The organism is Halapricum desulfuricans, from assembly GCF_017094525.1.
Classification (GTDB): domain Archaea; phylum Halobacteriota; class Halobacteria; order Halobacteriales; family Haloarculaceae; genus Halapricum; species Halapricum desulfuricans.
Genome location: NZ_CP064788.1, coordinates 1 through 55,849 on the forward strand (window position 1 = coordinate 1; position 55,849 = coordinate 55,849).

General features: G+C 63.9%; 55 protein-coding genes and 1 pseudogene (1 of these 56 cut by a window edge). 21 read left to right on the top strand and 35 right to left on the bottom strand.

Features of this window, described 5'->3' with window-relative positions; translation table 11 throughout:
* Positions 1 to 276 precede the first annotated feature (276 nt).
* Positions 277 to 1,878: a Cdc6/Cdc18 family protein gene (locus HSR122_RS00005; protein WP_229110601.1), complete on the top strand. Its 1,602-nt coding sequence runs from the start codon at positions 277 to 279 to the stop codon at positions 1,876 to 1,878.
* A 13-nt stretch (positions 1,879 to 1,891) separates the two neighbouring features.
* On the opposite strand, the gene HSR122_RS00010 is transcribed toward HSR122_RS00005, so the two are convergent.
* A complete protein-coding gene (locus tag HSR122_RS00010; RefSeq protein ID WP_229110603.1) occupies positions 1,892 to 2,743 on the bottom strand; it encodes a S24/S26 family peptidase in 852 nt (283 codons plus the stop codon).
* Between the two features lie 96 nt (positions 2,744 to 2,839).
* Here HSR122_RS00010 and HSR122_RS00015 point away from each other — a divergent pair, with 96 nt between their 5' ends.
* Complete coding sequence (locus tag HSR122_RS00015; protein WP_229110605.1) at positions 2,840 to 4,507, top strand: DNA-directed DNA polymerase II small subunit; 1,668 nt, start codon at positions 2,840 to 2,842, stop codon at positions 4,505 to 4,507.
* A gap of 342 nt (positions 4,508 to 4,849) precedes the next feature.
* Positions 4,850 to 6,142, top strand: a complete 1,293-nt coding sequence (locus tag HSR122_RS00020) for an RNA-guided endonuclease InsQ/TnpB family protein (protein ID WP_229110607.1) — start codon at positions 4,850 to 4,852, stop codon at positions 6,140 to 6,142.
* A gap of 13 nt (positions 6,143 to 6,155) precedes the next feature.
* Here HSR122_RS00020 and HSR122_RS00025 read toward each other — a convergent pair whose 3' ends face one another.
* Positions 6,156 to 6,422, bottom strand: a complete 267-nt coding sequence (locus HSR122_RS00025; RefSeq protein WP_229110608.1) for a type II toxin-antitoxin system RelE family toxin — start codon at positions 6,420 to 6,422, stop codon at positions 6,156 to 6,158.
* Positions 6,415 to 6,696: a ribbon-helix-helix domain-containing protein gene (locus HSR122_RS00030; RefSeq protein ID WP_229110610.1), complete on the bottom strand. Its 282-nt coding sequence runs from the start codon at positions 6,694 to 6,696 to the stop codon at positions 6,415 to 6,417. Before HSR122_RS00030 ends, HSR122_RS00025 begins: the two co-directional genes overlap by 8 nt.
* A 148-nt stretch (positions 6,697 to 6,844) precedes the next feature.
* Here HSR122_RS00030 and HSR122_RS00035 point away from each other — a divergent pair, with 148 nt between their 5' ends.
* Positions 6,845 to 8,140 carry an O-acetylhomoserine aminocarboxypropyltransferase/cysteine synthase family protein gene (locus HSR122_RS00035; RefSeq protein ID WP_229110611.1) on the top strand — a complete coding sequence of 432 codons (1,296 nt, stop codon included), beginning with the start codon at positions 6,845 to 6,847 and terminating at the stop codon, positions 8,138 to 8,140.
* Between the two features lie 44 nt (positions 8,141 to 8,184).
* On the opposite strand, the gene HSR122_RS00040 is transcribed toward HSR122_RS00035, so the two are convergent.
* Positions 8,185 to 8,658, bottom strand: a complete 474-nt coding sequence (locus HSR122_RS00040; RefSeq protein WP_229110612.1) for a PUA domain-containing protein — start codon at positions 8,656 to 8,658, stop codon at positions 8,185 to 8,187.
* A gap of 107 nt (positions 8,659 to 8,765) precedes the next feature.
* On the opposite strand from HSR122_RS00040, the gene HSR122_RS00045 reads away from it, so the two are divergent.
* Positions 8,766 to 8,942 (top strand): hypothetical protein, encoded by a 177-nt coding sequence (locus tag HSR122_RS00045; protein WP_229110614.1) that lies wholly within the window; start codon positions 8,766 to 8,768, stop codon positions 8,940 to 8,942.
* A 12-nt stretch (positions 8,943 to 8,954) separates the two neighbouring features.
* On the opposite strand, the gene HSR122_RS00050 is transcribed toward HSR122_RS00045, so the two are convergent.
* Positions 8,955 to 9,458, bottom strand: a complete 504-nt coding sequence (locus tag HSR122_RS00050) for a LabA-like NYN domain-containing protein (protein WP_229110616.1) — start codon at positions 9,456 to 9,458, stop codon at positions 8,955 to 8,957.
* 438 nt (positions 9,459 to 9,896) lie between these two features.
* Between HSR122_RS00050 and HSR122_RS00055 the strand changes: the two genes are divergently transcribed.
* Entirely contained in the window at positions 9,897 to 10,967 is a 1,071-nt protein-coding gene (locus HSR122_RS00055; RefSeq protein ID WP_229110617.1) for a TrmB family transcriptional regulator, read from the top strand.
* On the opposite strand, the gene HSR122_RS00060 is transcribed toward HSR122_RS00055, so the two are convergent.
* Together HSR122_RS00060 and HSR122_RS00065 are read right to left on the bottom strand one after the other, a co-directional pair.
* Positions 10,964 to 11,914, bottom strand: coding sequence for an aminopeptidase (locus HSR122_RS00060; protein ID WP_229110619.1), 951 nt, complete (start codon positions 11,912 to 11,914; stop codon positions 10,964 to 10,966). The genes HSR122_RS00055 and HSR122_RS00060 overlap by 4 nt on opposite strands.
* A gap of 104 nt (positions 11,915 to 12,018) precedes the next feature.
* A complete protein-coding gene (locus HSR122_RS00065) occupies positions 12,019 to 12,510 on the bottom strand; it encodes a metallophosphoesterase (RefSeq protein WP_229110621.1) in 492 nt (163 codons plus the stop codon).
* A gap of 154 nt (positions 12,511 to 12,664) precedes the next feature.
* Here HSR122_RS00065 and HSR122_RS00070 point away from each other — a divergent pair, with 154 nt between their 5' ends.
* From HSR122_RS00070 to glgP, 3 genes are all read left to right on the top strand, one after another.
* Positions 12,665 to 12,802 (top strand): DUF2080 family transposase-associated protein, encoded by a 138-nt coding sequence (locus tag HSR122_RS00070; RefSeq protein ID WP_006065802.1) that lies wholly within the window; start codon positions 12,665 to 12,667, stop codon positions 12,800 to 12,802.
* 10 nt (positions 12,803 to 12,812) lie between these two features.
* Positions 12,813 to 14,540: a transposase gene (locus HSR122_RS00075; RefSeq protein ID WP_229110622.1), complete on the top strand. Its 1,728-nt coding sequence runs from the start codon at positions 12,813 to 12,815 to the stop codon at positions 14,538 to 14,540.
* A 135-nt stretch (positions 14,541 to 14,675) separates the two neighbouring features.
* Positions 14,676 to 16,376 carry an alpha-glucan family phosphorylase gene (glgP, locus tag HSR122_RS00080; RefSeq protein ID WP_229110624.1) on the top strand — a complete coding sequence of 567 codons (1,701 nt, stop codon included), beginning with the start codon at positions 14,676 to 14,678 and terminating at the stop codon, positions 16,374 to 16,376.
* A gap of 7 nt (positions 16,377 to 16,383) precedes the next feature.
* On the opposite strand, the gene HSR122_RS00085 is transcribed toward glgP, so the two are convergent.
* The 10 genes from HSR122_RS00085 to HSR122_RS00130 all read right to left on the bottom strand — a co-directional run bounded on the left by HSR122_RS00085 (position 16,384) and on the right by HSR122_RS00130 (position 26,831).
* Positions 16,384 to 16,713, bottom strand: coding sequence for a nuclear transport factor 2 family protein (locus HSR122_RS00085; RefSeq protein ID WP_229110625.1), 330 nt, complete (start codon positions 16,711 to 16,713; stop codon positions 16,384 to 16,386).
* Between the two features lie 234 nt (positions 16,714 to 16,947).
* A complete protein-coding gene (locus HSR122_RS00090) occupies positions 16,948 to 18,216 on the bottom strand; it encodes a redoxin domain-containing protein (RefSeq protein WP_229110627.1) in 1,269 nt (422 codons plus the stop codon).
* A gap of 291 nt (positions 18,217 to 18,507) precedes the next feature.
* A complete protein-coding gene (locus HSR122_RS00095; RefSeq protein ID WP_229110629.1) occupies positions 18,508 to 19,548 on the bottom strand; it encodes a methionine synthase in 1,041 nt (346 codons plus the stop codon).
* Positions 19,545 to 20,540, bottom strand: coding sequence for a 5-methyltetrahydropteroyltriglutamate--homocysteine methyltransferase (locus HSR122_RS00100; protein WP_229110631.1), 996 nt, complete (start codon positions 20,538 to 20,540; stop codon positions 19,545 to 19,547). The genes HSR122_RS00095 and HSR122_RS00100 overlap by 4 nt, the downstream gene beginning before the upstream one ends.
* Before the next feature lie 55 nt (positions 20,541 to 20,595).
* A complete protein-coding gene (locus tag HSR122_RS00105; RefSeq protein ID WP_229110632.1) occupies positions 20,596 to 22,518 on the bottom strand; it encodes a restriction endonuclease in 1,923 nt (640 codons plus the stop codon).
* An 88-nt stretch (positions 22,519 to 22,606) separates the two neighbouring features.
* Complete coding sequence (locus HSR122_RS00110; RefSeq protein ID WP_229110633.1) at positions 22,607 to 23,197, bottom strand: HemK2/MTQ2 family protein methyltransferase; 591 nt, start codon at positions 23,195 to 23,197, stop codon at positions 22,607 to 22,609.
* Positions 23,194 to 24,369, bottom strand: coding sequence for a mechanosensitive ion channel family protein (locus HSR122_RS00115; RefSeq protein WP_229110634.1), 1,176 nt, complete (start codon positions 24,367 to 24,369; stop codon positions 23,194 to 23,196). Before HSR122_RS00115 ends, HSR122_RS00110 begins: the two co-directional genes overlap by 4 nt.
* Positions 24,366 to 25,211 carry a 16S ribosomal RNA methyltransferase A gene (locus HSR122_RS00120; RefSeq protein WP_229110635.1) on the bottom strand — a complete coding sequence of 282 codons (846 nt, stop codon included), beginning with the start codon at positions 25,209 to 25,211 and terminating at the stop codon, positions 24,366 to 24,368. Before HSR122_RS00120 ends, HSR122_RS00115 begins: the two co-directional genes overlap by 4 nt.
* Position 25,212: 1 nt before the next feature.
* On the bottom strand, positions 25,213 to 25,785 hold the full coding sequence (locus tag HSR122_RS00125) for a DUF655 domain-containing protein (RefSeq protein ID WP_229110636.1): 573 nt from the start codon (positions 25,783 to 25,785) through the stop codon (positions 25,213 to 25,215).
* A 41-nt stretch (positions 25,786 to 25,826) separates the two neighbouring features.
* Positions 25,827 to 26,831, bottom strand: a complete 1,005-nt coding sequence (locus tag HSR122_RS00130; protein WP_229110637.1) for a succinylglutamate desuccinylase/aspartoacylase family protein — start codon at positions 26,829 to 26,831, stop codon at positions 25,827 to 25,829.
* Between the two features lie 94 nt (positions 26,832 to 26,925).
* Here HSR122_RS00130 and HSR122_RS00135 point away from each other — a divergent pair, with 94 nt between their 5' ends.
* Complete coding sequence (locus tag HSR122_RS00135) at positions 26,926 to 28,287, top strand: putative ATP-dependent zinc protease (protein WP_229110638.1); 1,362 nt, start codon at positions 26,926 to 26,928, stop codon at positions 28,285 to 28,287.
* A 139-nt stretch (positions 28,288 to 28,426) separates the two neighbouring features.
* On the opposite strand, the gene HSR122_RS00140 is transcribed toward HSR122_RS00135, so the two are convergent.
* From HSR122_RS00140 to HSR122_RS00155, 4 genes are all read right to left on the bottom strand, one after another.
* The gene (locus HSR122_RS00140; protein ID WP_229110639.1) at positions 28,427 to 28,783 is read right to left on the bottom strand and encodes an RNA polymerase Rpb4 family protein; all 357 of its coding nucleotides are present in this window, start codon (positions 28,781 to 28,783) and stop codon (positions 28,427 to 28,429) included.
* A gap of 3 nt (positions 28,784 to 28,786) precedes the next feature.
* Positions 28,787 to 29,077 carry a 50S ribosomal protein L21e gene (locus HSR122_RS00145; protein WP_229110640.1) on the bottom strand — a complete coding sequence of 97 codons (291 nt, stop codon included), beginning with the start codon at positions 29,075 to 29,077 and terminating at the stop codon, positions 28,787 to 28,789.
* 81 nt (positions 29,078 to 29,158) lie between these two features.
* The gene (locus HSR122_RS00150) at positions 29,159 to 29,425 is read right to left on the bottom strand and encodes an elongation factor 1-beta (RefSeq protein ID WP_229110641.1); all 267 of its coding nucleotides are present in this window, start codon (positions 29,423 to 29,425) and stop codon (positions 29,159 to 29,161) included.
* A 2-nt stretch (positions 29,426 to 29,427) separates the two neighbouring features.
* Entirely contained in the window at positions 29,428 to 29,607 is a 180-nt protein-coding gene (locus tag HSR122_RS00155) for an HVO_2753 family zinc finger protein (protein ID WP_229110642.1), read from the bottom strand.
* A gap of 130 nt (positions 29,608 to 29,737) precedes the next feature.
* On the opposite strand from HSR122_RS00155, the gene HSR122_RS00160 reads away from it, so the two are divergent.
* Positions 29,738 to 30,178: a metal-dependent transcriptional regulator gene (locus HSR122_RS00160; protein WP_229110643.1), complete on the top strand. Its 441-nt coding sequence runs from the start codon at positions 29,738 to 29,740 to the stop codon at positions 30,176 to 30,178.
* 10 nt (positions 30,179 to 30,188) lie between these two features.
* On the opposite strand, the gene HSR122_RS00165 is transcribed toward HSR122_RS00160, so the two are convergent.
* Together HSR122_RS00165 and carA are read right to left on the bottom strand one after the other, a co-directional pair.
* Positions 30,189 to 30,824, bottom strand: a complete 636-nt coding sequence (locus tag HSR122_RS00165) for a hypothetical protein (RefSeq protein ID WP_229110644.1) — start codon at positions 30,822 to 30,824, stop codon at positions 30,189 to 30,191.
* A gap of 266 nt (positions 30,825 to 31,090) precedes the next feature.
* Entirely contained in the window at positions 31,091 to 32,137 is a 1,047-nt protein-coding gene (gene carA / locus HSR122_RS00170) for a glutamine-hydrolyzing carbamoyl-phosphate synthase small subunit (protein WP_229110645.1), read from the bottom strand.
* Between the two features lie 102 nt (positions 32,138 to 32,239).
* Between carA and HSR122_RS00175 the strand changes: the two genes are divergently transcribed.
* Positions 32,240 to 32,653 (top strand): Lrp/AsnC family transcriptional regulator, encoded by a 414-nt coding sequence (locus tag HSR122_RS00175; protein WP_229110646.1) that lies wholly within the window; start codon positions 32,240 to 32,242, stop codon positions 32,651 to 32,653.
* A 335-nt stretch (positions 32,654 to 32,988) separates the two neighbouring features.
* Here the strand turns inward: HSR122_RS00175 and HSR122_RS00180 are convergent, their stop codons facing one another.
* A complete protein-coding gene (locus tag HSR122_RS00180) occupies positions 32,989 to 34,410 on the bottom strand; it encodes an RNA-guided endonuclease InsQ/TnpB family protein (protein ID WP_229110647.1) in 1,422 nt (473 codons plus the stop codon).
* 84 nt (positions 34,411 to 34,494) lie between these two features.
* On the opposite strand from HSR122_RS00180, the gene HSR122_RS14965 reads away from it, so the two are divergent.
* Together HSR122_RS14965 and HSR122_RS00185 are read left to right on the top strand one after the other, a co-directional pair.
* Positions 34,495 to 34,725 carry a winged helix-turn-helix transcriptional regulator gene (locus HSR122_RS14965; RefSeq protein WP_394355533.1) on the top strand — a complete coding sequence of 77 codons (231 nt, stop codon included), beginning with the start codon at positions 34,495 to 34,497 and terminating at the stop codon, positions 34,723 to 34,725.
* A gap of 94 nt (positions 34,726 to 34,819) precedes the next feature.
* Positions 34,820 to 35,407 carry a hypothetical protein gene (locus HSR122_RS00185; protein ID WP_229110648.1) on the top strand — a complete coding sequence of 196 codons (588 nt, stop codon included), beginning with the start codon at positions 34,820 to 34,822 and terminating at the stop codon, positions 35,405 to 35,407.
* Here the strand turns inward: HSR122_RS00185 and HSR122_RS00190 are convergent.
* Positions 35,396 to 35,776: a hypothetical protein gene (locus HSR122_RS00190; protein WP_229110649.1), complete on the bottom strand. Its 381-nt coding sequence runs from the start codon at positions 35,774 to 35,776 to the stop codon at positions 35,396 to 35,398. The genes HSR122_RS00185 and HSR122_RS00190 overlap by 12 nt on opposite strands.
* A gap of 81 nt (positions 35,777 to 35,857) precedes the next feature.
* Between HSR122_RS00190 and HSR122_RS00195 the strand changes: the two genes are divergently transcribed.
* Positions 35,858 to 36,964 (top strand): bactofilin family protein, encoded by a 1,107-nt coding sequence (locus HSR122_RS00195; protein ID WP_229110650.1) that lies wholly within the window; start codon positions 35,858 to 35,860, stop codon positions 36,962 to 36,964.
* A gap of 40 nt (positions 36,965 to 37,004) precedes the next feature.
* Positions 37,005 to 37,229: pseudogene (locus HSR122_RS14970) on the top strand (flavodoxin domain-containing protein); the annotation flags it as partial.
* A gap of 94 nt (positions 37,230 to 37,323) precedes the next feature.
* Here the strand turns inward: HSR122_RS14970 and rtcA are convergent.
* The gene (gene rtcA / locus HSR122_RS00205; protein WP_229110652.1) at positions 37,324 to 38,349 is read right to left on the bottom strand and encodes an RNA 3'-terminal phosphate cyclase; all 1,026 of its coding nucleotides are present in this window, start codon (positions 38,347 to 38,349) and stop codon (positions 37,324 to 37,326) included.
* A 125-nt stretch (positions 38,350 to 38,474) separates the two neighbouring features.
* Here rtcA and HSR122_RS00210 point away from each other — a divergent pair, with 125 nt between their 5' ends.
* On the top strand, positions 38,475 to 39,731 hold the full coding sequence (locus HSR122_RS00210; protein WP_229110653.1) for a glycosyltransferase: 1,257 nt from the start codon (positions 38,475 to 38,477) through the stop codon (positions 39,729 to 39,731).
* 36 nt (positions 39,732 to 39,767) lie between these two features.
* Here HSR122_RS00210 and gfcR read toward each other — a convergent pair whose 3' ends face one another.
* The gene (gene gfcR, locus HSR122_RS00215; RefSeq protein ID WP_229110654.1) at positions 39,768 to 40,391 is read right to left on the bottom strand and encodes a transcriptional regulator GfcR; all 624 of its coding nucleotides are present in this window, start codon (positions 40,389 to 40,391) and stop codon (positions 39,768 to 39,770) included.
* A gap of 254 nt (positions 40,392 to 40,645) precedes the next feature.
* On the opposite strand from gfcR, the gene HSR122_RS00220 reads away from it, so the two are divergent.
* Positions 40,646 to 41,494: a class 1 fructose-bisphosphatase gene (locus HSR122_RS00220; RefSeq protein WP_229110655.1), complete on the top strand. Its 849-nt coding sequence runs from the start codon at positions 40,646 to 40,648 to the stop codon at positions 41,492 to 41,494.
* A gap of 210 nt (positions 41,495 to 41,704) precedes the next feature.
* Positions 41,705 to 42,964: an HAD family hydrolase gene (locus HSR122_RS00225; protein WP_229110656.1), complete on the top strand. Its 1,260-nt coding sequence runs from the start codon at positions 41,705 to 41,707 to the stop codon at positions 42,962 to 42,964.
* 12 nt (positions 42,965 to 42,976) lie between these two features.
* On the opposite strand, the gene HSR122_RS00230 is transcribed toward HSR122_RS00225, so the two are convergent.
* From HSR122_RS00230 to HSR122_RS00260, 7 genes are all read right to left on the bottom strand, one after another.
* A complete protein-coding gene (locus tag HSR122_RS00230; protein ID WP_229110657.1) occupies positions 42,977 to 43,939 on the bottom strand; it encodes a PfkB family carbohydrate kinase in 963 nt (320 codons plus the stop codon).
* 24 nt (positions 43,940 to 43,963) lie between these two features.
* Entirely contained in the window at positions 43,964 to 44,797 is an 834-nt protein-coding gene (locus HSR122_RS00235; protein WP_229110658.1) for an ABC transporter permease subunit, read from the bottom strand.
* Positions 44,794 to 45,780 (bottom strand): ABC transporter ATP-binding protein, encoded by a 987-nt coding sequence (locus HSR122_RS00240; protein ID WP_229110659.1) that lies wholly within the window; start codon positions 45,778 to 45,780, stop codon positions 44,794 to 44,796. Before HSR122_RS00240 ends, HSR122_RS00235 begins: the two co-directional genes overlap by 4 nt.
* 139 nt (positions 45,781 to 45,919) lie before the next feature.
* Complete coding sequence (locus HSR122_RS00245) at positions 45,920 to 47,107, bottom strand: redox-regulated ATPase YchF (protein ID WP_229110660.1); 1,188 nt, start codon at positions 47,105 to 47,107, stop codon at positions 45,920 to 45,922.
* A 137-nt stretch (positions 47,108 to 47,244) separates the two neighbouring features.
* Positions 47,245 to 49,080, bottom strand: a complete 1,836-nt coding sequence (locus HSR122_RS00250) for a rhomboid family intramembrane serine protease (protein ID WP_229110661.1) — start codon at positions 49,078 to 49,080, stop codon at positions 47,245 to 47,247.
* A 218-nt stretch (positions 49,081 to 49,298) separates the two neighbouring features.
* Positions 49,299 to 49,787: a hypothetical protein gene (locus tag HSR122_RS00255; protein WP_229110662.1), complete on the bottom strand. Its 489-nt coding sequence runs from the start codon at positions 49,785 to 49,787 to the stop codon at positions 49,299 to 49,301.
* A gap of 9 nt (positions 49,788 to 49,796) precedes the next feature.
* Positions 49,797 to 50,102, bottom strand: a complete 306-nt coding sequence (locus HSR122_RS00260; protein ID WP_229110663.1) for a CopG family ribbon-helix-helix protein — start codon at positions 50,100 to 50,102, stop codon at positions 49,797 to 49,799.
* Positions 50,103 to 50,468: 366 nt separating this feature from the next.
* Between HSR122_RS00260 and pheS the strand changes: the two genes are divergently transcribed.
* Complete coding sequence (gene pheS / locus HSR122_RS00265; protein WP_229110664.1) at positions 50,469 to 51,974, top strand: phenylalanine--tRNA ligase subunit alpha; 1,506 nt, start codon at positions 50,469 to 50,471, stop codon at positions 51,972 to 51,974.
* Positions 51,974 to 53,704: a phenylalanine--tRNA ligase subunit beta gene (gene pheT / locus HSR122_RS00270; RefSeq protein WP_229110665.1), complete on the top strand. Its 1,731-nt coding sequence runs from the start codon at positions 51,974 to 51,976 to the stop codon at positions 53,702 to 53,704. The genes pheS and pheT overlap by 1 nt, the downstream gene beginning before the upstream one ends.
* A 262-nt stretch (positions 53,705 to 53,966) precedes the next feature.
* Here pheT and HSR122_RS00275 read toward each other — a convergent pair whose 3' ends face one another.
* Positions 53,967 to 55,849, bottom strand: partial view of a heavy metal translocating P-type ATPase gene (locus HSR122_RS00275; protein ID WP_229110666.1) — the 3' portion only. 490 nt of this gene lie beyond the right edge of the window; the window shows 1,883 of its 2,373 coding nt (coding positions 491-2,373); its start codon lies beyond the right edge, outside the window; it ends in the stop codon at positions 53,967 to 53,969.

Here is a 55,849-nt window from a genome sequence, read left to right on the forward strand (position 1 = left end):
CACATCCATCAAATACCATATGTTATACTGAATCTTATTGTATTCACAGCAGTCGTTCGGTGGGGATCTCGGACGGATACGCCCGTTTCCACCGACAACCCGTCTGCGGACGACATCGCACCGTAATATTTAATATGCTATCAACCACGGGTTCCTTTTGGTTCAACTGGACGCGGCCTGGCTCGGGAAATGGCGTAAATACGCCTCTCTACCCTCTTTCGCGCCATATCTCTCTGCGCGCCGTGTCATTTCCACCTGAAAGGAAGGGGTCATCTCATGACAGAACAGGACGACGATACCGATTCAGCGATCGATTCCAGTACGGGAACTGATTCCGGGAGCGACCTCATTGATTCGGCGTTCGCTTCCGAGCAGGCTGACGACGAGAGTCGAGATCGGACTGATACCGACAGTCAGCACGGATCTATCGGCGCGTCGTCGCTAGACGACATCGTACTCGACGACGTGGAAGACACTGACGACGCCGGCGAAGCGTCGCGCGGCCTGTTCGACGACCTGCTGAGCGGCGAACCGATCTTCGAGAAGAAAGAAGTACTCCGTCCGTCGTACACGCCTCGCAAACTCCCGCACCGCGAGGACCAGATCAACAACATGGCGACGATTCTCGTCAGTGCGCTCCGCGGTGACACCCCCTCGAATATCCTCATCTACGGCAAGACGGGGACCGGCAAGACTGCCAGTGCCAAGTTCGTCAGCGAGGAACTCGAGTCGACCTCCGAGAAGTACTCCGTCGCCTGCGAAGTCGAGTACATCAACTGTGAGGTCACCGACACTCAGTATCGCGTCCTCGCGCAACTCGCGAACAAGTTCATCGAGAAGAACCGCGATCATATCACCGACCGAATCGACGAACTGGAATCGCTCCGCGAACGCGTGCGTGAGGACGAGTCGTCGCTCACTGAAACCGATTTCGAGTCGATCGGGGACATCGAATCTACGCTCGAATCGCTCCGCGAGGAGCGCGAAGGCTTCGAAGAGGTCCCCATGACCGGCTGGCCGACCGACCGCGTCTACAGCACGTTCTTCGAGGCGGTCGATTACACCGAGCGCGTCGTCGTCATCATGCTCGACGAAATCGACAAACTCGTCGAGAAAAGCGGTGACGATACCCTGTACAACCTCTCGCGGATGAACTCCGAACTGGAGAACTCGAAGGTTTCGATCATCGGCATCTCCAACGACCTGAAATTCACCGACTTTCTCGATCCCCGCGTCAAGTCAAGCCTCGGCGAGGAAGAGATCGTCTTCCCCCCATACGACGCTAACCAGCTCCGGGACATCCTGCAGGCGCGCGCCGAGGTCGCGTTCGAAGACGGTTCGCTTTCCGACGACGTCATCCCGCTGTGTGCGGCCTTTGCGGCGCAGGAACACGGCGACGCTCGGCGTGCACTCGATTTACTCCGGACGGCCGGTGAACTCGCCGAACGGGACAAAACCGACCGCGTCGAGGAAGACCACGTCCGGCAGGCACAGGAAAAGATCGAACTCGATCGCGTCGTTGAGGTCGTCCGCACCCTCCCCACCCAGTCGAAACTCGTCCTCTTTGCGATCATCTTGCTCGAAAAGAACGGCGTCCACAACATCAACACCGGAGAAGTCTACAATATCTACAAGAGCCTCTGCGAGGAGATCGACGCCGACGTGCTCACCCAGCGCCGGGTCACTGACCTCATCTCCGAACTCGACATGCTCGGCATCGTCAACGCCGTCGTCGTCTCGAAGGGCCGATACGGCCGCACGAAGGAGATCTCGCTGTCGGTCCCGATCGACGAGACGGAAGCCGTTCTCCTGAGCGACTCCCGACTGGGCGACATCGAGGACGTCCAGCCGTTCGTTCAGGCCCGGTTCGACCAGTAGCCCAGCGGTTCGATCAGCTGCTCGGTGCCACCTCTATCGTCCGATTCCCCGTCGCGTCCGTCGTGTCCGATGTCGGGTTCGTCACGTTCAACGCCGTCTTCACCGCGCCCGCCTCTGCCCCCAGTCGGATGTTGCCGAGATACGGCACCGAGTACTCGGCGGTCCCGACGATCCACTCTGGTCTGACCGGTCCGCTGGCGATCCCGTTCACCTGGTCGTATGCGCTGTTTGCGTCTCCTTTGGTGATGAATCCCGAGTGGGGTGCAGGACAGCCACGGACGTCCGTTCCACCGGATGTCGACTCCTCACAGACTGCGTCCTCGGGCAGGTACTCTGGGTTGGCCTTGTCGATCCAGTTTTCACCCTCTTCGACCCAGAACATCGCCCGGTGGATGACTGGGGTTCGGCGGTCGCTCCCGTCCGGCTCGTAGACGATCACGTCCCCGTACGCGCCGAACTTCTCGTAGCCGGTTGCCCGTCCCGCTCTCGCGCTGACGACGCCGCTTTCGTGTGCCCCGTCCCCGGGGAACCGATCGGCTTCCATGACGAACACCAGATCACCGCGCTCCATCACCGGCTCCATGCTCCCGCTCTCGATGGCGACCATCGGCGGCCAGACTCCGCTGGCGGTAAAGAGCAACGCGCCGATCAGGACGACGATTCCGACACTGCTGAGCAAATCGTAGAGGTATAGTACCCAGTTCGACTCGTCTCCGTCCGACTCCGTTCCCCGGTGTGTCTTTGGACCCCGATCTGTCGGCTTCGTGTCGGTCGGTTTCTCTCTCACCGACCGCGTGGCGTCGTCTCCCTCGGACCGGGGGACGTCCACGGTCTCCGGTCCCGACTCCGGGCCGTCGTCTTCCATCGTCCGTTCCAACCCGACGGACAGCCACCAATCTTTCGCTTGGTCGTCGCCTCGCTTACCGTCACCCTTTTGCTCGGCGGCGCGAATCCTCGCGGTGTGCCTCTCGAGACGCCCGCCCGGATCGTCAGTGAACTCGCGTCCCGCGGCTACAACGCCGAACGCGATGCCGTGACGCTGCTGGCCGACGCGCCGGACACTGACGCCGCTCTCGATCGGGCCCTCGAAACGCTCCCCGACGACGCACTCAAACTGCGATCCGAGCACGTCCGGGACGCACTCGAAACGGACGACTCGAAACGCTCGCTCGGCGATCGGTCGCTCTCCGACCCGTCCCGATCCGAAGCGACCGCGTCCCCGGACTCCGACGCGACTGTCGATCGTGATTCGCCGTCTACTCCCGAGCGCTCGGCTGGGCCAACGACGGACAACACATCTGTTTCGACTGGAGAGGAACAGCCCCAAAATCAAAATACAGCTACAACTTCTCCAGTTGAAACAAGAGGGGTCAGAAGTTCCGATTCTGACCGACAGACGAGGGGCCGTGAAATCGATCCCGACCGGCTTTCGGTCGAGATCGACGGCGACATGACCGGCCAGTCGACCGGGACGGGCGAGTACAGCGATTTCGTCGCCGTCTTTCGAGATCGATACGAACGCCTCTCGAAGCAGCTTCGCGGCCGGGTCAACCACCGCCCGACCGACGCGCTGGAATCGCTGCCCGGCAACGAGGACGCCGCAGTCGTCGGGATGGTCTCGGACATCCGATCGACCGCCAGCGGCCACTGGCTGATCGAACTCGAGGACACCAACGGAACCTTTCCGACGCTGGTGATGAAAGACCGGCCGATCGCCGACCTCGTGTCCGAGCTGTTGCTCGACGAGGTGATCGCCGTCGAGGGGACGCTTGCCGACGACGGTGGCATCCTCTTCGTCGACTCGCTGCACTTCCCGGACATTCCCCGCACCCACGAACCTTCGACCGCGGATCGACCGGTAAAGGCCGCCCTCATCAGTGACGTCCACGTCGGGAGCCAGGAGTTCAAAGCCGACGCCTGGCATCGCTTCGCCGACTGGCTCCACACCGACGACGCCGAGGGCGTCGAGTATCTGCTGATCGCGGGCGACATGGTCGAGGGCGTCGGCGTCTATCCCGATCAGGACGAGGAACTGGACGTCATCGACGTCTACGACCAGTACGAGCGCTTCTCGGAGTACCTCAAGGAAGTGCCAGGCGACATGGAAATCGTCATGATTCCGGGCAACCACGACGCCGTCCGCCTGGCCGAACCCCAGCCCGCCTTCGATTCGGAACTCCGACAGACGATGTCCGCCCACGACGCCCGTTTCACCTCCAATCCTTCGCTGGTCACGATCGAGGGCGTTTCGGTGCTGATGTATCACGGGGTCAGCCTCGACGAAGTGATCGCCGAACTGCCCGACGAGAAGGCCTCCTACGACGAGCCGCACAAGGCGATGTATCAGCTCCTCAAGAAGCGCCACGTCGCCCCCCAGTACGGCGGGCACACGCGACTTGCACCCGAAACGAGGGACTACCTCATCATCGACGAGGTCCCGGACGTCTTCCACGCCGGCCACGTCCACAAACTGGGCTATGGCAAGTACCACAACGTGTTGACGATCAACTCGGGCTGCTGGCAGGCCCAGACGGACTTCCAGAAGAGCGTCAACATCGACCCGGACGCCGGGTTCGCGCCGATCGTCGATCTGGAGACGCTGGAGCTTACCGTTCGGAGTTTCGGGTAAATCTTATAACACCGGTCTCAATCGTCGTCAGCGGTGTACAGGCGGTACAAGGCGACTGCCCCGGGGTCGTCCGGAAATCGGAGATTTCCGTGATCATGAGAATCAAAGATTCTCGGACGACTTGACCCCGGGGTTGAAGCCGACAGCATTAATGCACAAAATACGCTCCAAAACACTTTTTGAGTTTCAGAACGTATCAAAACGTGTGTCAAAACGATATACAGTGACAGTCCCAGATGAAGATGGGGAGTGGCTTGATGACCAGCCTCATCTCTCACCGAGTGGACTGCTACAAAAAGCAATCCAAGAACAGCGAGAAAAAGAAGAATCTGACTAACCACGATGAAACACACGCTTCGCTTCCGTGCGTACCTTTCCGACGGCGTGGCGAGCGAAGCGTGGCGGCAAATCGACATTCTTCGACAGATTCGCAATCACGCTGTCCGAGACTACTATAGTAGTGACTACAACAACCGGCCATCCGACTACGACCAACACGACAAACTCACCGAGTGGACAGACCGTTGGCTGACGTTTGCCGAACCCTCGCAACACGCCGCTCAACAGGCCATAAGCCAAATCCACGACGATATTAAGACACTCCAAGAGCGGCGAGACGAAGGCTACGATGTTGGGCGGTTGCGGTGGCAAGGCAAAGGTGAATTTCGGTCAGTGTCGTACAATCAGTCCAGTCGCTTCAACGTGGATAACAACACGGGCAACGATCGATTCGTGCGACTTCGACTCGAAAAGATTGGCTGGTTCAAGATTCGAGCAGAACGTGACGTACCACCAGCAGACGACATTGATGAGGTTATCCTCAAGAAAGAGACAACTGGTGAATGGTATGTCTCACTCGTGACCACTGTGGAAGACACGCCCGAGAAACCGCCGCTCAGAGACATTGACCCCGAGGACTGCGTAGGTGTTGACCTTGGCATTACCAGCTACATCCACACCTCGGAGAATCTGTCTGTGGACACGCTTGACCTGTCCGATGAGTACGACCGCTATGCACGCGAACAGCGGAGACTCGCCCGGAAAGAACATGGCTCTGCCAACTGGGAGAACCAACGTCGGAAGGTCGCACAAGCAAAACGGACAATCAAGCGGAAGGTGCGAGACTACCAGCATAAGTTGACGACGTGGCTCGTCACAGAATACGACGTTGTGGCCGTTGAAGACTTGAATGTGAAGCCGATGCTGGAAACCAGTCAGAACGCCAAAAACAAGCAAGACGCCGCGTGGTCGCAGTTTCTTGAATTGTTGGAATACAAAGCTGACCTGCACGGCACACACGTTGTGGAAGTGGAGCCAGCAGGCACGACGAAAGAGTGCGCTGTGTGTGGTGTCGAAACAGCCAAGCCACTCTGGGTACGCGAACATTCCTGTCCGGCGTGCGGCCACTCGCAAGACCGCGACCTGAACGCGGCGAAGAATATTCTCTCTCGTGGTTTGAAGCAGATAGGGGCGGGACGCTCCGAATCAACGCCTGTGCAGACTGCGCTCCCTACGTTCACACCTCAGCGAGAGGTTGTGGATGCAAAGCGCGTCGTTGAAGCAGGAAGCCCCGGGGTCGTACGGAAGACATCGTCTTCCGTGATGACGAGAGACGGAGTCTCTCGAACCACTTGACCCCGGGGTGGGTTCACGCACCGCCGCGGCGTTTGACTCGCGCTACGACCATCCGCTGTTCGTCCGACTTGAACGCCACTGAAAGTCTGAACCCACCGACGCGGACCTTCTTGTAGGGGCTGTTTTGGAGCGGCTCCCCGTAGTCCGGTGGATCTCGCCACGGAGAATCGACGATTTCGTCGAGTTTGTCGAGTATCCGGTCCTGTTCTTCGGGGGTGAACGTAGCGAGATCCTCCTCTGCGTCCGTCGCCAGTTCCCACTCCCAGCCGTCGTCACTCATCGTCCGTTCCGAACCGCTCGCGGGCTTCGTCTGCAGTCAGTGTCCGACCCTCACGTATGTCTTCTTCAGCGGCGAGAAGCGCGACGAGTTCGTCCCGATCGAACGTCGGAAACTCGACCGCGTCTCGAAGCGTATAGCGGATAAACTCGCTCCGGCTGTTGAACCCCCGTCCTTGCCACGTGTCGTCGATCTCTTCGAGAAATGATTCCGTGACTTTAAAATTCACTGTCAATATCTCGTCGTCGCCGTCACCGCTCGTAATTGCTCCAGACATATTTTGCACATACGAGCGTCTTACGCATAGTCGTTTTGTATCTTCCTGTGCCGATGGCGTCAACACTTGCCGTCTGTCACTCCTCACGGCGATACCGGACGCGAGGGGATGGTTATACGGGCACGACGCGCCAACGACCGGACGAACGATGACTGACGACGACCGCGGATTCGAGACGAACGCCCTCCACGTCGGGCAGGAAGAACCCGACCCTGCCACGGGCGCACGCGCACCGCCGATCTATCAGACGACCAGCTACGTCTTCGAGGACGCCGAAGACGCCGCCCAGCAGTTCGCCCTCGAGAAGCCGGGCCACATCTACTCTCGGCTCATGAACCCGACCACGGGACTGCTCCAGGAACGACTCGCCGCGCTCGAAGGCGGCGTCGGTGCCGTCGCGACCGCCTCGGGGATGAGCGCGCTGAATCTCACGACCTTCCTGCTGGCGGACGTCGGCGATAACGTCGTCACCGCCTCGGCGCTGTACGGCGGGACCTATACCTACTTCAGCCATACCGCGCCGCGCAACGGCGTCGAGGCGCGCTTCGTCGACACGCTGGATTACGACGCCTACGACGAGGCGATCGACGAGGACACCGCCTACGTCCACCTCGAAACGATCGGTAACCCCGCGCTGGTGACGCCCGACATCGAGCGCGTCGCCGACATCGCCCACGACCACGGCGTCCCGCTGTTCGTCGACAACACCTTTGCGACGCCGTATCTGTCGAACCCGATCGAACACGGTGCAGACCTGGTCTGGGAGTCGACGACCAAGTGGATCCACGGCTCGGGCACGACCGTCGGCGGCGTCGTCGTCGACGGCGGCACGTTCCCCTGGGAAGAGTACGCCGAAGACTACCCCGAGATCGCCGGCGACAACCCCGCCTATCACGGCGTCAACTTCGCCGATCGGTTCGGCGAGGCGGCGTTCACCTATGCCGCGATCGCTCGCGGACTGCGCGATCTGGGCAACCAGCAGTCGCCGTTCGACGCCTGGCAGACGATCCAGGGGCTGGAGTCGCTGCCGATGCGGATGGAACGCCACTCCGAGAACGCCCAGCTGGTGGCCGAGTATCTCGACGACCACGACGAGGTCGCCTGGGTCAACTACCCCGGGCTGGAGAGCCACGAAACGCACGACAACGCTTCGGAGTATCTCGAGGGTGGCTACGGCGGCATGATCACCTTCGGCCTCGAGGCCGGCTACGAGGCCGCCCGCGAGACCGTCGAGTCGGCCGAACTGGCCAGTCTCCTGGCGAACGTCGGCGACGCCAAGACGCTTGTCATCCACCCGGCTTCGACGACCCACCAGCAACTCACCGCCGAGGAGAAGGCAGCTGCCGGCGTCAGAGACGATATGGTCCGGCTCTCCGTCGGCGTCGAAGACCCGACAGACATCATTGGCGATCTGGATCAGGCGATCGCGCAAGCGACGCAGTGAGGCTTCGTTGTTTCGTCTTGGCTGTCGCCCTCCAACAGTCGCGATCAGTCCTCAGCGCCGTCCCGAACGGCAACCGCCATCCCGGTCTCGAAATCCAGCATGTCCCCGGCCGGCAGTTCTGCGCGACCGACGGCCAGCAGATCGCCCCTGTGATGGGTCACGAGGACCTCGTCGCCGGGCCGCACGTTCGGATCGACCTCGCGGACGAACTTCGCGAAGACGTTCTTGCCGTCGCGAACGAACGGTTCGCTCTCGTCGCCGACGACGATCCGGTAGTCGGGATGCGGGAGCGATTCGTGCAGTCGACGCCCGCCGGCCAGTCCGAGCGTGAACCGGCCCGTCGTGCTGTAGGTCACGAGCCGACCGTCCGGCGCGATGATCTGTCGAGGCCGACCGGACGTCGAGCGCGTAATCTCCAGATCGGGGTCGTCGAACAGCGCCGCACCGTCCGGCCCGAACTGGTAGGTCACGACCCGCGCTAGCGTGTCGAGATCCATTTCGGAGGCGGCCTCTGTCATGCCTCGTGGTCGGACACGGGCGGGCAAACGCCTTTCGACACGGGGTCGTCCCTGCGGGAATCGCCGCTACGGTTGCGTTTATCTGTCGACTGCCCGAAGCGGGTCGTATGGCAACGGACACCCGAAAACTCGCTGTCGGCGGTGGCCTGCTTTCCGTCTCCAGCGTCGTGATCATCGCGCTGGGCGTGGCCGACCTCCCGGTCGTCGTCGGGGCCGTCGCCGCGCTCGGCCTGGCGGCAGGTGCCCTGCTGGTCGGCACGTCCGAGGGCGGTCGTCCAGTCTGAGAACGACCAACACTAGAGCAGAAACCGGTCGGGATCGGACCCGAGGTCGATGAAGCCGTCAGCCGCCGCGATGAGATCTTCGGCCGTCGATTCCTCGAACGCGATCACGTCGACTCTGACGCCCTCGTGCTGGAGGTGTCTGCAGAGTCGCGTGAAGTCGCCGTCGCCGGTACACAGCGCGACGGCGTCGATGTGTTCGGCCAGCGAGACGGCGTCGAGACTCATTCCGACGTCCCAGTCGGCCTTCTTCGAGCCGTCGCCGAAGGTCCGGATCTCCTTGATCCGGGTCTCGAAGCCGATGTCGACCAAGGCGTCGAAAAACGACTCTTCCTCGGGCGCGTTGGCCTTGATCACGTAGGCGATCGCCCGCGTGAGCGACCGCCCGTCGACTGCCGCGTCGAGCAACTCCGCGTAGTCGATGTTGCGTTCGTGGAGGCTCCTGGCGGTGTGATAGAGGTTCTGTGAATCCGCGAGGACCGCGACCCGCTGTGTCCCGTGCGTCTCGCTTCTGGTCATCGGGTAGCGTTCCTCGGCCCTCCCTGAAAGCGCTTGTGACTCCCCCGCGTGACTTGTATCGGCCGTCCACTCACGCACGGCTGTCGAAACACGGGAAACAGAATATGAAAGAATATTTAATAAAAGTCGTTACGAATACGCGAGTCCATCTCAGGACGAATATCGGACTATGAAGCGCTGAAAATCTACAACTACGGCAGTTGTTGCGGATCTTTGGACTGGATCTGAACTACAACAACGACGGTAGTTAAGAAAATTGATAAGTCTTATACGTGGTCGCAGCCAACGTAGAAGTGTATGATAGCCCAAAAGACAACCGTTGCTGACGAGGAACAGTCCACCCGGAACGACGCCCCTTCTATCGAAGTGTGGCTGATGGCGGTCACCACCGGCGTGTGACGACCAAACTGTTTTGCTGACGGACGTTTTCGGCCCTGTATGGACAGCGAGCGACTGGTTTCGGTCCTCAAGAGCGGCGGGCTCTCGCGCTATCAGGCCCAGGCGTACGTCGCGTTGCTCGAACTCGGGACCGCCTCGGCCGGCGACCTGGCGGACGCCAGCGGCGTTCCCCAGCCCCGGATCTACGACGTCTTGCGGGATCTCGAGGCCGACGGGTACGTCGAGACGTACGAGGGCGAGACCCTTCAGGCTCGGATCCACGATCCGGCGGCGCTCGTCTCGGATCTGAGCACCCGGATCGCCCAGTTCCAGTCGGCCACCGACGAGATCGAACACCGCTGGACGGAGCCGGAACCGACCGGCCAGGAGGCGGCGATCGTCGCGCAGTTCGAGACGGTGCTCACGCGAACGATCGAGTTCATCGAGGACGCCAACAACTACGTCCAGCTGTCGGTTACACCGGGGCAGATCGAACAGCTCGAGCCGACGCTGCGAGCGGCTCACGAGGACGGCATCTACGTCCAGCTCGCGATCCACTCGTTCGGCGAGGACGAGTTGCCCGACGAGGAATACCTCGCCGGGATCTGTACCGAGGCACGCGTCCGTGAGCGACCGGCGGCGTTTCTGGCACTGATCGACCAGCAACAGGTCGGGTATGCGCTCCACGTCGATTCCCCCAGCGAGTACGGCATGCTCATCGACGATCGGGGGCTCGCCTACGTCTTCTCGTGGTTCTTCTCGACGATGCTGTGGGAGCTGTGGGACACCCACTACGACGGCCGCTCGAGCGACCCTCCGATACGCTACTTCGAGATCAGGCGAGCGATCCCCGAGATCGAAGCGTTGCTCGAGGAGGGCGCGACCGTCCACGTCCGGATTACTGGCCAGTGGGTCGACAGCCGCCGTCCCTGCCAGCTCGTCGGCACTGTCACCGAGGTCTCCTACGAGGGGGAGCACCTCGACGAGGGACCGACCACACTCAGGGACCTCGTCGGCCGGGCCAGCCTCGTCGTCGAGACCGACGGTGGCACGTTCTCCGTCGGTGGCATCGGCACGCATCTGGAGGACGTCGAGACCGACCAGATTGTCGTCGAGGAGATCGAACCCTAGGGGGTCGGCAGCGACACGTCCTCGCCGTCGGCGTAGACCGTCGGTTCGCGGACGATCCCGTCGAGATGCAGCGGCGCTTCGGTGTCGCCGCCGATCGAGGCGTCGTCGCCGATCGCGAAGTGGACCGTCCCGCCCGCCTTCTCGTCGAGCAGGACCGACCCGACCAGCTGCTCGACGGCGACGTTCGTCCCGATCCCCAGCTCGGCGAGGTTGTAGGCCGCGTCGCCGACCTCCTCGGCCCCTTCCTCGACCTGCTCGCGGATCGCGTCGTCCTCGATGGCGGTGACCTGCCCGTCTTCGACCTCGAAGGCGACCGTCTGTCCGCCTTCGAGTAGCCCGTGGGGTCGCATCGTCCCGTCGACGACGACTCGACCGTTCGCGGTCGCGGGACTGACGAACACTTCGCCGGCGGGTAGGTTCGAGAACGAACCCGGCTCGTGGACGATCCCGGTGTCCTCCTGCCACTCTCGGTCACCGGGCTCGAGCGTGATGTCCGTCCCCGACGGCGCGGTCACCCGGATCTCCGTCGCGTTTCCGACCGCCGCGAGGACGCGATTGCAGTGTTCTCGGATCGATTCGTAATCGGCGTCGAGCCCGCGCGTGAACACGTCCTCGGTGATTCCCGGGAGCGTCGCCGCACGCGCACCGCCGTCGGTGGCAGCCGAGCGCGCCCGGGTGTGGCTGAGGCTCTTTGTCGTCGGTGCGAGCAGTACGTCCGGTTCGCGCATGGCCGCTGCGACCGTCGCCGGGGGCTCCTCGCCGTGCTGGTCGCCCGGCGGATACCGGACGATCGTCGTGTCACCGGTAATCTCGCTCGCGACGTCGTACAGCACTTTGCCGATCTTCCAGCGCTTGTCGTCGGTAATGATCGCACAGGACTCGCCCGATTGCAGTCCCATGCACTGGTTCAGCGCCGTCTCGGCCGCGACGCGCAAGTCGTCAGTCATGCACCGGCCTGCGGGCGGGACGGGGTTAGGCGTTTCTCTTACTGTACGTCCGTTCCGACTCGACCGTGCGACAGCGTGGTCATACTGGCAACTCGGTACAACGGTCACTCGAGGTCGTGGAACTCGACGTCACCGGTCTCGGTGTCGAGGACGACCGCCGCCGGCGCTCCGGGCGCGTCGGGGATCGGGATCCCGCCGGGATTGAGATGGACCGTCTCTCCGCGTCGTTCGTGGACCCGTTCGTGGGTGTGACCCCGGCAGACGTAGTCGTAGTTGTCGCTCTCGAGCAAGGCGTCGACGATCGGCTCGCTCGTGCCGTGATAGACGGCGAACTCCGCCCCATCAAGTGTCAGTTCTCCGAACTCTCGAAAGTAGGTGCCGAACCCTTCGACAGCGTTCTCGAGCCCCCACTCGCCGTCGTTGTTCCCTCGCACGGCGTAGAACTCGAAGTCCGACTCGAAGGCCGACGCCGAGAACGGGGCGACGATGTCGCCGCAGTGGATCACCGCGTCGACGCCCTCCCGGTTGAACGTATCGACCGCCTGCTCGACGATGCTCCCGTTGTCGTGGGTATCCGAGACGATTCCGATCTCCATGCCGGGGCGGTTTGATCCCCAGCAGGAAAAAGACGCGTTTCGTTCTCAGGGGGTTATGTAACAGTTACAAAATCCGGCAGCAAACAGCAGCACTCAGCAGCAAATCGAGAAGCTACCCCAAACCTTTAAATGTATATTTAATCTACATTGGGGTATGGCCGAGTTCACATTCCAAGGCGAGGAAGCAATCACGAAGGATGTAACCAAAACAGGAACGGGCGCACACGTCTTTGTTCCGAAAGAATGGCTTGGTGAAGAAGTCGCCGTCATCCGACTATCCCAAGACGACTGATACTACATACATGTCCTCTACACACCTCTCCCTCCCAGTCCGCCTGCCAGACGAGGAGCGAGAGCGATACAACCGACTCGCCACGCTCACCACGCAAACAGCAAACACGCTGATCGAGCAGTACTGGACGCCAGACCATCTCACCGAGATTACTGAATCCTCGTATCAAGCGTGGAAATACTTTGACGAGCAAGAAGCGTTCGCAGCGTTTGACATCTATCTCCCCAGTCGATACAAACGCTGTCTGTTACAGAAAGTCGGAGAAACACTCCGCAGTCACGCTGACAAACGAGAAGCCTTTCAAACAGTCAAACCGCTGCTTCCCGACCACAAGATTCGACGCATCCACACGCGACGAATCAAAGAGCGGCTCTGGGAGTCGGACGAATACCTGTCTTCGGGCTACGTGGATGCACTAATCAACCAGTTGAACGCTTACTACGACGTTCATGGCGAATATCCAGACACGTACTTTGCCTTCCAAGACTGCCCAGAATACTCCTCTGGCGTGTTACCGTATTCAGCAGATGACGGCCCGACCAGCGGACAAGCAGTCAAATACCAGTACGACGAATCCACGCAACAACTCACTGTCGAACTCAAAACCCCTGATACACTTGAAGCCGACACATGGGGCGACTGGACATGGACAGAATACACCTTAGATGGCTACGACGCCTTTCACGAACTCGTCGACAACGGCAGTCTCTCCGCTCCATCATTCCAACCTAACACGTCGAAGAGAGGAGATGACTACTACGAGTTATCCTTTCCTGTCGAAGTCGAACATAGAGACACTCCTGACGATGTTGAAACCGTATTGGCGATTGATGGCGGTCTTCGGAAAGATGCAACCGCTGTCGTCGTAGACAACGAAGGAGAACAACTCTCCACCCCGTATTTCATCCAGAATACGGAACGAGAGAGGATGCGGAATCTGAATCGGGAGCGCAATCAACTCAACTCGAAACTCGCTCATCTACGCCGACAGGGACGCGACCATACAGACACGTTCAAACACGTGCAATCGGAGTACGAGCGAGTGAACAACAAGCTTCGGCACAAGCGCGAGCAACTTGTCCACGACGTATCCAACCAAATTCTCGCACTCGCCGTAGTGTACGACGTGGACGCTATCGTCCACGAAGACCTGCGTTCACTCTCACCACCACGGGGTGAAGGACAGCTCTCATGGGAACTGTCATCATGGGCACGTCGAGAGATTATCGAGAGCATCAAATACCGCGCCGATATTGCGGGTATTCACGTTGAGAGAGTGTCTGCAGGAAACACGAGTCGGTCGTGTCCTCGCTGTGGCTCGACAGGACATACAACGAAATCGCCTGACCACGACTACGAGGTCTGGCACGGCGGTCACTTCCGTTGCGACAACTCGCGGTGTGGCTTTCAGGCTGACCGTGACTACGTTGGCGCTGTCAACGTGGCCCGCGTGTTTTACGCGGAGTCGGACTCGCTAGACTCGAATTTCACGTCTTCCTATACGGGAGATTCTGAAATCGAGCTAGCTGGCCGTTCCGCTGGCTCGCGTCCCGCGTTCGGCAACGCCCCCGTAGCGTATACTGGACAGTCGAGAGTGACTGCTGGTGGCGGGTCGGCGTTTATCGCGCCCGCTGTCACTCCGATAGGGACGAAAAACAATGGCAGCAAAAGTTCTGTGTCAAGCCCAGCGACACACAGTTACTCTCGCTTCGTGCGAGATACTGCTGTTTGCTGCTGAAAATTGGAACGGTATGTTCTCACACGGGTTTTGCGATGAAACCGACTGAGGATCGGCTCTGTGAACTATAACGGTGTATGCAGTGCTGGATCGGGCATCGGAGGGGCTAAACGACCGCTCCGTGAACGTCAGCGTATGACGACGCTGCAACCCGATGGGACGATCGCGTACTTCAGCATGGAGTACGGGCTGGAGAACGGCATGAACACCTACAACGGCGGGCTCGGCATCCTCGCGGGCGACGTGGTCCGCGGTTTCGCCGATCTGGACGTCGATGCGGTCGGGCTCACGCTGCTCAACGACCGCGGGCTGGGACACCAGTACATCGACGAGTACGGCACCCAGCACATCGAACCGGCACCGTGGCCGGTCGAGGAGTTCTGCGAGCCGCTCGATGCGACTGTCGAGATGACGATCGGCGACGAAACGGTCACGATCGGTGCGTGGCGTTACGACGTCGAGTCCGAACACGGCGGGACCGTTCCGGTCATCATGCTGGATACCGACCGCGAGGAGAATCCCCACTGGATCCGGGAACTGACACGCCGCGTCTACGCCCCCGGGAAAGACGATCGCTTCAAACTCGCCGTCTATCTCGTCCTGGGCATCGGCGGCGTCCGCATGCTCGACGAACTGGGCTACGATGTCTCGACGTACCACATGAACGAGGGCCACGCGAGCTTCCTCACGCTGGAGCTGCTCTCCCGCAACGACCTCGACGCCGACGCGGTCCGCGAGCAGTGTGTGTTCACGACCCACACGCCCGTCGCGGCCGCCCACGACGAGTACCCCATCGAGCTGCTCAACGAGTTGCTCGATGACGAGCTGATCTCGATGTACACTGTCCGCCAGTACAGTCCACGCGGCAAGATCCACACGACGCGGCTCGCTCTCAATCTCTCGCGGTACGTCAACGGGGTTGCCAAGCGTCATCAGGAAGTCTCCCGGGAGATGTTCCCCGAGCACGCCGAGAAGATCGACGCCATCACCAACGGCGCACACGTCCCGACGTGGGTCGGCGACGAGATGGCCGAGGTCTTCGACGAGCACATGCGCAACTGGCGGCGTTTCCCGACGAAACTCCAGCACGCCACGCTCATCGACGATCAGCCCCTCTGGGAGGCCCATCAGGCCCAGAAGCGCGACCTCATCGACTACGTCGAGGACCGACAGGGCGTCGAACTCGACGAGGACGTGCTGACGCTCGGGTTCGCCCGCCGCGCAGTGCCCTACAAGCGCGCACCGCTGCTGTTCGAGGACGTCGATCGCCTTCGCGAGGTCATCGCCCGCTCGGGCGACGTGCAGGTCGTCTACGCCGGCAAGGCCTTCCCCGGAGACCCGCGCGGCCGGGAGATCATCGAGCAGATCTACGGCTACGCCGACGAACTCGAGGACGAAATCACGATCACGTACCTCGAGAACTACGACATGGAGATGGGGCTGGCGCTTACCTCCGGGGTCGACGTCTGGCTGAACAACCCCCGGCGACCGCGAGAGGCCTCGGGCACCTCGGGCATGAAGGCCGCGTTCAACGGCGTCCCGCAGTTCTCGACCATCGACGGCTGGTGGGTCGAAGGCCACATCGAGGGCGAGACCGGCTGGTCGATCGGCCCCGAACCTCACAGTCCGCGCGAGGAGCGCATGACCGACGCCAAGGAGACGCTCGTCGACTCGACCGCGCTGTACGACACACTCGAAAACGACGTGTTGCCGACCTACTACGACGACCGCGAGAAGTGGGTCGACATCATGCGAAACGCAATCGCGTTCAACGGCTCGCGCTACCACGCTCGCCGGATGATGGAAGAGTATCTGGCCGACGCCTACGACGCCTGATATCGATTCACCCGCTGTAAGTGCGGATACGATCGATACGTCCGTCGTCGAACCGCAACACGTCGACGAACGCCGTGATCTGCTCCCCATCGGCGGCGAGCAGTCGCCCATCCACGGCCAGCCCCGCGTCCCTCTCGTAGATCGCGTCGATCGGGTGGGCCGTGTCGGTCCGGGGCCGCTCGTCTCGCATGAACGTGATGAACCGGTCGCGCCCGTCGAGCGTCATGTCGGGCCGTCGATGGACGAACGTCGACGTCAACACCGATCGTAACGTCTCGTAGTCGTGGTCATCCAGCGACTGATAGTACGTCCGGGCCGTCACGACGCGGTCGTCCATACTGGTGGTGGGAACCCGAGCCACTAGAAGCCGTCGCCGTTCGCTCCCGGGGCGATCCGTCCGCGAAGCCCTCATACGGTCGGTTGTAATACTGCCGGCTGTAACAAACTGAAGGAATTCGCCACCCCGGGGTGGCGAATATCTTTACGAACTTACAGCCGGCAGTATAAGTCTGTTCCGGATCGATCGCATCCGTTATGCGATCGCACCGGTAAATCGTTACAACCGACCGTATCATTCGTCGTCTTCGAGTTCGGCGGCGATCTCGGCGACTTCCTCGTCGGTAACGTCCGAACTGTCGGCGACGTTCGAACCGTCGTCGTCCGAATCGTCGACATCGTCCGACTGCCCGGCGTCCGGGTCGGCTCGTTCCTCCACCGGACCGACATCGCCGACCGCCTCGGCGATCTGGTCCGCCGCGGCCCCGTCGGCCTCCCCCATTTCGACGCCCTTCCCGCCGTACTCGCGGGCCCGGCGCTGGGCGTCGGTCTCCAGTCCCCGCGTTTCGACCGCCTCGTCCCCGTCGTCGATTTCGACTTCCTCGAGCAGGTCGATCCCGCCGGCGGACTCGTCGTCGCCCTCGCGGATCTCGTCCATTATCGACGTCTCCTCGTCCGGTTCGAGGACAATCTCGCCGTCGTCGGTGATGTCGTCGGGATCGATCGGCTCGTCGAGATCACGTGCGGTTTCCAGTGGCGCTTGCGCGTCCTCCCGATAGGCTTCGCCTTCCTGTCCGTTGCCGCTCGAGAACTCGTCGGCGGCGGTCGCGAGCCAGTCGGCCGCCTGCCACAGCGCGTTCGACTTGCTCCGGGCGCGGTCGAACGGCTCGTCGAGCACCCCGGTCTCGCTGAACCGATAGGCCGTGTCGAACTCCTCGGCGGCCTCCTCGAACTCCTTTCGGGCCCGCTCGAAGTCGCTTCTGGCGAGCATCCACTCGTGGTCGCCAAAGGCGTTCATCGCGCTGGTGAACGCGCGCCGCCCCTCGATATAGCGGGCGTGGCCGACGCGATACCGCGAGAGCGCCGTCGAGTCGCCCCCGATGGCCTCGATCGTCACGCGGATCGGTTCGACCTCCGGGCGTTCGTAGGGGTCGCTGGTCGCCCAGCGATACTGGATCCGGCCGTTGAGATCGATAACGAACACGGCTCGCTGGACCAGCCGTCCCTCCTCGCGATCGTCGACGACGCCGTATCGCCCGGCGACCGCCCGGCGCGTGTCGCTCAACAGCGGCACCTTCAGGTCGTAGCGCTCGGCGAAAGCCCGGTGGCTGTAGACGCTGTCCGGCGACACCGCCAGGACCGTCACGTCCTTCTGCATCGTGAACACGTCGAGCTCGCCGACGTCCGAACTCTGCCCGTCACAGGCCGGGTTGAAATCCGCCGGATAGAACATGAGAACGATCACGTCTTCGCCCAGCAACTCACCGAGGCTTCGGCTGTCGATGTCCCCGCCCACGACTGCCGGCAACTCGAACGATGGTGCCCGTTCCCCCAGTTCGACCATATCCACGAAAGGTTGACGTATCGAGTTAAGACTGCCGGGCGTTTTCTCGGAGGTTAACTACCGTCGTCCGTGGATCGGACCAGCGACGCCACCCGTCCCAGGCCTGCCTACCACCGGACCGACTCGTGGACATCCAGCCCCGCCGATTCGAGGATCAGGCCGTCGACGTCGGTGGCACCGCCCTTGCGCTCGATCACTTCCTCGCTTCGCTGTGGCACCACTCGCGGCAAAAACGCAGGGAAACAGACCTGCTGGCTCACTGCGTTCGCCGGTCTCCGATCAGCCGTCGCGCTACAGATCGATCTCGCCGGCGTCTAGCTCGGCTTCGACCTCGCGGGCCGCCTCGACCATGTTGGCCATCTTCTGGTAGGCGACCTCGCGGGGGAGCAGCTTCAGGCCACAGTCCGGCGAGACGGTCAGCTGTTCGGGCGGAACGACCTCCAGTCCGCGCTTGATGTTGTCCTTGATCTGGTCGACGGACTCGACCTCGGCGTCGTGGACGTCGACGACGCCCATCGCGAAGTCCTTGGTGAACTCGTGTTCTTTGAAGACCTCGACCTGCTCGAAGTCGCCGTTGGCCAGCTCGAGGTCGAGTTCCTCGACCGGGAACTCGAGGATCTCGGGGTAGATCCGCGAGTAGTCGCCGTAACAGACGTGCAGTCCCAGACGGACATCCGCAGGCACGTCTTCGACGATCCGTTCGAGGGCCTCCCCGACGATGGCGTGGTCGTCGGGCGTCGTCGCCAGCGCGGGCTCGTCGATCTGGATGTAGCGTGCGCCGGCCTCGACCAGCGCCTCGATCTCCTGGTTGACCAGATCCGCCAGCGCGTAGGTCAACTGCTCCTCGTCGTCGTAAACCTCGTTGAAACTCCAGGACGCAAGCGTGTACGGCCCGGTGATCGGCACCTTCACGGGAGCGTCGGCGACCTCGTCGGTGAACTCGAACTCCTCGACGAGCCACTGCTCGTCGTATGCGACCTGATCGACCACGGAGGGCTTGTCGAAGTAGTTGTGTCCCCAGACCTTCACCCGGCCGTTGAACTCGTAGCCGTCGATCCGGTGGGCGAAGTACTCGACCATCTCGTTGCGCCGCATCTCACCGTCCGTGACGGCGTCGATGCCCGCTCGCTCGTGCTCGTCGGTGATCAGCCGGGCGGCGTCGTCCTTGGACTCCTCCCAGTCCTCGACGTCGAAGTCAGAGTCGGGATCCTCGAAGAGTTCCCGGGCCGTGTCGTGCCACTCGGGCTTTGGGTAGGAGCCGACGACGGTCGTCAGCAGGAAGTGATCGTTGGGGTGGTCCTCGGGTCGGAACTGCTCGCGCGTGTCCGTCATGCTGTCACCTCCTCGGCGTCGGCCGCGCCGGCGAGCGCCCGGAGCTTCTCCTCGAACTTGTTGACCGGCAGGTAGAACAGCTCGGTATTGGCGGTCGCGTAGATCGTCTCGAAGTCGGCGGTCGTCCGGTCGTCGACCCACTCGATGCGCTCGCGGATCTCGCCGGGCGTCTCGACCAGCGTGTTCTGCCCGTCGACGACGCCCAGCCCGATCGAGTCTTTCGTGCCGTACTCGTTGATGTTGTAGAGGTTCTGCTCGTGGTCGGTCACGAAGTCGTAGCCGACGGCGTCGACGTCGGCATCGAGCAGGTGGGCGTGGACCTTCTCCTCGAGCGCGCCCCAGTAAGTCTGGACGACCACGTCGGTATCGAGCGCCGACGCGACGGTGTCGATCGCGTCGCTGGCGCGTTCGTCCTCGCCGTCGTCGGGCGCGTCGGTGACGAGCGAGGGTTCGAGCAACAGAAGCGTCTCCACGTCGGGGAACTGCTCGGCCTCGCCGGCCAGGAAGTCCGCGACGGCGTCCAGAAACGCGGCGTCGTCGCCGTAGTACTCGTCGGTTGCCAGTTCGGCCAGCGAATACGGGCCCGGGAGCACTGCCTGCAGACCGGCCCCGACCTGGTCGTCCGCCGCCGTCAGTTCCGCCGCGACGTCGCCGTCGGCCGTCAACTCGCCGGTGACGACGGGCTCTCGATAGAAGTTGTTGTTGTCGTAATACCGGACGATGCCGCGGGTTTCGACGCTGTCGTGGACTGCCAGCGGATGTGCGAGCATGTCGTCCCAGCGCAGCTGTCCCTCGACGATCCGATCGAGGCCGGCCGACTGCTGGCTCTCGATGACCTCGGATCGCGCCTCCTCGTAGACGGCGACGACCGCATCGCTCTCGTCACCGCCGATCAGATCGCTCCGCTGGTGTCCTTTCAACTTCGACAGTTCGTCTTTCGCCCAGTCCGGTAACGGATACAGTCCCGGTGTCGTCGATACGATCTCTGCCATTGTCCCTGCCTATGGAATGACGGTCTTTAATATTTACTACTTCGAAGAATGCTTATCAGTTATTTTTATCGAGCGCGAGATCGGCCAGTCCTTCCGTATCGACGAGGTCGAGCAGGTCCGCGAAGTCCAGCAGTTTGATGTCGTGTCTGTCCGCACGCTCTCGCACCGGATCGGGGACGGTCGCCGTCGTGACGATGGCGGCGGCGTCGGCCCGCTGGACGTTGTCGCGGTCGGTCACACACCGGTCGACCACCGACGGATCGAGGTCGCCGCCGGGGTCGTGGACCGTCCAGATGACCACCCGGAGATCGACCAGCTGCCTGCGGATCGCCATCACGTCGTACTGGCCCCGCGACTGGGCGAAAATCGTCGTCTCCCAGCCGAGTTCGTTCCAGCACGCCGCGACGAACCTCGTGAAGGCCGCCTCGTCCATCGCCCGGATCTCCGCCTCGATCGTGACGCGATCGCGCTCGGCGCCGGGGAACTCGAACTCGTCGGACGACTGTTCGCGGACGGCGTCACCGTCGTGGCCGTGGTCTCGCTCTGACCGCGCCGGGTCGGCTGCCTTCGTCGTTACGCCCGCGACGGTCTCGGTCGCCGAGGCACTGGAGTCGGGACCCGCAGACGGCGGTTCATCCGACTCGGCCCGATCGTCCGGCCCGGACACGTCCTCGGCCCGGCCGGCCTCGCGTTCGATCAGGGCGCGCTCGTGATCGATCTCGACGCGCACTGCCCGGAGCGCGTCGTCACGATCGGGAGCCAGTTCGGAGACGACATCCTGGGTCGCTTCGAGTTGTTCGTCGGCTCGATCACACGCCGACAGCGCCTGTCCGGTCCGGCCGCCCTCCCGGAGTCGCTCGGCTGCCGCGAGCAGTCGGTCGATAACGGCCGTCCGCACGTCGACGGTCTCGTCGACGATCTCCAGAATCGCCGCCCGGATCTCGTCGGGATCGCCGGCGAACGGCGAACTCGGCCCCCAGCAGTGGCCGAGCCAGTCCCGATGCGCCGCGAGCGCGTCGGTCAGCCGCCGGGCACGCCGTTCGGGGCCGTCGATCGACCGGGCGTCCTCGAGCGCTGTCTTCGCACGCTCGCGGGGCCGTGTTTCGAGCCGGTCGCGGTCGCGCTCGACGGTCTCGATCCGCTCTCGAAGTCGCTCGTCGGGAGGCTCGTCGGCGTCGATCGAGAGGGCCCGTTCGGCGGCGTCCCGTGCGGCTTCGAGCGCGTCGTGAGCCGCCCGGAGCCGCCCGTCTCTCTCGGCGCGCTCGCCGCGTTCGACGTGTTCGTCGGCTGTGTCCGCGAGCGCGCGTCGCTGGATCGCCCTGACGTCCGCGCGGTACGCGTCGAACTCGGCGTGATCGAGCACGCGATCGCCGAGATCGAGCGCCCGGACCTCCTCGCGTCCGCTGGCGATCGCCGAGAGCGCCGCGTCGGCCGCGTCGCGCGCACCGTCCGGGTCGCCGGCGTCGAGACGGTCCCGGGCGGTCGTGAGGTGGTCTTCGACGCGGACCGCGAACCGGTTCGCCCGCGACCACGTCTCCCGTGCCGTCTCCAGGTACGCCACGACCGGATCGAGGTCGCTCCCGGCCGGTATCGACCACCGCTCGCCGACCTCGGTCCGGACGACCAGCCGCTCCCGCAACAGTCCGCTGTCGGTCTCGACCCGCGTGACGGTCGAGAGCGGAATCGGGACCACTCGATCGCCGCCCCCGTCCGCGCCACCGATCGCGATCACGACGCGCAGATCGGTGATCGCGACGACGGTCCTGTACCCCCGACTCGGCTTGTAGGTCTCCGTTCCTCCGTCGCGTTCGACGGTCACACCCCCACGTTTCGCGTGCAGGACGAACGCGACTGTTTCCGCGTTTCCCAGATACGACGACAGCGGCCCATCCGCGAGATACCCCCCGCCGAGGCGCTCGTCGACCCGCTCGTTCGAGCGCGAGCGCTCCTCCCGCGGTAACTCGATGATCTCGGCCATCGCCGGTCCTGTCTGTAGTATCTGTGCGACGGGTCATCTAATGATTGTAAAATATCTCACCGAAACGGAAGGGAAATATATCCAGCGTTCACCGCCTGTCCGGCCGGAGTTCGAGCACGACGAGTCGTTCGAAGGGGTGCGATTCGTCGGCGACTTCCCGGGCGTCGAGCCCGCCGGCCGCCGCGCGCTCGCGCACGGCCTCGACGTCCGTAAGCGAACTCACGAGCAGGAGGACGACGCCGTCCTCGGCGAGGACGCGACGGACGGTATCGAGAAACGGATCGACCACGGCGCGACCGTCCTCGCCGCCGGAGAGCGCGCGTTCCATCCAGTCGTCGAACTCCTGTTCGGGCGGGGTCGGCAGGTACGGCGGGTTGAACGCCACGACGTCGAAGACGCCGTCCCGGAACGGCTCGACGAGGTTCGCCCGGACGACCGCGAGGCCGGCGTCGCGGGCCTCGCGACAGGCCATCGGGTTGATATCCGTCGCGACGACAGCGGCCCCCGTGTCCGCCAGCGCGGTCGCGACGTACCCCGAGCCGGTTCCCACTTCGAGGACGCGGTCGTCGGCAGTGACGTACTCGCGCGCCGTCTCGGCCAGTAGATGCGAGTCCTCGGCCGGTTCGTACACCTGATCGAGATCGCGCTGCCTGGCGAGTTCGGGCCGGTCGTCGTTCATCGGTCCGGGTCTTCGTCGGGAGTCGGCCTCGGCGTTTCGCTTTGGATCTGCAATCCCTCGCGGCCGCCGAGCGTCCGCTGTGGGAAGGGGATCGTGATCCCCTCGCGTTCGAAGGCGTCCTTGACCGCGGCGACGACGGCCGTCTGGGCCGCCCAGCGCCGCCGGGCCGTCGGGTCGTCGATCCAGAACCGCACCTCCAGCACGACCGCCGAGTCGCCGAACCCGGTCAGGACCGTCCGTGGCTGTGGACGCGTGCGGATCTCCTCCCGATCGAGCTCACGAACCGTCCCGGTCGCCAGTTCGCGGGCGCGCTCGACGTCGTCGTCGTAGTCGACGCCGATCTCGACGTCGACGCGCAGTCGGCCGCGCCGCGAGCGGTTGATCAGCCCCGTCGAAGTCACCACGTCGTTGGGGATCGTGACGTACTCGTCGCTGAACGTACGGATCTCCGTGTTGAACACCGACACGTCGGTCACGACGCCCTCCCGGTCGTCGATCGACACCCAGTCGCCGATGTCGAACGGCCGGCCGAAAAGCAGGACGAACCCCGCCAGGACAGACGACAGGGTCTGGCGGGCGGCCAGCCCGAGCACGACGCTCAGAAAGCCCGCCCCGAGCAGGATGTCCGAGGCGTCGATCCCCCAGACGGCCAGCCCGACGAGGATCGCCAGCAGGTACAGCACCACCTGGAAGACGTGGTAGGTCACCTCCTGCTGGTGGCGCGAGAAGGCGTCGTGTTCCTCGAAGACCAGGCCGATCACGCGCTTGGCGAACACCGTCGCGCCCCAGGCCCCCACGAACAGGAACAGCGACACCAGTCCCCGGACGACCGTCGTCGAGTCCGGGTCGAGCACCTCGGTGATGGCCGTCGCCTCCGCGCTCGCCCCCCAGATCACGAGCACGGCGACGATTGCCCCGGCCGAGAGCGCGACGATCAGCGCCGCCTGAACGGCTTCGAGCAGGCTCCCCCGAGGGTCGTACTGGGACCGGAGCCAGCGACCGACCTGCCGGATCGCCCAGCTCCCCGCTAGCACGCCCACGAGCAGGGCCAGCGTCCCCAGCCACCGCTCGAACGGCGTCGCGAACAGCTGGCCGACGATCGGGACCTCGATCGCCAGTGCAGTTCGGCTCGCGAAAGTCGCGGCCGGGGCCGCCGCGCTCGCGCCGATCACGGATCGCCCACCTCGGCCGCGAGCCGCGCCAGCTTTGCGAATTCCTCGGGAGTCACGTCCCCGGCTCGCTTGCGCATGAGGTCCTCGCCGGCGGCGTCGACGACCGCCTCCGGATCGCTCAGCCCGGAGATGTGTGCCGTGTTCCGGATCGCGTTGCGAATCGTCTTGCGGCGCTGGGTGAAGATCGCCCGCACGAGGTCCATGAACGCCTCGTCGTCCGGCACCGCGTAGTCCGGCTCGCGCGGCGTCGTCCGGACGATCGCGCTCTCGACGGCCGGCGGCGGCCTGAACGCCTCCTTGGGAACGGGCTCGACCACCTCGACGTCGGCGTAGTGACCCGCCGTCACCGACAGCCGACCGTAGTCGTCGGATCCGGGGTCGGCTGCCATCCGGTCGGCGAACTCCCGCTGGAACATCAACACGAGGGGGACACCGCGGGGGAGGAGCCGGAAGACGATCTCGCTGGAGATCCCGTAGGGGAGATTCGAGATCGACGCGGTGAACTCGGGCAACTCGACCTCAAGGGCGTCGCCTTCCAGCACGGTCAGCCGCCCGGCGTCGATCTCGGCGGCGAACTCCTCGCGGAGGAAGGCCGCCAGTTCGGGGTCGCGCTCGATGGCCGTGACACGATCGGCGACCGCGAGCAGCCGATCGGTGAGCGCGCCGGTCCCGGCACCGACCTCGAGGACGTGGCGCAGATCGGCGTCGATCTCGGTCGCGTAGGTCGGCACGCGGTCGAGCACGCGGTCGTCGATCAGGAAGTGCTGGTCGCGGTCAGGGTTGCCCCCGACGCCGGCACGGGCTAACAATGCGTCGGGGTCGCGATAGTCCGTATCAGTCATCTTACTCGCGTCGGGCGAAGATCCGGTATTTGAGGTCGGTCTCTTCGATCTCCTCGAGGATGCGCTCGACGAGGACGTCTTTCGGGTCGTGGAGGCCGTTGACTCGCGCATCGATGTCCTCGAAGTTCTCGAAGGGGCGACGCTTGCGCGCCTCGAGGACGTTGTTGCGCAGTTTCTTGCCGATCCCCGGCAGGAGGTTCAGCGCGTGCAGCCGCGTCGTGATCGGCTGGGCGTCGTTGTAGAACTCGACGAACCGATCCTGGTCCTCGTCGACGATGTCCTCGATCGCGTACTCCAGCTCGGACCGCGCGCCGCTCGGGAGGTCCTCGTACTCGATTTCGCGGGCGCGCTCGACGCCGTCGCCGCGCTCGACGGGCAGGCGATCGCCGATCGAGATGTCGGCGTCCTCGGAGAGTGCGAGTTCGAACAGCCGGAACTCCCCGAATGAGACGGCGTACGCCAGCGGCTCTTTCTCGTACTGGGGCCGCTCGTCGTCCGAGCGCCCGTGAGGAAGGAAATCGAGAACGACTGCGATAGGGGCGCTCGACTCGTCGTCGCGGTTGCCGGTGGTCATGTCCGGTCTGTACGACGACAGTGTACTTAAAATCCAGCAGGTCACCGCTCGTGGGACTCGATGGCTGTCCTGGTTCGTTCGTCGACTCGCACGATGTGACACAGCGGGTTGCCGGGGTAGACGACCGGGTTCTCCAGCACGCCGACCAGCACCCCGTCGAACGGTGCCTCGACAGCGGTAGTAGACGTCTTGAAGGGGTTTGCGATCGTCGCGATCCGCTCGCCCGCCTCGACGAACGCCCCTCGCTCGACGCGGACGTCCACCAGCCCGCCCGCGTCGGCCCGCAACCAGGTCTTCTCGCCGGCGTCCTCGACCACTGTCCGCCAGCCCGGCCAGTGGACGTGGGCGCTCTCCAGGAGGCCGAACTCCGCGAAGACCGAGCGGACGCCGTCGAGCGCCCGGTCGATGAGCGACCGCTGGAAGCGGTGAGCCTCGCCCATCTCGACGGTGATCGTCGACGTTCCGGCGGCCGTCGCCTCGCGCCGGAGCGTCCCCTCGGCCCCCTCGCTGTCGATGATGACGTTCGAGGCGAAGGCCCTGGCGACCCGCTCGACGGTGTCGTCGCCCATGTCCGCCCGGACGTGCAGCATGTTCGACCGCCCGCGAGTCGAGGTGTGCAGGTCGATCCCCAGGTCGGCGGGCGCGACGAAGTTCTCGAAGATCCGGGCGGCCATCCGCTGTGCGCCGGTCCCGGTTCTGTCGCCGGGAAACGCCCGGTTGAGGTCGCGGTCGTATATCGGCAGGTATCGCTGCTGGGCGATGAACCCCGGGACGTTGAGGATCGGCAGGCAAACGAGCCGACCGCGAAGTTCCGAGAGATCCCACTCGTGGGCGACCTCACGAACGACCTCGATGCCGTTGAGTTCGTCGCCGTGCGTCGCCGCGGTGATGACGACCGTCGGACCGGCCCGCTCGCCGACCACGATCGTCACGGGCATTTTGACTGGATCGCCCAGATACGTCTCGCTGACGGTGTACCGGATGTTCTGGGTCTCTCCTGGATCGACCCGCCCACCGTCGTAGGTGAACGGCGCTGGCTGCTCCATACCCCCTCAGACGTGTGGAATGGTAAAACGTGTGGCGGGCAGTGGCAATTGGGTCGCCCAAGCGTTCTTGACTGTCGGACTCGCATCTCCGTCCATGACCACGTCGACTCCCGTCACCGTCGGTGTTCTCAGCCTTCACAACAGCAAGGAGACCAAGGCAATCTGCAACGCCGTCGAGGCGCTGGGCCACGACCCGGCGTGGCTCCGCCGAGAGAACACGGAAATCGACATCACGGACAGCGAGGTGACGATCCAGCCGGACGTCGATATCGTCGTCAATCGGCTGCTGCTCTCGAAGTCGACCGAACCCTGCGAGGAACTCGGCCTGGCTCGCACGCTCGCACACCTGCGCCCGACGCTGAACGGCCCCGCCGCGACGCTGACCGCGGTGCACAAGGTCGCGACGGCCGTGACGCTGGCGGAGGCGGACGTGCCCGTCCCGGACGCACTGATGGCGCTGGAATCGGAGCGGCTCAACGACTGGCTGACCGCCGGCGACACCGAGGCCGTCTACAAGACCGCCATCGGGACGAACGGCGGCGGCACCTGGAAAGTCGGGCCCGATGAACGTGTCAACGCCCGCGTCGGCAACCGCTACGCGTTCCTCCAGTCGCTGATCGAGCGCGAGGGCGAGCCGACCCGTGATCTGCGGGTGTACGTCGTCGACGACCGGGTCGTCGGTTCGATGTTCCGGTACGCGCCCGACAACGACTGGCGGACCAACGTCGCGCTCGGCGGCGACGTCGCCGATGCCAGCGACGAGGTCCCGGAGCCAGCCCTCGACATCGCGCGCCGGGCGACTGACGCCGTCGGGCTGGATTACGCCGGCGTCGACCTCGTCGAGAGCGACGACGGCTGGCTGGTGCTGGAAGTCAACCCCACTGCGGGATTCAAGGGCCTCTACGAGGCGACCGGGCGCAGTCCCGCGCCGTACATCGCCGCCCACGCCATCGAGGAGGCCGGCGGCACCGTCGACGCCGACCGCGTCGCCGATCTGGCGGCGGTCCTCGACGACTCGGTGCCGACGTGTCGGCCCAGCACTGCCCCGGCCAGTACCCTCGAACGGCAGACTGTCGGCTACATCGAGGAGGTCATCGTCAGCGGGACCAGCGGCTCGACGACCGCCCTCGCCAAGTCCGACACCGGTGCCACCCGGACCAGCATCGACACCGGTCTCGCCGCAGATATTGGAGCCGGCCCGATCAAGTCCATCACGAAGGTCAAGTCCGGTAGCCAGAAGGTATCGAAGAGCCGGCCGGTCGTCGACCTCGTCGTCGCCGTCGGCGGGAGTCGCCACACCGTCACCGCCAGCGTCGAAGACCGCAGCCACATGCAGTACCCCGTGTTGCTCGGCCGCGACATCCTCCAGCACTACCGCGTCGACGTCTCTCGACGAGCCGACACGGACGGCGAAGACGAGGACAACGAAGAGGAAGAGGCGAGCGCCGAAGAGTGACGATACGGATGTTGGACGCCAGTCCCCTACCGACCACCAGAAGGTGAAGAGTCCGGTTCATACGGTCGGTTGTAAGTCTGTTCCAGATCGATCGCATCCGTTATGCGATCGTACCGGTAAATCGTTACAACCGACCGTATCAGGCGTATTTCGCGACGACGTTGAGGATGTCGTCGAGTTCGTCGCCCGACAGCGAATAGCGTTCCTGAGCGAACACGGCCCGCAGTTCGTCCCGGTCCTGGGGCTGTAGGTTGGCGATCTTGTACGCGGTGGCCTCGTCGACTTTCTCCAGATCCTGCAGTTCGTCGACGAACTCCCGGGACTCCTCGACGTCGAGCGTCGCAAAGCGATTGACGTGTTCGATGGCCCGCGTGAGTTCGTAGCGCATCTCCCGGTCCTCGTCGAGCGCGCGCTCGCGTTCGATGTCCTCGAGGACGTCCTTGGCCTCGGCGAGGGTCAGGTACTCCTCCTCGAGTTTCTCCTTGAATATGGTCATCGCTTACTCCTGTCGACGGAGGTGCGCGGCCTTGACGATCAGCGTCTTCTCGACGCCGTCGTCTTTGATCTGGACCTTGTAGGCTTTCCCCTGCGTGCCGACGACCGTTCCAGTGTGGCCGTTGAACCGCGGATGAAACCGGCCCTCGGCGACGCTAGGATCGATCGCCAGATGGACGGAATCGCCCGCTTCGAACTGCTGGACGGCGCGCTGTGGCGGCGACGTTCCTCGATCGCGTGGGTCGTTTTTGAGTTTGTTCCGCGTTCCCTCGAGCGGACCGTTCGAACTGGGCATTCTTGCCGTTCGGTAGTCCGGTCGGGCATATAAAACGTGCGTTCCGCCACCGTCGTGGCTCGGCGTGACACGCGGGCCGGGCTAGACGCGACCGACGTTCTCGACCGAGACGCTTTCGACGCCTTCGACCTCGCCGAAGGCCTCTTCGACGGCCTCGGTGCCGCCGGCTTCGTCGGGAACGATGACGGTCGGCAGCAGCGCGACCAGCCCGAACGCGACCTCGTCGCGCTCGAAGCCGTTGATTTTCGCCCCCTCGGGAAGGGACTGCTCGAGACGCTCCTGGAGCGCGTCCAGGTCGACGTCCGGACTCTGCGGCATGACCTTGATCTTGGCAGCGACTTTTCCCATGGTTATGGACCCGTGAACCCGCATTCGGGGCACTCATAGAGGTTGCTCTGCTTGCGGCACTTCGCGCAGCGGTAGATCTGGTGTCCGCACTCGGGACACTTGAACGCGGCGGCGTTCGTGCCGGAGACGTTGATCCCACACGAGATGCACTTTTGCCGGCGCTTTTGCTGGCTCTCGCTCATCCGTACACGTTCTTTCGCATCGCGGCTTTTAAGCTAAGCGATACTCTCTGCGGCCCGACGGACGCGCGGCGACCGAGGTCCTGGCGGCGTCGGCGCTAGGCTTTTGCTTGCCGGGCGGCGAGAGTCGATAATGAGCCACAGTCGAAACGAACCGGTCAGCGAGAGCGTCCAGATGTACCTCAAGGAGATCTACCTGCTCTCCCGTGACGGCGAGTACGCCAAGACGGGTGAGCTGGCCGACCGGCTCGACGTCTCGCCGCCCAGCGTTACCGAGATGTTCGGTCGCCTGGAGGAGAACGGTCTCCTGGAATACGAGAAACGGCGTGGCGCGGTCCTGACCGACGAGGGCGAGTCGCGTGCGCGGCGACTCCTGCGCAAGCACTGCCGGATCGAGCGGTTTCTCGTCGAGCATCTCGGGGTGGAAGAGGGGTTTCACGAGGAAGCGTGCCGGCTCGAACACGTCATGAGCGACGACGTGGCCGACCGGCTCGACCGCTACGTCGAACTCGAAGCCGACTGTCCGGACTGCTACGATCCCGACCGACAGCACTGCTCGAAGCTGGACGTGTGATACGGTATATTTATCCTGTTTCGGACAGCCAATCCGGTCGCGAAACAGTCGTTTGCCCGATATTGGTTATCTCGTTGGTGCCTGCCTGTAGCGATGTCGTGTCACTTTCGAACTGTGGTGTATACTCGAATTCGAGAATCCCGCCGGATTCAGTGACGAGGAGGCTTCCGTCGGCACCGGTGTACGCAACTTCGCTCATTTCCTCTTTCCGATCGTCGCTGACGCCGGTAACTGCGAACTCGATGGTGGTTTCTCCCTCGACTGTCCGGGTGCTGGTCGGCTCAACCCGAACAATTGAGAGCAGCGCCGGGAGGAGAGTGTTGACTGCCCAGAGCGAGAGTGGCCGGTACGCTTTTTCGACATCCGTGAACAGGCGTGGGGACCTACCCTCGTAGACAGTTTGACCAGTAACGTCGTATTCGTAGTAAGTTCCGTCGTAAAACGCCTCGATATGGTTCGCATGGTCGTGGTACCGCAGTCGCAACCGTCTGTCAGCGGGGACGGCTCGAACCGTGAATTCTGTCGGCTGTCCGCCCGTTGTCTCGCCGGTGGCGTCGATCGTTTCCAGCACCCACTGCTCGGTATAACTAGAGCGAGCAAGCAGGTACTCTCGTTGGGCAGTGACGACCGCGTCGGTGTCCGCCATGCCGCTCTCGGAAAACCCGTTGGGATAGGACAGCCCCGATACGGTAGCGGTCCCTGGGTCTCCAGTTGTACTCCGAGGCGTATCTGTCCCCGTCTGCGTCGAAGGCGACGTGTCTTCCGATGGGTTCAGGCACCCGGCAGCGCCGAACGTGCCAGCTGCTCCGAGGACAGTGAGAAAGCGACGGCGCGTCCGTGGCATATCCGCATCATGATATTCAGAATATAAAAGTATTACCCCCTTAGACGCCCGATTATCGTATCTGGAGACTACTCCTCCGCTAGTTCAAGCACGTCGTCGAAAAAGCCGAGCGAATCGTGCGGCCCGGGATTGGCCTCGGGGTGATACTGCCGGGTGATGATCCCCAACTCCTCGTTCTCCAGACCCTCGGGCGTGTCGTCGTTGACGTTGATCTGCGTGACGTCGAGGTTGTCGCCGGGCTCGGCGACCGTATAGCCGTGGTTCTGGGTCGTCATCACGACCTGATCCGTGCGAAGGTCACGCACGGGCTGGTTGACGCCGCGGTGGCCGAACTCCATCTTCTCGGTCTCGCCGCCCAGCGCGTTGGCGACGACCTGCTGTCCCAGACAGATCCCCGCGATCGGCACCTCGCCGACGTAGGTGTCGACGACCTCGCCGGCCCGCTCGAAGTTCTCCGGATCGCCCGGCCCGTTCGAGATGAAAAGCAGGTCGGGATCGACCGCCTCGATGTCGTCCTCGGTGGCGTCGTACGGCAGGACGTGCACCTCGGCGTCGCGCTCGACCAGCGAGTCGATGATCGACCCCTTCGCGCCGCAGTCGACCAGCGCGACCCGCGCGCCGTCGCCGCCCTCGTTGTAGACGACCTCCTCGGCGACGCTGACCTGCGCGCCGATGTCGCGGTGCTCGGACATGTGCTTGCACTGCTGAAGCTGTTCGATCGCGTCGTCCTCGGTCGCGTCCGGGCCGGCGGCGATCCCGCACTTCATCGCCCCCTCGTCGCGGATCTCGGTCACGATGTCCCGCGTGTCGAGGTGATCGACCGCCGGGACGCCCTCGCCCTCGAGCCACTCGGCGACGTCGTCGGTCAACTCGCGGGCGACGACGGCGTTGGGCTGGACGCGGTCGGACTCGAACCGCTCCTCCCGGACCCCGTAGTTGCCGATCAGCGGGTACGAGAACGTCAGGATCTGCTCCTCGTAGGAGGGATCGGTCAGGCTCTCCTCGTATCCGGTGTAGGCGGTCGTGAACACCAGCTCCCCGTTGGCTGTCCCGGGAGCGCGTGCACGAGCCTCGACGATGCGTTCTCCTTCGAGCGCCACGTAGGCGTCAGTCATTACGAGATACGTACGAATGACCGGCAGATAAGCGTTGCTTTCGAAGCACGGTTACGAAATTCGTAATCCTCAAGTGACGACCCCGGGAAGATACACACCTCGATGGACGAACTGGACCGGGAGATCCTCGGGATACTCCGCGAGGACGCCCGGACACCCTACACGGAGATCGCGGACGACGTGGGAACCTCGGAGGGGACCGTCCGCAATCGGGTCGAACAGCTGGTCGAGGACGGCGTGATCGAGCGCTTTACTGTCGCGACCCGGACGGGCAACATCAAGGCGATGATCGAGTTGCGCGTGGACGTCAACGTCGACACTACGAGGGTCAGCGAGCGCCTCGCGGAGTGGCACGAGATCGACTTCGTCTGGCAGGTCGGCGGCGAGGAGGACATCGTGCTCGTCGTCGACTGCGCCGACACCGCCGGCGTGAACGATCTCATCAGACGGGCCCGGGAGTTAGATGAAGTCGTGAATACGAAGACGAGGTTGATCCTCGACGAGCGCGTGGGCTGATGGACGAAAGCCCACGCAAAGATTCGGGGATGCGCCGAGTGAGGTTGATCCTCGACGAGCGCGTGGGCTGATGAACGGAAGCCAACGCGAAGATCCGGGGATTCGCCGAGTGAGGCTGATCCTCGACGAGCGCGTGGGCTGATGAACGGTCACTGTAGTTTACAGTGGCACGCATTCACAAAGAGCAAAGACGACGAGCACGTATGGCGTTCGATGTCGGACGCCTTCCCCGAAATCGCCGGCGACAGGCTCGAAGAGGGAGACTGGGAACAGCGAGCGCGCACGGATTGACATCCTCCCACGGCTGAAGGCCATGGGATTCCTCGGTGGGTGATTCAGGCCGTGCCTGACTCTGAGGCAAGATTCCCCTCGCGGGTACTCCGGTTTGTGGGCCCCTCTTTGGTCGCGTGACCACGCTGTCGCCAGCAATGGTCGTCCCACTCAAGGCGAGGCACCTTGCGATGTCCCCTCTCAGGCCCATTCTGACCTGAGTCCACAGGCCGTGCCATCGGCCTTTCTCCGGTGAAATCAATATCGCCATCCACCACACTTTGCAGGAAATTCTCGCTTCCCACCACATCGCTGTGGCCTTCAAAGCCACATCCACCACACTGGAACACGTCACCGGTGCGCGAGACGTGCGTCCCTTCATCGCAGCGTGGGCATTGACTGGATGTGCCTGCCTCTGACTTTTCTTCAACACTGACGCCACACTCCCCCTCTAGAACGGTCTGCATCCTGCGACGGAAGCGACCGTGCGCCCAGAACAGATCCGTCTTCTCATTGACCGTCGCTGACCAGTGCCTCTCACGAACATCATCTAACTTCCCGATATACACTGCTTCTACACCCCACCCTGAGAAGAGACCTGCAAGGTGGCGAACGAGAGCGTCTTGAGCGTGATTGCGCTGTCTCGTGCGCTTCGCATACAGCTTCTCTACCAATCGACTGCGATCCGTCTGTTCGGGAAGCTGGGACTGCAACTCACTGATTCGTTCGGTGTAGTGGTGGAAGCAGTCGAACAATGGACGGGCGTGGAACACGCGCTGGTGGCCTTGTGTAGTGGTGACGGCGACGAAATTGTTAGCACCGACATCCACGGCGGCCACGCATCCCTCGTCGCTGGAATCCGTGGCCCGTGTTGTGTCGTGCAAAAATGTGACTGGCTGCCGTGCCGTGAATGATTCGGTGGATCGGTCGTACACCAGCTCTAGGCGGCCACCGTGGCCGTCGTATTGCGGATCGCCTTTGATCGGAACGCGGATGCGTTTGTTGAGTGGAATGCCGTACTTCTCTTTCAACTCGCTGCCGAGTGCGAGTTCGATCCGGCTGTGTTCGCCCCACTCGACAGTGTAGGCGTCGTTGCGAATGCACGCTTTCAGGACTCGCTTGCCGTCGTCTTTCCAGTAGCCGGGCACACCGGGTTTGTCCTCGCGTTCACCGTCGTAGTAGTCATCGAGTTGCTCGAAAAACGCATCCCACTGCTCATCACACTTGTCGAGCATCTTGTCGGTGATTGCTCGACCGAGAACTGGCTGGAAGCGGTTTCGTATCTCTGTTTTCGTTTTGGCATTCCACACATCGCTTCGCGTCTGGTCGTCGTCGAAGTAGGCTTGTCGGCGGTGGTAGGTGACGATGTTGACGAGGGCGGCTGCCGAGTCCAGCAACTCGATGAGGCACACCTTCTTCCACTCCGCCTTCGGAGCGAGTGCGAAGGTGTTCGTTCGCGTTCTCTTTTCCTCGTTTGTAGCCGCCATCGTCGTGTTTAGTTATTCGTGTTCCAGAAGTATAAATCCTGTGGGACACTGGTGTTTTTGTTCGAGGGATGGATACAGTCCGATATGGCAAAGGACGGGATCGGACGACCGAGAGATGTGACGTGTGAGGACGTGTTGACAGCGTTTGACGATGTTGACAAACCAGTGGCGACTGGCACACTATTGGCTGAAATGCTGGATGTATCGAAACAGTCTGTACTCCGACGATTACAGGAGTTAGAAAGAGAGGGGCGGGTTGAGCGATGGAAAGTTGGCAGTCGCGCTGTCGTCTGGTGGCCGACCGAAGAATCGTAACGTGGGAATCACGGCTAGAGTGTCGCCTGTGGACTGATTCTCTATGCCTATTGCTTGCACCCACCCCTGAAGGGGATGGGCTTCCGCTCGCTGCGTGTCAACGGTGTTCCGGACGCCGACGGCCTCGGTCGTCGGCCACACAGTCCTGTATGACGACGCCGCGCTCCGGAAAGCGCTCGGGGACGCAAACAGCTATCTCCCGAACGGGGACGCAAAGGGAAATCTGATGATCGATATCGACGACGGGATCGGATCCTGGCGGTTTTTCTTCGCGACGGCGCTATCGTTTCGGCCGCCAGTTGCGCCCGGGATCGGCACGGCGTCGATGCGGCCGATGGTAGTCAGCGAGGCGAGACGCTCGTTCGAGGACGACATGCGTGCACGCGGATTCAAAGACATCGACCGCGGCCGAAGCCAGCGCGCCCGAACACGCGGGGGCAAGCGCATGAGCCTGAACAAACTGACCACGCGCTATCCGATCGAGGACGGGCCGATCGACGCGCTCGATATCGAGGGATGGCTCGGCGTGTGGTCGACCGGAGGCTCCTTCCGGATCGCCGGTGGTTGCTACCCGACCGGAGGGCTCGAGACGCTGCTCGACGCTGCCGACGGCGATCGCCCCGAGGGAGACCCGGGCGGGTACCGGGACGAACTCCTCGAGTTGATCCGGTCAGTGCAGTGATCCGTATCCCCGAGAGCGAATCCAGGAGACGACGGCCACGAAAGCAGCAACGAGGAGAGCGACACCGACGAGTGTTGCGAGGTTGATCCGTGCTCCCAGCCCGGCGAAATCGACGTACAGGACGCCCAGCAGAAGGACGACCGCGTATCCGAATCCACCGGTCCCGTCGAGGAGACTCTGGGCGGTCGGTTCGAGACGCGCGTAGCGACCCGCGACCAGCAGGACAGTCACGGTGCCGATCAGGAGACCGACAGGCAGGCCGACGATCGCCGAGAACTCGTAGGGGAGCGCCTCGATGAGGACGACTGCGACCAGCAGCGCGACCGTAAACCCCGTACCGAGTGCGACTGATACCGTTCGAATGTCCATCCTCCGCAGTTCGTCCGCCAGGATCATATCATTACGGAATAGCAATCCGTTTTATTACACTTGCGAGAGAAGAGTAACAGTATGAAGCGTCAGCAAGCGGTCAGCGGGGGACTCGTGCTGCTGGTGGCGATCGCGGTCGTCGCGGGGGCGTTCACCGGCGTCGCGGCAGCCGAAACCAGAACGGGTGGGACAGTCGTCGTCGAAGAAGGTGAGACAATCGACGGGTTGTCGACGTTCAGCGGGACGGTCATCGTCCGCGGGACGGTCGACGGGAACCTCGACGGGGTCGCCGGAACAGTCGTCATCGAGGAGTCGGGCGTCGTCACTGGCAACCTCGCCGTGACCGCCGGGAGCATCACCGTCGCCGGCGAGGTGAACGGCAACGTCGACGTGGCGGGGGGTTCGCTGACGCTGGCGCCGACCGGCGTGGTCGACGGAGATCTGAACGCCGGCGTCGGCTCGATACGGCTCGCGGGGACGGTCGGCGGTGACGCGATGCTCGGCGGGGATTCGATCACGCTGGCGGAGACGGCCAGCGTCGGTGGCGACGTCAGATACGCCGAGAACGCCGACTTCACTGACGAGGGGGCGACAGTCGACGGCTCGGTCAGCGCCGATCCCGATATCGGATCGGGCGGGTTCGACCTCCCGGACGTGCCGGGGTGGCTGTTCACCGGGTACGCGATTCTCGTCAACCTCGTGCTCGGTGCGGCGCTGCTCGTTGCGATGCCCGGCTTCTCCCGGCGCGTCGACGAGACGGTGAGCACCGAGGCAGCAAAATCAGCGGGCGTCGGCGTGCTCGCGGCGCTCGGAATCCCGATCGGACTCGTGGTGCTCGCGGTCACGATCGTCGGCATCCCGCTGACGCTGGCTGGCTTCGTCGCGTTCGCGCTGCTCGCGTGGGTCGCGCTGCTGTACGGCCGGATCGCGGTCGCCGCGTGGGCGCTCCGGCAGGCCGATATCGACAACCGGTGGCTCGCGCTCGTGGCCGGTATCGTCGGGTTCGGGGTGCTCGGCCGGATCCCGATCCTGGGCGGGTTGCTCAGCCTCGCGACGTTCCTGCTGGGGCTCGGCGCGATCGCGCTCGTGCTGGTCGAACTCCGACGCGGGGACGGCGACAGCGACGAGTCCGAGCCGGCGGCCGAGCCGCCGATCGAACCCGACGACAGCGACGCTGGCGCGATCTGATTGCCGGCAGGACCGGCGAGCGTGTTGACATGCGACGACACTGGGCGTGACGGGCGGACACGACGTGGCGGCGTTCGACGCCGTGCTGGTCGGGTCGTCGATCCACGTCGGCAAACACCAGCCGGCCGTCGCCGAGTTCGTCACGGACCACGAAGCGGCGCTGTCGGAGTGACCGACCGGGTTCTTCCAGGTGTCGTTGTCCTCGGCGACCGACGACGAGGAACGGCGAGCCGAGGCCGCGGCGTATGCCGACACGTTCGTCGAGGGACGGATCGGCGCGACCGCACCCGAGGAGTGACGGTATCACGTCAGAGCGTGACCGAGAGCCTTCGTACGCTGGACTGTGGCCAGGGACCGTCTCACGCCGGATGGTAACCCGGCGACGTGAGAAGCACGGTCTCGTCGCCCGAGTCGATCGAGACGTCGTAGCCGAACTCCGACAGCACCGATCGATGGGTCCGGACGTGGTCGGTGCGTTCCGGAACGACGACGCGGCCGCCGGCTATCGCGAGAAAGACCAGCAACTGATCGGCCATGTGTCGATCGACGGCCGCGTCGGTCTCGCGGAACTGCTCGAAGTCCTCGACGGCCAGGTCGGCGACAGCCTCGGAGGGACGGCCGGGCTCGCCGAGCGCGTCGAAACCGGCAAGCGTCCGGTCGTAGCGTGCCCGGACGACGAGCGACGAGCCCGTCGAGCGCGTCTCAGCGTACCTGACTGTCCGCTCTCCAGGCGGGACACCAGTCTCGCCGAGTCGTTCGAAGACGCGATCGGCCTGCCGATCCGCCACGTCGCTGGCTTCGAGATCCGCCGAAGCGGTGGAGTAGACATCGACCGCCCGCAGCGAACCCCGGGCACCGAGGTCGATCGGCGATAGCGACGACAGCGACAGCCGAAGTGTCACTTCCCCGCCGCCTTTCGGGTAGAACCCGACCCGATCGACCTCGAGTTCGGCGTCCAGTCCGAACCGGGCGAGCAACGGGAGTTTGACGTGCCGGAGATACGCCACGGGCGGCGACCACTTGACGTCAGTCCCGCCGGTCGCAGTCACCGTGAGCGGGTCGTCGAGCACGGTCGCCAGTGGCAGGACGGTATCGAGCAGCAGCGTCACGCTTCCGGCGGTTTCGATGTCGGCCGAGAGCGTGTGCCGGCGCATGTCACCGGGCTCGAAGACGAGCGCTTCCGAGCCGAGAGCCGCTCCCTCGAGGTCGGCGTCACAGTACTCGGCGAGCAACTCGACCGCCGCGAGGTGCTGGGGCTTGAGTCCGGGTTCCGGCCGCGAGCCACGGATCGACTCGATCCGGACCGACGTGTCGGTGATCACCGCGAGCGAGAGGCTCGTCCGCAGGAGTTGTCCCCCGCCGTCTGCACCGTCGACTGTGAGCATACGAGGGCCATCGACACCCAGCGATGAAAGCGTTCGCCGGACTGTCGTGCCGAACGCTTTCGAAACGGCAGTATCACTATCAATCACCACCTATATTGTTTGTGAGATACTAACAGGGAAGATAGATGCAAACTAGACACACGGATGGTAAGACGTTGGCGGCCTACGAATCGCACATCGACGAGCAGCAGCGCCGGGAGATCCACGCGGTCGCCGAGGAACACGCGGACACTCGGATGGGGCACATCAATTCAACAGCGAGCGGCGGTGGTGTCGCCGAGATCCTCGTCTCGGTGGTCCCGCTATTGAACGACGTCGGCGTCGACACGGACTGGCAGGTCATGGACGCCGACGACGAGTTCTTCGAGGTGACAAAGACTATCCACAACGGCCTTCAGGGCGGCCAGACCGAGCTCACCGAGGATATGCGCGAGACGTATCGTTCCGTCACGATTGAGAACGCTGAGGCGCTCGACGAGCGGTACGACGTCCTCGTGTTGCACGACCCCCAGACACTCGGAATGGCACCGACGCTTGCCGAGCGGTTCCCCGAGACAGCGCTCGTCTGGCGCTGTCACATCGACCTCACGGATGCGACTCCGGCGTATCTTGAGTTCGTGCAGTCGTATCTCGATCCGATCGATCGGGCCGTCTTTACGCTCCCGGAGTACGGCGAGGCGATCACGGGCGTCGAGATAGATACCATCTACCCCTCGATCGATCCGTTGACCGAGAAGAACCGACCGATTGAGGAACTCTCGGGCGACGCGGCGGAGGCAGCCGACCTCGAACGGTTCCCGTTCGACACGGACAGGCCGCTGATCGTGCAGGTCTCTCGGTTCGATCCCTGGAAGGATCCGCTGGGTGTGATTGAGGCCTACCGAGACGTCTCGGCGTCGATCCCTGACGCGCAACTCGCGCTCGTCGGCGCGATGCCCGATGACGATCCCGAGGGAGTCGAGGTGTATCGCGAAGTGGAGGCTGAAGCGGGCGACGACCCCGATATCCACCTGCTTACGAACCTCCCGGACGCCGGGATCAACGGTCTCCAGTGGGGCGCGGACCTCGTCCTCCAGAAGTCGTTGCGCGAGGGGTTTGCGCTGACTGTCTCGGAGGCGCTCTGGAAGGAGACGCCCGTCGTCGGGGCAAACGTCGGCGGCATCCCGCTGCAGATCGAGGACGGGGAGAACGGCTACCTCATCGAACCGCGAGACATCGAGTCGACCGCCGACCGCGTCGTCCGATTGCTCGAGGACGACCAGTTGCGACGCCGGCTCGGCGAGAACGGCCGTGAAACGGTTCGCGAGCAGTTCCTCACCCCGCGGCAGGTCCTGGACTATCTCACACTACTTTCGGCTGCGGAGGGCGATAGAGCGGAGTGAATTCCCCCCTCCGACAGCCCCATACCGGAGAACGTATCAGCCGTCGCTCATCTGGACGATCTCGATGAGCGAATAGATCGGAACGCCGTTGATCTCGTCCTGACCGAGCTTGTCCGTCAGCACGACACCTGCCTGGGGGCTTCCGCCGTTGTCGCGCACCTGTTTGATGGTTTCTGTCATCGTCTGCCCGGTGTCGATGTTGTCGTCGACGATGTAACAGTCTTTGTCGTTGATCCCCGAGAAGTTCCGGGAGAACGAACCCGATGTCTCCGTCTGGTCGTCGTCCCACTGGTACTTGCTAGGCATGTAGACGCTGAGGTCGGTGTCCAACTCCCTCCCGATGACGGTCGCCAGCGGCGCGCCGGACTTGCCGATCCCGATCGTGAGGTCGACGTCTTCTCCCTCGTGAGCGAGTAGATCGGCCATTATAGCGCCGAGGTGACCCAGCCGGTGGCTGTCCCGACCGATGGCGCTCCAGTCGACGTGGACGTCGACCGGGCTCGCCCCGATCTCTTCCTCGATCGACTCCCTGCCGGTCTGTGCAACGAGCCAGCTTGCTGTCTCCCGGGAGACGTTCAGTTCGTCCGCGATCTCCCCTTTCGAGAGGCCGTTGTCTGTCAGTTCTGCCGCGCTCTCGACGAGCGTATCGATGGACTTCATTCGATCGTAGCTTTGGGGATCCGCCGAGATAACTGTCCGTGGTCGATCCCACATATATTTTTCTATCTATTAACCCATGGAATGTTGTTGGTTCTTCGTTGTTTCGGCCACCAGGGGATTGGCATGTCCGTTTCCGCCGCCCTCTTTGTCGCGCAGTTTCTGTTACCGTCAACGAGAACATTCATTGTTATTGATGTCATTTGATGACGTGCAGCGATGGACAAATACGATAGCCGTTTCGTCGGGACCAACACATGAACACGATAGACACGATCGTCCGTGAGGTGCGGGATACAGCCCACTACATGAGTGATAACGTCGCCAACTACGCGGACGATACCACCAGGACGAATCCGAGCGGCGAGGAACAGATCGGTGCCGACATCTGGTCGGATTCGCTGTTTTTCGACGCGCTCTGTCCACTGCAGGGCGTTGGCGGGTACGCGAGCGAGGAGCGCAAGGACGTGACCGACTGCGGTGAGGGGTACACTATCGCGATCGATCCACTGGACGGGTCATCAAACCTCGCTTCGAACAACTCCGTCGGGACCATCGTCGGCGTCTACGACGCGGAACTCCCGGCTCCCGGTCGGGATCTGGTCGCGGCGATGATGGTGCTGTACGGACCCTATACGACGATGACCGTGGCCCGAGAGGACAGCGATGTCGTCCAGCAATACCTGCTACGGGATGGTCACAGCGAACGCTGGGGACAGTTCCGCGTCCCTGAGGAGACTACCGTCGTGGGACTGGCCGGGATACCGAATAACCGAAGTGACACGTTCAACCAGTTCGCGAACGAACTGGAAGGCGAGATGAAGCTCCGATACGGCGGGGCCACTGTCGCCGACCTCGCACAGGTACTGGAATACGGCGGTCTGTTCGGGTATCCGAAGACGGAACAGTACCCCGACGGGAAACTCCGGGTCCACTTCGAGGCCGCACCACTCGCGTATCTCGTCGAGGCGGCCGGCGGCGCATCGACGGACGGCGACAAGTCGATCCTGGACGTTGAGCCGGACAGCATCCACGCCCGGACCCCGATCCTCCTGGGGAACAACCCACTCGTCTCCCGGGCGGAGGCAGCACTCAGTGAGTTATAACGATCACCGTCCGTTGGATCGACCGTGCCCAGCGTGCTTCGAACGGTTCGCCGGCGGGCTGGACCGATCTGGATGGGGGCCGGTCGTCCATGCTGGCTGGTCCGTCCGGGGTCGTCTTTCCGGGCTGGCCGTCCAGCCGACAACCGGGACCGCGAACTCCCGGCCCGGTATTGATGTTCACGCGCAACCGAAACCCGATACAATCACAGTATGGAACGATACGATCGACTTTACCGGCTGTACAGCGACCACGATACCGACACCCTCCGTGCGCTACAGAACCTTGTCGATCTCTTCCCGCTGGTCGAATCGCCCGTCGCGCTCGATCGCTGGCAAGAGATCAACGAAGAGCTCGCAGCGGGCAAAGCAGGAATCGACGACGATTTCTCTGAGGTCGGTGAGACGTTCGCTGATCTCGCGACCCGGGCGACACAGGAACAGGCGTTTACCGGCCTCGACCTCTACAACAAGTACGGCCGTTCGGTGAACGTGCTCATCCTCGATGTCGACGAGACGCTGCGGTCGACGGGGAGCACCGACAACGAGATCCCCCGCGACACACTCAACATGCTGACGGAGTTCCACGACGATGGGATTCCGATCATCATCTGCACCGGTCAGACCCTCGAGAGCGTCAAGGGGTTCGCGATCCAGGGCCTCGGCAGTGAGCTGATTCACTCCGGAAACCTCAGTATCGTCTACGAGACCGGTATCGGTGTCTTCACGCCTGGTCACGGCGCCCGGACGAAGCAACTGCTCTACGAGGACCTCGACGAGGACGTCCAGGCCGTCTTCGAGGATATCCGGGGCCGCATCCTCTCGGAGGCGCCCGAGAACCTCCGACGGGGCTGTCACCTCCAGGGTAACGAGTTCAACATCACGATGAAGCCCAACTTCGACACGGCCTCGACGGCAGCGAAGGACGTCATCGACGAGGCGCTCGTCTACGAACTCGACCTCCTGGGTGACGCGATCTCCGGGCTCGGTCAGGTGGACCTCGAAAGCGAGACCGTCTCCGAGTGGACGCGCGCCTACTACGCCGAGCAAGATCCCGAGATCCGTTCGGTCCTCGAAAGCGAAGGGGCCCTCCCAGATCGTGACGCCACGGACGTTTCATCTGACCTGGAGGACATCCTCGAACGGCTCGATATCGGCTATTACGAGGGAGATGCGGCCGAGATAGGGAGCCTCGAATTGAGCAAGGTAGTCGGGGTCGAAGCGGCACTGGACGTACTCGATATCGAGGACCCATTTAGCATCGTGATGGGCGACTCCAAGAGTGACCTGCGAGTCATGCGCTGGGCCGGCGAGAACGACGCCGGGATCGCAGCAGCCCCGGAACACGCCTCCCAGAGCGTACTGGAGTACGTCGAAGCGACCGACGAACTCGTGTTCGATCAGGGACGGGCCGGGGAGATCCTCCGGATGGTGTACGCACTGAACCGATTTGCCGAGAGTGCCGATTCGTGATACGGACTGGTACTAGCTCATCTCCCACACGTGGACCTTGTCCATCCGATCCTGCGGGCTGAGATCGGTCACGGTTGAGCCTTTCACTGTGACGAGTTTCCAGGCGGTCGCAACGCCGGCACGGAGGGCCTTCGTGTCGTCCCAGCCCTGTTCGTATGCCCACAGGATGGCACCGAACAGGGCGTCCCCAGCTCCCTTCGTGTCGACGACGTCGACGTCGACGGCCGGGGAGTAGAGGGTTTGCTCAGGGGTGATCATTACTGCGCCCTCGCTGCCCATCGACGCGACGACGCGCTCGAATCCCATCGCCTGTATCTCCAGGGCCGCCTGCTCGCAGTCGGTGATGCTGTCGATCGTCCGGCCAGTCGCCATCTCAGTCGCCGCCTGGTTGGTCCGGCAGTACTCGTAGGTTTCTTCGAGCTCGAGCAGCACATCGCCGTGGACGTTGACCGCTGTCTCCCAGTCGCCGGCAGTCGCCAGTCGATCGACCGCCTCGGGCTCCATGCCTGGTGGGAGGCTGCCAGCGATAACGAGAATCTCCGGTTCGTGTTCCCGGACCGTCTCCACCAGCTGGTCGATGACGGCGTCGGTCACCGCCGGGCCGGCCTGTCGGATCTGGTACTCGACCGTCTCGCTCGACTCGCTGCCGGTCACGCGGCTCGTTCGCGGACGGTCCCGTTCGGGAACGAGGATCGTCGAGTTGATTCGCGTCGGTGCCGATTCAATCGTACAGAAGTCCGTCGGGATGCCGAACTCTTTCAGATCCTGCTCGATGAAATAGCCGGTGAACCCGCCGGTGATCCCGGACGCGACCGTCTCGCCCCCAAGCGCGTGCACGAACTGCGAGAGATTGATACCGCCCCCACCCGAGTCGAACTGTGCGTTGGCTGACTTCTGGACGGTGTCGGGTTCTAGCGGCTCGTCCATCTCGATCGTCTGGTCGACCGCCGGGTTCGGCGTCAATGTGAGTAGCATACCCCAAATAGAACTCCTGCGGACTTATAGGTCGGCACGGTCGTAGCGCAGGTAGCCGACGACGAGGGGAACGATCCCCCAGATCCCGAGGACGACAAGACTGGCCCACTGCGAGAGGTACCACGGACCGGCACCGCTCATCGAGCCCGTGAGGACGCCACCGACGGCGTTCAGGTAGGCCGAGCTGGGCGGCATGCTCGCGAGGAACGCGACCCAGTCGGGCATCGGCGCGCCGCTGAACAGTCCCGGGGGGACCTGAAAGCCGTTGGCGACGAACCAGGCGCCGAGCGGAACGATGTCCCAGGCGAACTCCAGAAACACCAGCGCGAGCACGCTGAGCGTGGCCGCCCTGGCGGTCGAGGTGGTACTGGCCGAGATGCCGACGTAGAAGGCCACGTAGACCAGCACGAACAGCATCGTCACCAGGCCGAACAGGACGTAGTCGACGGCAGAGAAGGTCACGTCGCCCACGAAGACGACCGCGAGCATCGCGACCAGCCCGACCAGAACCGGAATCGTCAGCACGAGCGAGCGTCCGACGACCTTCCCGAGGATGACATCAGCGCGGGTGTGGGGCAGGCTCAACAGGAGCTTGCCCGAGCCGGACTCGGCTTCACCGGCGATCGACTTGTACGCGACGACGAGCGCCGCGACGGCGACGAACAGCGCCACGGGAGCCGACAGGAACGTCATCAGCCCCATCGTCGAGACTTCCTCGTCTGCCGTGACCTCGGGGACGAACGCGTAGAGGCCGGCGAACAGCAACGCCAGCAGGAGGAACGTCGCCGAGAGCGCCCACAGCGAGCGCGACCGGCGAGCGTCGTTGAAGTCCTTGTGCGCGACGACGGCCCAGCTCATCGGGCCACCTCCGCGGAGCCGTCCTCGGTGTCCGGTTGGACTGCAGCATCCTGTATAGCGTCGGTCGCCTCACGCCGGGGTTCCGTGGTGAACTGCGCGAACAGTTCCTCCAGGGACGTCTCGGCGGTCGAGAAGTCAAGCACCTCCGCGCCTGCGGATTCGAGCACGTCGAGGATCGCGGTCTTGCTCCCGTCCTCGATCCGGACGGTGACGGTCGTCCCGGTGGCGGTCACGCTGTGGACGCCTTCGAGCACCTCGATAGCTTCGATCGAATCCTCGGGCACGGCGTCGACACGGATCGTCAGTTGTGTGGCCGTCCCGGCGGTGTCGCGCAGTCCTGCGATGGTGTCGACGGTGACGATCCGGCCCTCGTTGAGGATCGCGACGCGATCACAGATCGCTTCGACCTGTTCGAGGATGTGCGAGGAGAAGAACACCGTCGCACCGCGTTCGTTCTCCTCGCGGATGAGCTGGCGCATCTCGCGGGCCCCGTTGGGGTCCAGCCCGGTCGAGGGCTCGTCGAGAATCAGGATCTCGGGTTCGCCGACCAGCGCCATCGCGAGGACGAGCCGCTGGCGCATCCCCTTGGAGTAGCCGCCGGCGGGCCGGTCGGCCGCGTCGGCGATACCGACCCGGTCCAGCAGGGCCAGCGGCTCGTCGTCTGTCCCCTTGGAGTCGATCGCGAACTGGACGTGCTGGCGACCGGTCAGGCGGCCGTAGACCTGGTAAGCGTCCGGCAGGACGCCGGTCCGTCGCCGGATCTCGAGGGTGTCTTCCTGAGCGTCCATCCCGAGGACGCGCGCCGAGCCGGCCGTCGGGCGGACGAAGTCCAGCAAGGTGTCGATCGTCGTCGACTTGCCGGCCCCGTTGGGCCCGAGGAACCCGAAAATCTCGCCCGTCTCGACGGTGAGATCGACGCCGTCGAGCGCGATTACGTCACCGAAGTGCTTGGTCAATCCTGTGAGTTCAATATCAGGTCCCATACCATACAGACTACTTGTTAGTACATAAATACGTACTGAGTGAGGGTAGCACGGGGGTTTCGGCGTTCCGGCGCGCCGTCAGCGTCGGTCGTCTCCCAGTCTGGCGGTAGCAGTGCTAATCCCGGCCGAGAAGCCGCCTCTAGTTCGTCGTCGTGATCTCGATCACGTCTCGGTGGTCGAGTTCCGCGTCGGCACCGACCTGGCGCCCGGAGCGGACGTCGTGGGCGTGGAGAAAGCCGTCGCCGATGTCGGAGTGGAGGAAGTACGCGAAGTCCTCGGCGGTCGAGCCGTCCGGGAGGACGAAACAGTCCTGCAGGAACGTGCCGTCGTCCTGCGGGCTGCTCGCGCCCGGGAAGACGGCGATCGCGCCGAGTTCCTCGAACAGCGCCGTTTCCAGCACCTCCTGGACGCCCGTGCCGCCGTAGGCGTCGACGAACGCCCGGATCCGTTCGAGCCCGGCGGCTTTCTTTTCGGGGAGGTCCGCGGTCACCTCGAAGTCCCTATCCCCGGGCCGATACTCGAGCACGCCCCGCTCGTCGCCCTGCTTCAGTGCCTTCTCGGCGTGCGCCGAGACGGGGACGAAGGTGAGGTGGTCGTAGTCGGGATCGGCCGTGACTCGCTCCCAGTTGTCCTGTGCGGCCCCGGTGTCCATCTTGTTGGCCGCAACTACCATCGGTTTGGTCCGGATCCTGATCTCGCGGGCCAGCGCCTCCCGGTCGGCCGCGTCCCAGGTGTCGGGATCGAGCGCCAGATCCAGCGCGAGGATGACCTGCTTGATCTCGTCTTCGGTGATCCCGAACGCCGACAGTTGCTCGGCCAGATCGGTCTCGATGTCCCGCTCCGCGCCGTGATAGCCCGTGTGATAGCGATCGATCCCCTTCTCCAGGACGTCGAGATACCACATGTCGAGTTCGTTCTCCAGGAAATCGATATCCTCGCGGGGATCGTGATCGTCAGTCGGTTCGCCCTCGAGGTCGGTCTCGCCGGTGAAATCGACCACGTGGACGAGCACGTCAGTCTCGTTCAGGTCCGAGAGGAACTGGTTGCCCAGCCCCTTCCCCTCGTGGGCACCGGGGACGAGTCCGGCCACGTCGACCAGTTTCGTCGGGACGAACCGGACGCCGTCGGCGCAGTAGCCGTGGTTGGGCGTGCAGGTGTGGCCGAACTCCGGGGCGGCACACTCGACGCGGACGTACGCCTCGCCCACCGAGGGGTCGATCGTCGTGAAGGGGTAGGCCCCTTCGGGGACGTCGTTCATCGTCGCCGCATTGAAGAACGTGGACTTGCCCACCGAGGGCTTGCCCACGAGACCGATCCGATAGCTCATTGGCGAATCGGAGTCGAATCACGGTCTAAAACGTTCGGAAACGATCGCTCAGAGCGTGTAAGTCTCACACAAGATGTCGTATGCGGTGCTCGAAAACAGGTGCTGGAGGACCGGGATCAGAGCGCGGCAACCGGGCGCTATTCGTACGTCTCTCTTTCGGCGACGGTCACGCTCGTCCCGTCGGAGGCGACTACGACGGCGGTCGATCCGTCGTCGGCTTCGGTCCGGACCGTCAGCGGGCCGACCGTCGCGGTCTCGTTGGTTTCGGGGATTGCTGCCGTGCCGACTGTCGCGTCGTCCCGGGTGACACGCACTTCGAACCCGTCGTCAGTGGGGACGACCCCGATCCGGTGGCCGTCGATCGTCACGTCCGCCTGCACCGGATCGGTCGCGAACGAGCGTGTCGTCTCACCGTCGACGGTCAGATCGACCGCGTAGGCCGACTCGTTGCCGGTGACGTCCCAGCCCGTCCGGTCGGCGCGGACGGTCTCGCGCCAGCCGAGCCCGCCGACGTTGACGCTCGCTTCCCCGTCGAAGGCCAGCGATTCCGCCCGCTCGGTGACCGTCCAGATGCTTCGGGACTCGCTGGCGACGATCAGCCCGTCCTGGGTCGTCTCCGTGGCGTTCTCGACGTCCAGCAGGAGCAGCGTCTGTCCGGGGGTGGCGTCTTCCTCGTAGGTCACCAGGTAGTCGCCGACCCTCACCTCGCCCGTGTCGGTCACCGAGTCGGCGTCGACGGTGATCGGGCCGTAGAGCAGGCCCGGAACGACCAACAGGAGTCCGACCGTCCCGAGGCCGAGCAGCGCGACGTTCCGGTGGCTCGACCACCGGGTGTCCTGCCCCCGGAGCGCGGTCGGGACCGCGGGGACGGCGAGCACGACGACCGCGAGCACGAGCAGTGCCATGAAGGGCGCGATACCGCCGACTTCCGGCACGAGTCCGGAGACCGAAACCACCAGCGAGAACGCGAGCACGCCGGCCAGAAGCGCGAACGGGAGCGCCAGGACGACTAGCCAGCCGACCGCGAGCAGCCGCGGGATCGACCGATCGCTACCCGAGACCGCGACCGTCACCAGCCCGGCCAGCACGGCGACGACGATCACGCCGACGGCGCGATAGAGGTAGAAGACGTCCTCGCCAGGGAAGACGAGCAGCCACAGCGACAGCGCGAGTCCGAAGCCCGCGGTACCGAGAAACAGCCGGGCGGGCGGGAGCCACTGTCGGCGCGACCGGAGGAGCGCGATCGCCGCCACCGCGCCGACGGCGAACCCGAGCATGTGTGCCTGAAACGCGATCGACGCCCACGACGGCGGTGACGGCCCGCCGGCCGAAATCGACCCGGTGACGACCGGGTTCACGACCGCCTGATAGAGGACGTCCAGCGCGCTCGAGCCCACGACGGCCCCGATCGCGGCTCGCGGCTTGGCTACGACCGCAAAGCCCGCGACCGCGAAGACCGCGCCCGAAAAGCCCAGCCCCGGCCCCATCGAGAAGACGCCCGTCAGCAGCGCGACGCCGAACATCGCGGCGGGGACGAGCGCGATCCGCACGCGGGGCCGAGACCGCCAGCCGCCGTCGCCGGCCAGAAGCGAGTCGCGGTCGCGTCTGGCCGGCGGGTAGTGCCCCCAGGCGTACTCCGCGACGAGTCCGAACGCCAGCGTCCCGGTCATGTTGCTGACGAGATGGGCCGGCGAACCGTGGGCGAACCCCGAGGTCAGCACGCCGAGCGGGTAGAAGTACGACCACGAGACGAAGGGCAGCGTCAGGGGATCGCCCCAGTCGGTGAGACCGTTCTGTGCCAGCAGGTAAAACGCCGTGACCAGCGCGACGGCGATCAGGGTTCCCCACGGGAGCCCGTAGACGAGTCGATCCGCCGTGAGCGCGCGCCACCGCTCCCACCCACCGTAGTAGAGGACCGCGCCCGCAGCGACGCTCAGCGTCACGAGAAGGGCGGCGACAGCCAGCGAGACCATACCGTACCTGATGGTCAGGAATCGTATAACGGTTCGGTCCCGTGATTGCCGTACGTCCCTTCCGGGTCGACTACACGAGGGCGTGTGGTCGCACCGGTAAATCGGTCCAACAGTCACGATAGTGTCGCCGTCGGTGCTCATACTGGTGGCCATACCATTTCGAAACGATCTGACACGCTGTCGTGACAGATATCGTTACGAACGTATAGCCGCAAGCATCACTCATCAAACAGGGTCTGTGCTCGTCTGTATATTGGTGCGCCGAGCCAGTCCCGCTGTTGTGCAAGTTCCTCGAGTTTGTGCAGGGCCTGCTGTTTTTCCAGGACGTCTCTGTTGACGAGAGCTTTCAACACGATAGGTGAGATCGCCACCTGTGCGTCTGCGAGTGTCTGGAGCTCGGGGAGTGCCCGGAGGTCGTCCGTGATCAGGAACGTTGCGTCTCGCTCGTTGGCAAGGCGTACGCAGCTCCCTTCGCCTTGATCGATGCGAGACGAGGTGAATTCTCCCTGAGCCTGGGCGGTGTGTATTCGTTCGATGGTGTCGAGGACGGTGTCGGCTGCTTTGCCGTGTCGGTCGTTGTACTCCGCAGTCGCTTCTAGCTCTGCAACGACGGTGTCCGTCGTGTGGACATCGAATTCCGTCAGGAAGGTGTCGAGGAGGTCGATCGTGGCGATCGAGATGAGGGCGCTTGTATCCGCGACGATCATATGAAAAGGTCACGACAGTTCTGCGAGGTCGTCGGCCACGTCTTCGCCTTCGTCCAGAAGGGTTTTCGATGCACGGACGGATGCGGCGTCCTGCCGTCCAATGAACTCCTTGAGGACGTCAAACCCAATTTCGTCGTCGAGATAGAGTTCCACGACCGCTTCCTTGAATTTCTCGTTATCCTCGACAGTCTCCAAATAGTCCTGGAGTGCTTCGACGACGATTTCGGTCCGGTTCTTGTGCGTGACTTCCGCCGCCACGTCCGCCTTCTCGATCAGGCTCTCCGGCAGTCGGAAGTTGACCCTGGTACTGCCCATTCTCGAACCACCTGTTGTCTGTACGTTGTGGTCACAGATTCAAATCAGTTCGGTGTCTCCCAAGCCCATCACAGTTACTATCGAGATCACAACGCTTATTGAGGCGGTCTGACAAGGAACGAGCGAGTATGACGGCCGAACCCGAAAGCAGGCGTCGCGTCCGCCAGCCGACCGTGTTCGACGGGTTCGGCTTCTTTTTCGAACGTTGAGAGCGGCGGACTGCGGGGCCGACGCTAGCGCGTCATCCCACACGAAACCGCTCTGTTGTCGACCGTCCCAGCGCGTGGCCTGCCGATCGGTAGTGTGGCCGCGTGCGACCACTATGAGAACCGTTAACTGACGGACCCACGGTTTCCCTACCAAGAAATGAAACTCCCGGAAACGCAGGTCGCGGTCGTCGAGGCCGCGAGCGCGACCGAAGTGCGGACAGTCGAATCGCTCGCCGACGAACTCGATCACAAGCCGGCATCGATCACCCGTGCGGCCTTCGAACTCGAAGACGAAGGGCTGCTGGACGTGATCGAATCGACCGACGAATCGGTCTCGTTGACCGACGAGGGGCGGACGTACCTCGAGGACGGGCTCCCCGAGATACGGCTGTACGAGGCCGCACTCGAGGCCGCGGACGGCGACCCCGTCGAGATGGGGGAGGTCATCGGCGCGTCCGGCCTCGAGGGCGGAGCCGTCGACATCGCGCTGTCGAACCTCGCCCGGAAGGGCTACGGCGAGATCGACAGCGGCGAGATCTCGCCCGATCCCGACGCCGACCCGGACGCCGACGAGGAGGTCACAGCCCTGGAAGCGATCGAGAGCGGCGACGCGGACCTCGTGGCCGAAGACACGCTCGACCAGCTCGAGCGACGCGGGCTGATCGAGCGCTCCGAGCGGACGGTTCGATCGGTACAACTCACCGACGAGGGCGTGACGGCGCTGATGGAGGGGATCGAAGTCGCCGAGGCAGTCGATCGGCTCACCTCCGAGCTGCTCACCAGCGGCGAGTGGCGCGACGTGGAGTTCAGCGAGTACAACGTCGCGGCCGACGCCCCGGACATCGACGGGGGCAAGCACCACCCGCTGCGGTCGATGGCCGAGCGCGTCAAGGACGTGCTGGTCGGGATGGGGTTCGAAGAGATGCAGGGGCCACACGCTGACGCCGAGTTCTGGATCAACGACTGTCTGTTCATGCCCCAGGACCACCCCGCCCGCACCCACTGGGACCAGTTCGCCCTGGACGTCCCGCCGATGGGAGCGCTCCCCGACGGCGTTCGCGAGCGCGTCGAAGGTGCCCACCGCGAGGGCGTCGGCGAGGACGGACAGGGCTACCACTCGCCGTGGGGCGAGGAGATGGCCCGACAGATCGACCTGCGCGGGCACACGACCTCGCTGTCGGCCCGGTACCTCTCGGGGATCGCCGAGGGCGACCTCGAGCCGCCACAGCGGTACTTCTCTATCGAGAAAGCCTACCGAAACGACGAGATCGACGCCACCCACCTGCTTGAGTTCTTCCAGATTGAGGGGTGGGTGATGGCCGAGGACCTGTCGGTGCGTGACCTGATGGGGACGTTCACCGAGTTCTACGAGCAGTTCGGGATCACCGACCTGCAGTTCAAGCCCACCTACAACCCCTACACGGAGCCGAGCTTCGAGCTGTTCGGCGAACACCCTGTCACGGGCGAGGTCGTCGAGATCGGCAACTCCGGGATCTTCCGCCCGGAGATGCTCGAGCCGCTGGGCGTCGACTGCGACGTGATGGCCTGGGGGCTGGCCCTGGAGCGGCTGATGATGCTGGTGACCGGCGCGGAGGACATCCGCGACGTCCACGGGACGCTCGTGGATCTGGACTATCTGCGGACCGAGGAGGTGCGTTACTGATGCCCACTGTCGACATCGACACCGACGAACTGCGCGAGTTGACCGGCTACGAGGACAAAAGCGACGAGCAGCTCAGAGACGACCTGTTCGAGCTGGGGCTGGAGTACGAGGGCGAGACCGAGGAGGGCGAGCTGCGCTTCGAGTTCGAGCCCGACCGGCTGGATCGCCTCTCGGTCGAGGGCGTGGCGCGCTCGCTGCAGTATCACTACGGCGACAGCCGCGGGGTGCACGTCCCGAGCACCAACAGCGCCGAGTGGACGATCGAGGTCGAGGACGTCCCCGAAGAGCGCCCCTACGTGACGGGCGCGGTCGTTCGCGGGCTCGATCTCAGCCAGGCGGGCTTCGACTCGCTGATTCAACTGCAGGAGAAACTCCACGCGACGATGGGGCGCAAGCGCGCGAAGGGCGCGATCGGCGTCCACGATCTGACGATGCTCAAGGGAGAGGCGGCGGTGGAGGGCGGCGGGAAGACAGTCCGCTATACGGGCGTCGATCCCGACGAGGTGCGGTTCGTCCCGCTGGAGAGCGACGCGGAGATGACCCCCGCCGAGGTCATCGAGAACCACCACATCGGCACGGAGTACGGCCACCTCGTCGAGGACATGGACCGGGTGCCGGCGATCTACGACTCGATCGGTCTGTTCTCGTTCCCGCCGGTCGTCAACGGTCGCCGGACCGAGGTGACGACCGACTCGCGGGACCTGTTCATCGAGATGACCGGCACCGATCAGTGGACGATCGACCACATGTTGAACATCGTCTGCTACGCGCTGGCGGCCCGCGGCGGGACCATCGAGAACGTCCGCGTCGAGTACGAGACGGCACCCGAGGAGTATCCGGCCGAACTGGTCCGGCCGGACCTCTCGACGACCGAGAAGACCGTCGCCCACGACGACATCGAGACGACGCTGGGGATCGATCTCTCGGCAGCCGACGTGATCGACCTGCTGGAACGCTCGGGACTCGACGGGGAGTCGACCGAGACCGAAGACGGCGAGCCGGCCTACGAGGTCACGATTCCGCCCTATCGCGTGGACGTGCGCCATCCGGTCGACGTGATCGACGATGTCGGTCGAGCGTACGGGTTCAACGAACTGGAGCCGCGGTATCCGGACGTGGGGACGATCGGCGGTCGACACGAGCGGTCGCGACTGGAGCGGGCCGTCCGCGAGACGCTAGTCGGGCTTGGGTTCCAGGGCCTGTTGAACTTCCACATGACCGACGAGGAGCAGGTCAGCGGCCGGATGAACCTCGGCGACAGCGAAGACGTGCTGGGGGCGGCCGAGCCGGTTCAGATCCGGAACTCCTACAGCGAGGACTACACCATCACCCGATCGTGGCTGTTGCCCTCGATCATGCAGGTGCTCGAGAACAACACCCACCGGAGCTATCCCCAGGATCTGGCGGAGGTCGGCTGGGTCGCCCACCGCGACGACGAGCAGAATACCGGCGTCGCGGAATCGCGCCACGTCGCGGCCGTGCTCGCACGCCACGAGGTGTCCTTCGAGGACGGCAAGGCCCGCCTGCAGGCGCTCGTCGAGTCCTTCGGAGCCGACGTCGAGACGCCGCCCACAGACCACCCGACCTTCATTTCGGGTCGAACCGCCGAGATCGTCGTCGACGGCGACGCCGTCGGCGTGATCGGAGAGGTCCATCCGAAAGTGCTGGTCGAATACGATCTGGAACTGCCGGTCGTGGCATTCGAGTTCGATATCGAAGCGCTGCGGTAGGCGCGGTTGACAGCCCGATAGCAACCAGCCCGAACGGAGTGAGGGCTGGCTTTTTGGTCCAGCTTTTTCGAGGAGCGGTTCGCGGTCACAGACGAGCCCTGGAGAACGTTTCACGCCGGTTAGCGATGTCCAGTTCGACGGTGATACGGTCCGGGGCTGGACGGGGAATTCGGAGCAGCAGGGTATATACCTTCGTGCGAGGGCGGTGAATTGATAGTGATCGATCTGAACGAAGTGAAGGGCGACCGTTTGAGCGGTTTCGCTACCGGTCGGGCGCGATCCGAGAGAGCCGCATCGCGTTGCCGGTCACCCCGAGACTCATCCCCATGTCACCGACGACGACGGCCACGGCGACGCTGACCAGACCCAGGGGCACGCCCAGCGCCAGCAGTGCCTTCACGCCGAGACTGGTCCAGATGTTCTGCCGGATGACGCCGTTGGCCGCGTGCGACAGCGAGTACAGGTACGGGAGCTTCCCGATGTCGTCGCCCATCAGCGCGATGTCGGCCGTTTCCAGCGCCGTGTCTGTGCCAGCCGCGCCCATCGCGATCCCGACCTCGGCGGTCGCCAGCGCGGGCGCGTCGTTGATGCCGTCACCGACCATCGCCACCTCGCCGTATTCGGCCTGCAAGTTCTCGACTGCGTCGACTTTCTCGTCGGGCAGGAGGCCCGCGCGGTAGTCGTCGACGCCGACCTGTTCGGCGATCGCCCGCGCGGTTCCCTCGTTGTCGCCGGTCAGCATGACGACGTTCTCGACGCCGAGTTCGTGGAGCCGTTCGACGGCCCGCCGGGCGTCCGGGCGCACCTCGTCGGCGATAGCGACGATCCCGAGGAGTTCGTCCTCCGTTCCCACCAGGATTACGGTCTTGCCCTCGTTCTGGAGGCGGCTGATGGTTTCGTCGCGGAGGTCAGTACAGTCCTCACGTTCACAGTGCTCGGGCGGTCGTGTCTCGGACGTCGATGCCGCCGTCGCGCCGCCGTCAGTCTTCACGTGGGCGTGCGAGAGGTCGAAGCCCAGATCCTCGAACAGGGCCGGCTTGCCGGCGTAGTGGGTCGTCCCGTTCAGGTCGGCGCGGACGCCCTTTCCGGTCAGGCTCTCGAAGTCGGCGAGGTCATCGAGCGCGTCGCTGTCCACACCGACGTCGTCGGCGTGATCCCGGATCGCCGCCGCGATCGGGTGCTCGCTCCGGCGTTCCAGGGCGGCGGCGTGCCCGAGCACCTCGTTCTCGGTGATGCTTCCGAGCGAGACGACGTCAGTGACGGCCAGCTCGCCCCGGGTGAGCGTCCCGGTCTTGTCCAGCGCGACGGCGTCGATATCGCCCATCGCCTCGAGGTGGTTGCCGCCCTTGACGAGGACGCCGTTCTTCGCGGCGCTGGTGATCCCCGAGACGACCGAGACGGGCGTCGAGATGACGAACGCGCAGGGGCAGGCGATCACCAGCAGGGTGAGCCCGCGGACGAACCACGTCCCCCAGTCGCCGGTGAAAGTGACCGCGTATCCCCCGACGCTGACCGAGAACGGATCGGCGATCAGCAGGGGTGGAAGCACAGCTGTCAAGATAGCCAGCACGACAACGACCGGCGTGTAATAGCCCGCGAATCGGTCGACGAACTGCTCCTTTTCGGTCTGTTTCTGCTGGGCGCCCTGGACCATCTCGATGATGCGCGCGAGCGTGGAGTCGCCCGCCGTCGACGTGACCTCGACTTCCAGATAGCCCTCGGCGTTGATCGACCCCGCGTAGACCTCCTCGCCGACGGTCTTGTCAACGGGGACGCTCTCGCCGGTGATCGGCGACTCGTCGACCGCGCTCTCGCCCTCGATCACGGTGCCGTCGAGCGGGATCTTCTCGCCGGGACGGGCGATCACGGTCTCTCCGCCAGCGACGTCGTCGGCGGGGACGGTCACCTCCGCGCCGTCTCTGCGGACCGTCGCCTCGTCGGGGGACAGTTCCATCAGCTCCCGAAGGGAGTCCCGCGCCCGATCCATGGCGTAGTCCTCAAGCAGTTCGGCGATGCTGAACAGGACCGCCAGCGTGGCGGCCTCGACGAAGTAGCCGATGGCGGCTGCAGCGACGATCGCAAAGCCCATCAGCAGGTCGATGTCCAGGCTCAGGTTCTTCGCCGAGTAGTAGCCGCTCCGTACGA

Coding starts and splice junctions, on each gene's coding strand:
- HSR122_RS00005 (WP_229110601.1), top strand. CDS start 277: ATGACAGAACAGGACGACGATACCGATTCAGCGATCGATTCCAGTACG.
- HSR122_RS00010 (WP_229110603.1), bottom strand. CDS start 2,743: ATGGAAGACGACGGCCCGGAGTCGGGACCGGAGACCGTGGACGTCCCC.
- HSR122_RS00020 (WP_229110607.1), top strand. CDS start 4,850: ATGAAACACACGCTTCGCTTCCGTGCGTACCTTTCCGACGGCGTGGCG.
- HSR122_RS00025 (WP_229110608.1), bottom strand. CDS start 6,422: ATGAGTGACGACGGCTGGGAGTGGGAACTGGCGACGGACGCAGAGGAG.
- HSR122_RS00030 (WP_229110610.1), bottom strand. CDS start 6,696: ATGTCTGGAGCAATTACGAGCGGTGACGGCGACGACGAGATATTGACA.
- HSR122_RS00035 (WP_229110611.1), top strand. CDS start 6,845: ATGACTGACGACGACCGCGGATTCGAGACGAACGCCCTCCACGTCGGG.
- HSR122_RS00040 (WP_229110612.1), bottom strand. CDS start 8,658: ATGACAGAGGCCGCCTCCGAAATGGATCTCGACACGCTAGCGCGGGTC.
- HSR122_RS00045 (WP_229110614.1), top strand. CDS start 8,766: ATGGCAACGGACACCCGAAAACTCGCTGTCGGCGGTGGCCTGCTTTCC.
- HSR122_RS00050 (WP_229110616.1), bottom strand. CDS start 9,458: ATGACCAGAAGCGAGACGCACGGGACACAGCGGGTCGCGGTCCTCGCG.
- HSR122_RS00055 (WP_229110617.1), top strand. CDS start 9,897: ATGGACAGCGAGCGACTGGTTTCGGTCCTCAAGAGCGGCGGGCTCTCG.
- HSR122_RS00060 (WP_229110619.1), bottom strand. CDS start 11,914: ATGACTGACGACTTGCGCGTCGCGGCCGAGACGGCGCTGAACCAGTGC.
- HSR122_RS00065 (WP_229110621.1), bottom strand. CDS start 12,510: ATGGAGATCGGAATCGTCTCGGATACCCACGACAACGGGAGCATCGTC.
- HSR122_RS00070 (WP_006065802.1), top strand. CDS start 12,665: ATGGCCGAGTTCACATTCCAAGGCGAGGAAGCAATCACGAAGGATGTA.
- HSR122_RS00075 (WP_229110622.1), top strand. CDS start 12,813: ATGTCCTCTACACACCTCTCCCTCCCAGTCCGCCTGCCAGACGAGGAG.
- glgP (WP_229110624.1), top strand. CDS start 14,676: ATGACGACGCTGCAACCCGATGGGACGATCGCGTACTTCAGCATGGAG.
- HSR122_RS00085 (WP_229110625.1), bottom strand. CDS start 16,713: ATGGACGACCGCGTCGTGACGGCCCGGACGTACTATCAGTCGCTGGAT.
- HSR122_RS00090 (WP_229110627.1), bottom strand. CDS start 18,216: ATGGTCGAACTGGGGGAACGGGCACCATCGTTCGAGTTGCCGGCAGTC.
- HSR122_RS00095 (WP_229110629.1), bottom strand. CDS start 19,548: ATGACGGACACGCGCGAGCAGTTCCGACCCGAGGACCACCCCAACGAT.
- HSR122_RS00100 (WP_229110631.1), bottom strand. CDS start 20,540: ATGGCAGAGATCGTATCGACGACACCGGGACTGTATCCGTTACCGGAC.
- HSR122_RS00105 (WP_229110632.1), bottom strand. CDS start 22,518: ATGGCCGAGATCATCGAGTTACCGCGGGAGGAGCGCTCGCGCTCGAAC.
- HSR122_RS00110 (WP_229110633.1), bottom strand. CDS start 23,197: ATGAACGACGACCGGCCCGAACTCGCCAGGCAGCGCGATCTCGATCAG.
- HSR122_RS00120 (WP_229110635.1), bottom strand. CDS start 25,211: ATGACTGATACGGACTATCGCGACCCCGACGCATTGTTAGCCCGTGCC.
- HSR122_RS00125 (WP_229110636.1), bottom strand. CDS start 25,785: ATGACCACCGGCAACCGCGACGACGAGTCGAGCGCCCCTATCGCAGTC.
- HSR122_RS00130 (WP_229110637.1), bottom strand. CDS start 26,831: ATGGAGCAGCCAGCGCCGTTCACCTACGACGGTGGGCGGGTCGATCCA.
- HSR122_RS00135 (WP_229110638.1), top strand. CDS start 26,926: ATGACCACGTCGACTCCCGTCACCGTCGGTGTTCTCAGCCTTCACAAC.
- HSR122_RS00140 (WP_229110639.1), bottom strand. CDS start 28,783: ATGACCATATTCAAGGAGAAACTCGAGGAGGAGTACCTGACCCTCGCC.
- HSR122_RS00145 (WP_229110640.1), bottom strand. CDS start 29,077: ATGCCCAGTTCGAACGGTCCGCTCGAGGGAACGCGGAACAAACTCAAA.
- HSR122_RS00150 (WP_229110641.1), bottom strand. CDS start 29,425: ATGGGAAAAGTCGCTGCCAAGATCAAGGTCATGCCGCAGAGTCCGGAC.
- HSR122_RS00155 (WP_229110642.1), bottom strand. CDS start 29,607: ATGAGCGAGAGCCAGCAAAAGCGCCGGCAAAAGTGCATCTCGTGTGGG.
- HSR122_RS00160 (WP_229110643.1), top strand. CDS start 29,738: ATGAGCCACAGTCGAAACGAACCGGTCAGCGAGAGCGTCCAGATGTAC.
- HSR122_RS00165 (WP_229110644.1), bottom strand. CDS start 30,824: ATGGCGGACACCGACGCGGTCGTCACTGCCCAACGAGAGTACCTGCTT.
- carA (WP_229110645.1), bottom strand. CDS start 32,137: ATGACTGACGCCTACGTGGCGCTCGAAGGAGAACGCATCGTCGAGGCT.
- HSR122_RS00175 (WP_229110646.1), top strand. CDS start 32,240: ATGGACGAACTGGACCGGGAGATCCTCGGGATACTCCGCGAGGACGCC.
- HSR122_RS00180 (WP_229110647.1), bottom strand. CDS start 34,410: ATGGCGGCTACAAACGAGGAAAAGAGAACGCGAACGAACACCTTCGCA.
- HSR122_RS14965 (WP_394355533.1), top strand. CDS start 34,495: ATGGCAAAGGACGGGATCGGACGACCGAGAGATGTGACGTGTGAGGAC.
- HSR122_RS00190 (WP_229110649.1), bottom strand. CDS start 35,776: ATGGACATTCGAACGGTATCAGTCGCACTCGGTACGGGGTTTACGGTC.
- HSR122_RS00195 (WP_229110650.1), top strand. CDS start 35,858: ATGAAGCGTCAGCAAGCGGTCAGCGGGGGACTCGTGCTGCTGGTGGCG.
- rtcA (WP_229110652.1), bottom strand. CDS start 38,349: ATGCTCACAGTCGACGGTGCAGACGGCGGGGGACAACTCCTGCGGACG.
- HSR122_RS00210 (WP_229110653.1), top strand. CDS start 38,475: ATGCAAACTAGACACACGGATGGTAAGACGTTGGCGGCCTACGAATCG.
- gfcR (WP_229110654.1), bottom strand. CDS start 40,391: ATGAAGTCCATCGATACGCTCGTCGAGAGCGCGGCAGAACTGACAGAC.
- HSR122_RS00220 (WP_229110655.1), top strand. CDS start 40,646: ATGAACACGATAGACACGATCGTCCGTGAGGTGCGGGATACAGCCCAC.
- HSR122_RS00225 (WP_229110656.1), top strand. CDS start 41,705: ATGGAACGATACGATCGACTTTACCGGCTGTACAGCGACCACGATACC.
- HSR122_RS00230 (WP_229110657.1), bottom strand. CDS start 43,939: ATGCTACTCACATTGACGCCGAACCCGGCGGTCGACCAGACGATCGAG.
- HSR122_RS00235 (WP_229110658.1), bottom strand. CDS start 44,797: ATGAGCTGGGCCGTCGTCGCGCACAAGGACTTCAACGACGCTCGCCGG.
- HSR122_RS00240 (WP_229110659.1), bottom strand. CDS start 45,780: ATGGGACCTGATATTGAACTCACAGGATTGACCAAGCACTTCGGTGAC.
- HSR122_RS00245 (WP_229110660.1), bottom strand. CDS start 47,107: ATGAGCTATCGGATCGGTCTCGTGGGCAAGCCCTCGGTGGGCAAGTCC.
- HSR122_RS00250 (WP_229110661.1), bottom strand. CDS start 49,080: ATGGTCTCGCTGGCTGTCGCCGCCCTTCTCGTGACGCTGAGCGTCGCT.
- HSR122_RS00255 (WP_229110662.1), bottom strand. CDS start 49,787: ATGATCGTCGCGGATACAAGCGCCCTCATCTCGATCGCCACGATCGAC.
- HSR122_RS00260 (WP_229110663.1), bottom strand. CDS start 50,102: ATGGGCAGTACCAGGGTCAACTTCCGACTGCCGGAGAGCCTGATCGAG.
- pheS (WP_229110664.1), top strand. CDS start 50,469: ATGAAACTCCCGGAAACGCAGGTCGCGGTCGTCGAGGCCGCGAGCGCG.
- pheT (WP_229110665.1), top strand. CDS start 51,974: ATGCCCACTGTCGACATCGACACCGACGAACTGCGCGAGTTGACCGGC.